Annotated in this window: 50 protein-coding genes (2 of these 50 only partly in view); 23 read left to right on the forward strand and 27 right to left on the reverse strand. The window is 71.3% G+C overall.

From position 1 onward, the window contains the following. A protein-coding gene (locus F4556_RS01375; protein ID WP_184910910.1) for a tetratricopeptide repeat protein crosses the window boundary here: on the forward strand, positions 1–910 show its 3' portion. 4,163 nt of this gene lie to the left of the window's left edge; 910 of the gene's 5,073 nt are visible here — the last part of the coding sequence; its start codon lies beyond the left edge, outside the window; its stop codon occupies positions 908–910. Here F4556_RS01375 and F4556_RS01380 read toward each other — a convergent pair. Together F4556_RS01380 and F4556_RS01385 are read right to left on the reverse strand one after the other, a co-directional pair. Next, positions 900–1,367, reverse strand: a complete 468-nt coding sequence (locus tag F4556_RS01380; protein WP_184910912.1) for a hypothetical protein — start codon at positions 1,365–1,367, stop codon at positions 900–902. The two genes, F4556_RS01375 and F4556_RS01380, sit on opposite strands and share 11 nt — an antisense overlap. A 46-nt stretch (positions 1,368–1,413) precedes the next feature. Next, positions 1,414–2,259 carry a spermidine synthase gene (locus F4556_RS01385; protein ID WP_184910914.1) on the reverse strand — a complete coding sequence of 282 codons (846 nt, stop codon included), beginning with the start codon at positions 2,257–2,259 and terminating at the stop codon, positions 1,414–1,416. Positions 2,260–2,428: 169 nt separating this feature from the next. Here F4556_RS01385 and F4556_RS01390 point away from each other — a divergent pair, with 169 nt between their 5' ends. Continuing rightward, positions 2,429–3,388 carry an alpha/beta hydrolase gene (locus F4556_RS01390; protein ID WP_184910916.1) on the forward strand — a complete coding sequence of 320 codons (960 nt, stop codon included), beginning with the start codon at positions 2,429–2,431 and terminating at the stop codon, positions 3,386–3,388. On the opposite strand, the gene F4556_RS01395 is transcribed toward F4556_RS01390, so the two are convergent. The 6 genes from F4556_RS01395 to F4556_RS01420 form a co-directional block, all read right to left on the reverse strand. Continuing rightward, positions 3,364–4,002: a TetR/AcrR family transcriptional regulator gene (locus F4556_RS01395; RefSeq protein ID WP_184910918.1), complete on the reverse strand. Its 639-nt coding sequence runs from the start codon at positions 4,000–4,002 to the stop codon at positions 3,364–3,366. The genes F4556_RS01390 and F4556_RS01395 overlap by 25 nt on opposite strands. A 74-nt stretch (positions 4,003–4,076) precedes the next feature. Then, positions 4,077–6,134, reverse strand: a complete 2,058-nt coding sequence (locus F4556_RS01400) for a galactose-binding domain-containing protein (RefSeq protein ID WP_184910920.1) — start codon at positions 6,132–6,134, stop codon at positions 4,077–4,079. Positions 6,135–6,231: 97 nt separating this feature from the next. Then, complete coding sequence (locus tag F4556_RS01405) at positions 6,232–6,927, reverse strand: DUF4328 domain-containing protein (RefSeq protein WP_184910922.1); 696 nt, start codon at positions 6,925–6,927, stop codon at positions 6,232–6,234. 50 nt (positions 6,928–6,977) lie between these two features. Beyond that, a complete protein-coding gene (locus F4556_RS01410; protein WP_246510944.1) occupies positions 6,978–8,102 on the reverse strand; it encodes an AI-2E family transporter in 1,125 nt (374 codons plus the stop codon). Between the two features lie 87 nt (positions 8,103–8,189). Further along, positions 8,190–8,882, reverse strand: a complete 693-nt coding sequence (locus F4556_RS01415; protein WP_313068103.1) for a glycerophosphodiester phosphodiesterase — start codon at positions 8,880–8,882, stop codon at positions 8,190–8,192. A gap of 2 nt (positions 8,883–8,884) precedes the next feature. Continuing rightward, a complete protein-coding gene (locus tag F4556_RS01420; protein ID WP_184910924.1) occupies positions 8,885–9,301 on the reverse strand; it encodes a TOBE domain-containing protein in 417 nt (138 codons plus the stop codon). Positions 9,302–9,479: 178 nt separating this feature from the next. Here F4556_RS01420 and F4556_RS01425 point away from each other — a divergent pair, with 178 nt between their 5' ends. Further along, the gene (locus F4556_RS01425) at positions 9,480–9,674 is read left to right on the forward strand and encodes a hypothetical protein (RefSeq protein WP_184910926.1); all 195 of its coding nucleotides are present in this window, start codon (positions 9,480–9,482) and stop codon (positions 9,672–9,674) included. Positions 9,675–9,695: 21 nt separating this feature from the next. Here F4556_RS01425 and F4556_RS01430 read toward each other — a convergent pair whose 3' ends face one another. Continuing rightward, a complete protein-coding gene (locus F4556_RS01430) occupies positions 9,696–10,874 on the reverse strand; it encodes an ROK family transcriptional regulator (RefSeq protein ID WP_184910928.1) in 1,179 nt (392 codons plus the stop codon). An 84-nt stretch (positions 10,875–10,958) separates the two neighbouring features. On the opposite strand from F4556_RS01430, the gene F4556_RS01435 reads away from it, so the two are divergent. Then, positions 10,959–12,158, forward strand: a complete 1,200-nt coding sequence (locus F4556_RS01435) for an MFS transporter (protein WP_184910930.1) — start codon at positions 10,959–10,961, stop codon at positions 12,156–12,158. A gap of 55 nt (positions 12,159–12,213) precedes the next feature. Here the strand turns inward: F4556_RS01435 and F4556_RS01440 are convergent, their stop codons facing one another. Beyond that, complete coding sequence (locus F4556_RS01440; protein ID WP_184910932.1) at positions 12,214–12,408, reverse strand: hypothetical protein; 195 nt, start codon at positions 12,406–12,408, stop codon at positions 12,214–12,216. 182 nt (positions 12,409–12,590) lie between these two features. Here F4556_RS01440 and F4556_RS01445 point away from each other — a divergent pair, with 182 nt between their 5' ends. The 3 genes from F4556_RS01445 to F4556_RS01455 are packed head-to-tail and all read left to right on the forward strand — an operon-like array spanning position 12,591 to position 14,628. After that, positions 12,591–13,451: a helix-turn-helix domain-containing protein gene (locus F4556_RS01445; protein WP_184910935.1), complete on the forward strand. Its 861-nt coding sequence runs from the start codon at positions 12,591–12,593 to the stop codon at positions 13,449–13,451. Continuing rightward, positions 13,420–13,635 carry a DUF397 domain-containing protein gene (locus F4556_RS01450; protein ID WP_184910937.1) on the forward strand — a complete coding sequence of 72 codons (216 nt, stop codon included), beginning with the start codon at positions 13,420–13,422 and terminating at the stop codon, positions 13,633–13,635. The genes F4556_RS01445 and F4556_RS01450 overlap by 32 nt, the downstream gene beginning before the upstream one ends. A gap of 60 nt (positions 13,636–13,695) precedes the next feature. Continuing rightward, a complete protein-coding gene (locus tag F4556_RS01455; RefSeq protein WP_184910939.1) occupies positions 13,696–14,628 on the forward strand; it encodes a deoxyribonuclease IV in 933 nt (310 codons plus the stop codon). 95 nt (positions 14,629–14,723) lie between these two features. On the opposite strand, the gene F4556_RS01460 is transcribed toward F4556_RS01455, so the two are convergent. Continuing rightward, positions 14,724–15,650, reverse strand: coding sequence for a quinone oxidoreductase family protein (locus tag F4556_RS01460; protein WP_184910941.1), 927 nt, complete (start codon positions 15,648–15,650; stop codon positions 14,724–14,726). Positions 15,651–15,732: 82 nt separating this feature from the next. Here F4556_RS01460 and F4556_RS01465 point away from each other — a divergent pair, with 82 nt between their 5' ends. From F4556_RS01465 to F4556_RS01485, 5 genes are all read left to right on the forward strand, one after another. Beyond that, positions 15,733–16,176 (forward strand): MarR family winged helix-turn-helix transcriptional regulator, encoded by a 444-nt coding sequence (locus F4556_RS01465; protein ID WP_184910943.1) that lies wholly within the window; start codon positions 15,733–15,735, stop codon positions 16,174–16,176. Positions 16,177–16,252: 76 nt separating this feature from the next. Then, complete coding sequence (locus tag F4556_RS01470; protein ID WP_184910945.1) at positions 16,253–16,762, forward strand: DinB family protein; 510 nt, start codon at positions 16,253–16,255, stop codon at positions 16,760–16,762. A 51-nt stretch (positions 16,763–16,813) separates the two neighbouring features. Continuing rightward, entirely contained in the window at positions 16,814–17,602 is a 789-nt protein-coding gene (locus tag F4556_RS01475) for an alpha/beta fold hydrolase (protein ID WP_184910947.1), read from the forward strand. 32 nt (positions 17,603–17,634) lie between these two features. Then, the gene (locus F4556_RS01480) at positions 17,635–18,342 is read left to right on the forward strand and encodes a TVP38/TMEM64 family protein (protein WP_184910949.1); all 708 of its coding nucleotides are present in this window, start codon (positions 17,635–17,637) and stop codon (positions 18,340–18,342) included. Positions 18,343–18,710: 368 nt separating this feature from the next. Next, complete coding sequence (locus F4556_RS01485) at positions 18,711–19,103, forward strand: cell division protein SepF (RefSeq protein ID WP_184910950.1); 393 nt, start codon at positions 18,711–18,713, stop codon at positions 19,101–19,103. 60 nt (positions 19,104–19,163) lie between these two features. On the opposite strand, the gene F4556_RS01490 is transcribed toward F4556_RS01485, so the two are convergent. Together F4556_RS01490 and F4556_RS01495 are read right to left on the reverse strand one after the other, a co-directional pair. Further along, positions 19,164–19,811: a class I SAM-dependent DNA methyltransferase gene (locus F4556_RS01490; protein ID WP_184910951.1), complete on the reverse strand. Its 648-nt coding sequence runs from the start codon at positions 19,809–19,811 to the stop codon at positions 19,164–19,166. 11 nt (positions 19,812–19,822) lie between these two features. Beyond that, on the reverse strand, positions 19,823–20,308 hold the full coding sequence (locus F4556_RS01495) for a MarR family winged helix-turn-helix transcriptional regulator (RefSeq protein WP_184910952.1): 486 nt from the start codon (positions 20,306–20,308) through the stop codon (positions 19,823–19,825). Positions 20,309–20,424: 116 nt separating this feature from the next. Here F4556_RS01495 and F4556_RS01500 point away from each other — a divergent pair, with 116 nt between their 5' ends. The 6 genes from F4556_RS01500 (at position 20,425) to F4556_RS01525 (ending at position 25,950) form a co-directional block, all read left to right on the forward strand. Beyond that, positions 20,425–21,894, forward strand: a complete 1,470-nt coding sequence (locus F4556_RS01500; protein WP_184910953.1) for an MFS transporter — start codon at positions 20,425–20,427, stop codon at positions 21,892–21,894. 105 nt (positions 21,895–21,999) lie between these two features. Then, complete coding sequence (locus F4556_RS01505) at positions 22,000–22,554, forward strand: TetR/AcrR family transcriptional regulator (protein WP_184910954.1); 555 nt, start codon at positions 22,000–22,002, stop codon at positions 22,552–22,554. Next, a complete protein-coding gene (locus tag F4556_RS01510; RefSeq protein WP_184910955.1) occupies positions 22,551–24,101 on the forward strand; it encodes an MFS transporter in 1,551 nt (516 codons plus the stop codon). The genes F4556_RS01505 and F4556_RS01510 overlap by 4 nt, the downstream gene beginning before the upstream one ends. Before the next feature lie 111 nt (positions 24,102–24,212). Then, on the forward strand, positions 24,213–25,052 hold the full coding sequence (locus tag F4556_RS01515) for an alpha/beta fold hydrolase (protein ID WP_184910957.1): 840 nt from the start codon (positions 24,213–24,215) through the stop codon (positions 25,050–25,052). After that, positions 25,049–25,330, forward strand: coding sequence for a hypothetical protein (locus tag F4556_RS01520; protein WP_184910959.1), 282 nt, complete (start codon positions 25,049–25,051; stop codon positions 25,328–25,330). The genes F4556_RS01515 and F4556_RS01520 overlap by 4 nt, the downstream gene beginning before the upstream one ends. A 116-nt stretch (positions 25,331–25,446) precedes the next feature. Continuing rightward, positions 25,447–25,950 (forward strand): GNAT family N-acetyltransferase, encoded by a 504-nt coding sequence (locus F4556_RS01525; RefSeq protein ID WP_184910961.1) that lies wholly within the window; start codon positions 25,447–25,449, stop codon positions 25,948–25,950. Between the two features lie 65 nt (positions 25,951–26,015). On the opposite strand, the gene F4556_RS01530 is transcribed toward F4556_RS01525, so the two are convergent. From F4556_RS01530 to F4556_RS01550, 5 genes are all read right to left on the reverse strand, one after another. Further along, positions 26,016–27,311 carry a GNAT family N-acetyltransferase gene (locus F4556_RS01530; RefSeq protein WP_184910963.1) on the reverse strand — a complete coding sequence of 432 codons (1,296 nt, stop codon included), beginning with the start codon at positions 27,309–27,311 and terminating at the stop codon, positions 26,016–26,018. Between the two features lie 360 nt (positions 27,312–27,671). Then, on the reverse strand, positions 27,672–30,167 hold the full coding sequence (locus tag F4556_RS01535; RefSeq protein WP_184910965.1) for a SpoIIE family protein phosphatase: 2,496 nt from the start codon (positions 30,165–30,167) through the stop codon (positions 27,672–27,674). 136 nt (positions 30,168–30,303) lie between these two features. Beyond that, positions 30,304–30,912, reverse strand: coding sequence for a TetR/AcrR family transcriptional regulator (locus F4556_RS01540; RefSeq protein WP_184910967.1), 609 nt, complete (start codon positions 30,910–30,912; stop codon positions 30,304–30,306). Between the two features lie 97 nt (positions 30,913–31,009). Beyond that, complete coding sequence (locus F4556_RS01545; protein ID WP_184910969.1) at positions 31,010–32,587, reverse strand: 4-coumarate--CoA ligase family protein; 1,578 nt, start codon at positions 32,585–32,587, stop codon at positions 31,010–31,012. Positions 32,588–32,679: 92 nt separating this feature from the next. Beyond that, positions 32,680–33,195: a GNAT family N-acetyltransferase gene (locus F4556_RS01550; RefSeq protein ID WP_184910971.1), complete on the reverse strand. Its 516-nt coding sequence runs from the start codon at positions 33,193–33,195 to the stop codon at positions 32,680–32,682. A 175-nt stretch (positions 33,196–33,370) separates the two neighbouring features. Between F4556_RS01550 and F4556_RS01555 the strand changes: the two genes are divergently transcribed. Further along, positions 33,371–33,832 carry a hypothetical protein gene (locus F4556_RS01555; RefSeq protein ID WP_184910973.1) on the forward strand — a complete coding sequence of 154 codons (462 nt, stop codon included), beginning with the start codon at positions 33,371–33,373 and terminating at the stop codon, positions 33,830–33,832. 156 nt (positions 33,833–33,988) lie between these two features. Here F4556_RS01555 and F4556_RS01560 read toward each other — a convergent pair whose 3' ends face one another. From F4556_RS01560 to F4556_RS01575, 4 genes are all read right to left on the reverse strand, one after another. Then, positions 33,989–35,161 carry an acyl-CoA dehydrogenase family protein gene (locus F4556_RS01560; RefSeq protein WP_184910975.1) on the reverse strand — a complete coding sequence of 391 codons (1,173 nt, stop codon included), beginning with the start codon at positions 35,159–35,161 and terminating at the stop codon, positions 33,989–33,991. 42 nt (positions 35,162–35,203) lie between these two features. Beyond that, entirely contained in the window at positions 35,204–37,114 is a 1,911-nt protein-coding gene (locus F4556_RS01565; protein WP_184910978.1) for an ATP-binding protein, read from the reverse strand. Between the two features lie 176 nt (positions 37,115–37,290). Then, a complete protein-coding gene (locus tag F4556_RS01570; RefSeq protein ID WP_184910980.1) occupies positions 37,291–38,889 on the reverse strand; it encodes an acyl-CoA carboxylase subunit beta in 1,599 nt (532 codons plus the stop codon). Next, complete coding sequence (locus tag F4556_RS01575) at positions 38,886–40,589, reverse strand: acyclic terpene utilization AtuA family protein (protein WP_376775644.1); 1,704 nt, start codon at positions 40,587–40,589, stop codon at positions 38,886–38,888. Before F4556_RS01575 ends, F4556_RS01570 begins: the two co-directional genes overlap by 4 nt. A gap of 86 nt (positions 40,590–40,675) precedes the next feature. On the opposite strand from F4556_RS01575, the gene F4556_RS01580 reads away from it, so the two are divergent. Further along, positions 40,676–41,200: an AAA family ATPase gene (locus tag F4556_RS01580; RefSeq protein ID WP_184910982.1), complete on the forward strand. Its 525-nt coding sequence runs from the start codon at positions 40,676–40,678 to the stop codon at positions 41,198–41,200. 74 nt (positions 41,201–41,274) lie between these two features. Next, positions 41,275–41,688: a nuclear transport factor 2 family protein gene (locus F4556_RS01585; protein ID WP_184910984.1), complete on the forward strand. Its 414-nt coding sequence runs from the start codon at positions 41,275–41,277 to the stop codon at positions 41,686–41,688. 47 nt (positions 41,689–41,735) lie between these two features. On the opposite strand, the gene F4556_RS01590 is transcribed toward F4556_RS01585, so the two are convergent. The 3 genes from F4556_RS01590 to F4556_RS01600 form a co-directional block, all read right to left on the reverse strand. After that, the gene (locus F4556_RS01590; protein WP_184910987.1) at positions 41,736–41,924 is read right to left on the reverse strand and encodes a hypothetical protein; all 189 of its coding nucleotides are present in this window, start codon (positions 41,922–41,924) and stop codon (positions 41,736–41,738) included. Positions 41,925–42,604: 680 nt separating this feature from the next. Next, positions 42,605–43,006, reverse strand: a complete 402-nt coding sequence (locus F4556_RS01595; RefSeq protein WP_184910989.1) for a hypothetical protein — start codon at positions 43,004–43,006, stop codon at positions 42,605–42,607. Positions 43,007–43,020: 14 nt separating this feature from the next. Beyond that, entirely contained in the window at positions 43,021–50,229 is a 7,209-nt protein-coding gene (locus F4556_RS01600; protein ID WP_184910990.1) for a polymorphic toxin-type HINT domain-containing protein, read from the reverse strand. A 453-nt stretch (positions 50,230–50,682) separates the two neighbouring features. Between F4556_RS01600 and F4556_RS01605 the strand changes: the two genes are divergently transcribed. Both F4556_RS01605 and F4556_RS01610 read left to right on the forward strand, forming a co-directional pair. Further along, positions 50,683–54,816 (forward strand): ricin-type beta-trefoil lectin domain protein, encoded by a 4,134-nt coding sequence (locus tag F4556_RS01605; RefSeq protein WP_184910991.1) that lies wholly within the window; start codon positions 50,683–50,685, stop codon positions 54,814–54,816. 78 nt (positions 54,817–54,894) lie between these two features. After that, positions 54,895–55,218, forward strand: coding sequence for a nuclear transport factor 2 family protein (locus F4556_RS01610; protein WP_313068104.1), 324 nt, complete (start codon positions 54,895–54,897; stop codon positions 55,216–55,218). Between the two features lie 68 nt (positions 55,219–55,286). Here the strand turns inward: F4556_RS01610 and F4556_RS01615 are convergent, their stop codons facing one another. Together F4556_RS01615 and F4556_RS01620 are read right to left on the reverse strand one after the other, a co-directional pair. Then, on the reverse strand, positions 55,287–55,778 hold the full coding sequence (locus F4556_RS01615; protein ID WP_184924164.1) for a YfbM family protein: 492 nt from the start codon (positions 55,776–55,778) through the stop codon (positions 55,287–55,289). Positions 55,779–55,835: 57 nt separating this feature from the next. Further along, positions 55,836–56,755: the 3' portion of an Lrp/AsnC family transcriptional regulator gene (locus F4556_RS01620; protein ID WP_184910992.1), read on the reverse strand. Its footprint extends 40 nt past the window's final position; the window shows 920 of its 960 coding nt (coding positions 41–960); its start codon lies beyond the right edge, outside the window — the gene reads right to left on this strand; the stop codon is at positions 55,836–55,838.

A 56,755-nucleotide genomic window follows, 5' to 3' on the forward strand; every position in this document is an offset into this window, starting at 1 on the left:
GCTCGGCCCGGAGGCCCGGGACACCCTGCTCGCCCGCACCAATGTCGCGACCGTGCTCAGCCGGACCGGCCGGGCCGGTGAGGCGCTGACGCTCCTGCGGGAACTGCTCGACATCCGCGAGCGGCGCTGGGGACCGGACCACCCTGACAGCCAGTCAGCCCGCGCGGACCTGGCCGCCGCCACCTACCGGGCGGGCCGGTTCGCGGCGGCCGTAGCCCTGCTCGAACCGGTCCAGGCCGCCCGGGAAGCCGCGCTCGGGCCCGACGATCCCCGCGTCCTCATGCTGACCGGCAACCTGGCCGGCATGCGCTCGCGCGCCGGCTCGCCCGAGCCGGCCATCCCGGTCGAGGAGGACGTACTGGCCCGACGCGAACGCGTCCTCGGCCCCCAGCACCCGGACACCGTCTGGGCCCGGGGCAATCTCGCCAACAGCTGCCGCCGGGCCGGTCGTACGGCGGACGCGGTCCGCCACGCGCGGCAGGCGTACGAGGACGCGCTCGCCGTGCTCGGCGCCGAGCACTCCGGCAGTCACCGGTCCGCCGTCGACCTCGCCGCCGCCCTGCTCACCGACGGCCGGCCCGATGAGGCAGCCGAGCTCGCCGGGCCCGTGTGGTCCGCCGCGCTGGCCGCCGGCACCCCGGGGCACCCGACCGCCCTGGCGGCGTGCACCGTGCTGACCCGGATCGCGCTCGCCGCCGGCGACCCGGCCCGGGTGGCCGCCCTGACGGCCACCGCGCTCCCCGCCGCAGCGGACACCATCGGCGCGGACCACCCGGACACCCTGATCCTCCGTCACCTCGGCGCCGTCGCGTCGGCTGACGAGCAGACAGATCTGGTGCTCGCCGCGCTCGCGGCGGCCCTCGGCGGGCAGCACCCGGAGTACCTGGAGGCGGTCCGGCTCAGAAGGTGACGTTCACTTCGCCGTCGCCGTGGCTCACCACGGTGCCCGCGTTGAAGTTGTTGGTGGTGTGCGCGAACGTGTTGCCGCTCACCGAACCACCCATCACCACGGGCCCGGTGAACCTGCCCCCCGACACCTTGTTGTTGGTGACGGTCAGCGGAGCACCGCCCCGCGCCTGCTGCACCACGGCCGCCAGTTGCTCCAGGGCGTCCTGGAACGTGGGGTCGGCCCGCAGCGCCTCCGCGATCGCGCGCTCCAGCGCCGTACGGACCTCCGGGAGCAGCACCGGCAGCGCCTGCTCCGCCTCGGCCTGCGCCGACTCGACACCCGGCACCCCGCGCAGCCGCGCCGTCACGGCGTCGTACGCCCGGTCGCCGAGCTGCTCGCTGCTGTCGTCCGCCGCCCGCCCCGCCCTGCGGACCGCCCACGCGAACACCATCGCCGCCGCGACTTCCACCCCGGTCATGCACTGCCTCCGCACGATGAACGATGAGAGCTCAGGACCACCGAAACTACCCGATGCTGAACGCGCCCTCCGGCGGCGGCGGCGAGTCGGTCGCGGTCGCGTCGGTGACCGGGGCGGTACGGCCGATCAGCCGGGCCAACTCGCCCTCGTCGCAGAGCCGGGCCGGGAACACGTCGGCCGCCAGAGCACGCGTCAGTTCCGCCACCGGGAGCGGCCGGTCCGAGCCGATCAGCAGGACGTTGCCGTAGCGGCGGCCGCGCAGCACCGAGGGTTCGGCGGCCAGGCAGACGTACGGGAAGACCGCGCGGACGGTGGCGGCCTGGGCCTTGGCGAAGGCGAGCGGCGGGCCGTCCGCCAGGTTGGCGGCGTAGCAGCCGCCGGGCCGCAGGGCGGCGGCCGCCAGCCGGAGGAACTCCACCGAGGTCAGCCGCCCGGGGGTGCGGGAGCCGTGGAAGACGTCGGCGACCACCGCGTCCACCGATCCCGCCGGGGTGGCGGCCAGCGCGTCGCGGGCGTCGCCCACCTGGACCGTGATGCCGTCCGGCCACGGCAGCTGATCGGCGATCAGCTCGACCAGCGGCCCGTCCAGTTCGACCACCCGCTGCCCCGAGCCGGGCCGGGTGGCGGCCAGGTAGCGCGGCACGGTGAGCGCCCCGCCGCCCAGGTGCAGCACGTCCAGCGGCTGCCCGGCGGGGGCGACGGCGTCCAGCAGGTGGGCGATCCGCTGGGTGTACTCGAACTCGAGGTGGGTCGGGTCGGCCAGGTCGACGTACGACTGCGGAGTGCCGTCCAGGGTCAGCAGCCAGCCGCCGTCACAGTCCAGATCGGGCATCAGCTTCGCCGTGCCGAGCCCGACCGCCCGCTCGACCGGCAGGCGGTCCTCGGGGCTCATGCGGTTCCTCCGGTCAGGGCGTCTGTCGGCATGTCGGCAGCATAGGCCCGCCGGGGAGCCGGTCCGCACACCCGGGGCTACCGGCCGGTAGAGTCGGTGCTCGCGGATCGGCGGTCCTGTCACGGCAGGTCCTGTCACGGCAGGTCGGAGCAGCGGAAGGGTTGCGGCAGTGGAGTTCCGAGAAGACATCCTGGGTGCGCCGTACGAGGCGGCCGAGCTGCCGTTGACGCCCGACGAGGAGGGCCCGGTCAGCGCGACCCTGGTCCGGCGGCTGGTCCCGGGGGCGCGGCAGGCGGTGCTCTACCTGCACGGCTACACCGACTACTTCTTCCAGACCAACCTGGCGGACCACTTCGTCGCGGCCGGCTTCTCCTTCTACGCGCTGGACCTGCGCAAGTACGGCCGCTCGCTGAAGCCCCATCAGTCCCCGAACTTCGTCCGCGACCTGACCGAGTACGACGAGGAGCTGGACGCGGCGGTCCGGATCATCCGCGAGCAGGACGGCCACACCCGGCTGCTGGTCAACGGCCACTCCACCGGCGGCCTGGTCGCCGCCCTGTGGGCCTCCCGGCGGGCCGGGCGGCAGCTGGTCGACGGGCTGTTCCTGAACAGCCCGTTCCTGGCCATGCCGACCGCCCCCGCGCTGCGCACCCTCGGCGCGCCGGCCGTGGAGGCGCTCGGCCGGTTCGCCGCGCTGCGCAAGCTGCCCGCCCCGCTCAACCCGCACTACGTGCACAGCCTGCACCGCGACCACCGGGGCAGCTGGGACTTCGACCTCGCGCTCAAGCCCGCCGAGGGCTTCCCGCTGTACGCGGGCTGGCTGGCGGCGATCCAGCGCGGCCACCGCCAGGTCCGGCAGAGCCTGCACGTGGACTGCCCCGTCCTGCTGATGGCCTCCACCGCCTCGACCGTCACCGGCAAGTGGGACCCGGCGCTGCTGCGCACCGACGCGGTGCTGCGCGCGGACGACATCGCCGCGCTCGCCCCCCGGCTCGGCCGCCACGTCACCACCGTCCGGATCGACGGCGGCATGCACGACCTGGTGCTGTCCGGGGAGACCGCCCGGGCCCAGGTCTTCACCGAGCTGGACCGCTGGATCGGCGCCTACTTCCCGCCGCCCGCCGACTGAGCCGCCTGATCCGGCTGGTCCGGCGACCGGACCAGACCGGCCACGTGGTCGGTGACCAGGTCGAGCACCTGCGCCGCCGCCCCCGCGTCGCCGAGCACCAGGTAGCTGACGGTCAGTCCGTCCGTCATGGCGGCCAGATAGCTCGCCAACACCTCGACCGGGGCCAGCAGTTCGGCTCCGGTCCGCTTGCAGAGCTCCTCGATCAGCTCGCGGTAGGTCTCGGTGTACAGCTCGTACTGCCGCCGCGCCAGGTGCTCGAACCCGGGCTGGCGCAGCGCGTACTGGGTGAGCTCGTAGGTCAGCATGTGCTCGGCCGGGTTGGCCGTCACGTGCTCCCAGTAGGCCCGGAAGCCGGCCCGGACGGTCTCCCGCAGGGTGGCCTGCGGCTGGATGGCGTCCCGCACCATGGTGACCGAGTGCTCGGTGATGGTCGTGATGACGGACTCCAGCAGCGCCTGCTTGGAGTCGAAGCAGTAGTGGAAGACGCTCAGCGACAGACCCGCCTCGGCGGCGATCGAGCGGGTCGTGGTCCGGGCCACGCCGTCCCGGGTCATCGCCCGGATCGCGGCCTCGGTGAGCTGCCGACGCCGGTCGGCGGACGGCATCCGTGCCATGGGTGGTGCTCCCCTCCGTGCTCGAGGAGGTGCGGCCGGACCGGCGGGTGCCGGTCCGGCCGCACCGGCGGCGGTCAGGTGCTGTAGACGCCGACCTCGTACAGGGAGTAGCCCCACTGGGTGCCGCGCTGCACCCCGTGCACCCGGATCTGACGGGCCGGCACCCCGGCGAACTGCGCGGTGTCCAGGCCGCCGTCACCGGTCGTGGTGGACCAGACGGTCTGCCAGTTCGTGCCGTCCGGGGAGACCTCGATCCGGTACGCCTTGCCGTACGCCCGCTCCCAGGCCAGCGTGACCCGCTTGACCAGGTGCTCGGAGCCGAGGTCGATCTGCAGCCACTGGTCGTCGCTCCAGTCGCTGGCCCAGCGGCTGCCCCCGTCACCGTCCACGGCCCGCCCGGACGCGTAGCTGGTGAACGGGTTCGACTCCGCCGAGGCGGCCGAAGTGGGCACGCCCGCGGCCAGGTTGACCCCGGCCCGGTGCTGCTCGGTGGCGCCCCAGGTGCGCAGGTAGGACTCGGCGCCCCGGAACAGGTCGTCCACCACGCCCTGGCCGCCGACCAGCCGGATGTCCTCGATCCAGTCCGGCACCAGACCGTAGTGCGCGGCGCCGTCGGTGTTGATGTCCCAGGTGCGCTGACCCGCCGTCTGCCGGTCGAGCACCGCACCGCCGTCGGTGCTCCGGAACGGGTACTTCACCGGGTTGGCGGTGTTCGCCCCGCGCGGGCCCGGCCAGCCGCCGACGCCGTTCATGTCGGTGCCGTAGCCGTAGCCGACGTTGTACTTGTCCCGCAGCGCGTCGGTGCGCTTGGCCTCCGCGCTGAACGCCTCGGCGCCGTTCATGTACTGGGCGACGAACCCGCCGAGCTGGTAGACCCGCTCGGTCCAGTCCAGGTCCATCCAGCTGTGCGAGGACAGCGCGCCCGGGTACGACTCCGACTCCATGATGTCGAAGGCCCGGCCGGCCGCCTTGACGCTCATGTGGTCGAGCTCCAGCATCATCTTGCGTTTCATCATGCCGCGCACCGCGTACTCGCCGAGCTCGGTCAGCCCGCGGGTGTTGCACTGCGCGTCGGCGGCGTACGAGGGCACCGCCACCCCGGCCGGCAGTTGCTGCTGGGCCTGCGGCGCCGGGGCCAGCCCGATCGGGTGGTCGTGCTGCGGGCCCGCGCACTTCTCGGTCTGCCAGAAGGTGCCGGTGGACAGGAACTGGCCGACGTTGATCGCCGTGCCGAGCGCGCCCTCGTCGAACCGGACCCCGCACAGCGCGTTGTCGAGCTTGTGGCAGAGGAACATGCTGCGCACCCCGAGCCCGTACAGCTCGTCCAGGCCCCGGTCGATGTCCGCCTTGCTGCACTGCCCGACGTCCAGGATCTGCTTGCAGCCGAACGGCTCGGAGGTCTCGACCCCCAGCACCACCGCCAACTTGCCCTGCTGGACCACCTGTCGGGCCTGCGCGGTGTCGGTGACGATCCGGAACCAGCCCTTGCCCGGGCCGCCGTACATGGTGTCGATGTACGCCTGCATCTCGTACGTCTTCTGCGCCTGCAGCCGGATCGAGGTCATCTCGTCGCAGCTGCGGTCCTTGAAGAAGTAAACCGAGCAGATCACGCCGTTGGTGACCAGGTCGTTGACCAGCACCCGCTCGCCGCCGCGCCAGGCCCGCTCGACCCAGGCGTAGTAGTTCTGCTGATGGGTCATCGAGTCGTGCGCGGGCCAGTCCTTGAAGGTGGGCCAGCCGTCCGGGTCGTGCCTGCCGTCGCCGCCCTTGGTGATCATGTCGAAGATCGCCAGGCTGCCGTCGGGGTAGTGCTCCGGACAGTCCTTCAGCGCGTCCGCGACGCCGAGCGGGGAGAACGGCTTGCCGCAGATCAGCCGGCCACCGAACGCCTCGTTGGACATCAGATGGTTGTGCGCGTCGACGAATCCCCGGACCTGCCCCTTGGCGTCCGTCCCCTGGAACGGCGCGCCCGTGACGTTGATCCCGGAGTCCGGCGCCGGACGGGCGGTCGGATTCCACCAGTCGCCCTGGGCCGCCGCCCCGGGCACCGGGACCAGCGCCATCGCCACCAGGGCGAGGAGCAGCGAGAGAACCGCGAGGAGTCTGTGCCTGCTGTACGCGTGTCGAGTCATGATCACCACTCAGTCGTGTTCCGCGTGCACGGTGTGACGAGAATCCCGACTGTTGGACTCCGAGTCAACAGTCCGGGACAAGTGACCTGATAACTCGTCAGACTCCGAGCAACCGCCGCTGCACCCGAGTTACCGAGCCGACCGTGCCGAGCAGGCACGCGATCGCCACCACCGCGGCGGCCAGCCCGCCGAGGGCGAGCGGGAGGAATCCGTCCGCGTCGTTGAACTCGGCCACGCTGCCGAACCCGACCGCCGCGAGGCCAGGCCCCCAGAGCAGCAGCCAGACGAACGTGAGCAGGCCCGCCGGGGCCCGGCCGGGACGGCCGGCGTAGGTGGCCCGGGAGACGTCCCCGACCACCATCGGCCCGAGGACAAAGCTCCCCAGCGGGATGAACCAGGCGCCGACCGTCCACCCGGGCGCCCACTGCGGGTCCGCGCCGGGGATCAGGGCCAGGTTGTGGCGGGCCCGGTTGAGCCAGACCAGGAAGGTGATCCCGATCGCGGAACCGCAGAGCAGCGCCGCCCCGACCAGGCCGAGGCCGATGGCCGCCAGGGTCTCGCCGTGCTCCCGGGCCGACGGTCCCGCGAGCAGCGACTCGCCGTCCCAGGAGTTCTGCCCGCCGTTCCACCAGCGGTTCACGACGGCGGCGGCCAACAGCAGCAGCGCCAGCACGGCCAGCACGGTGATCCCGGTCGCGGGCCCGCCGACCCGTCGGCGGGAGATGGCGGGCGCGGTGCAGTAAGCGCAGTACGCGCCGACCGGACCTGGACGACCACAGTTGTTGCAGGACACAGCCCGTTTCCTCCCCCGTTGAACGCCGCTCCCCGCAGCGCTGCGCGAGCCTACTGCACAGGCTCCCGCGAGTCCTCCGCCCGGCCCCGGTGCGGCCGGCCCGCGGTGCCGCGGAGCACCGAGACGATGCCGAGGCCCGCCGCGCAGAGCGGGACGGCCAGCAGGGCGCCGAGGATGCCCGCCACCCCGGCTCCGGCGACCACGGCGAACATGATGGTGGCCGGGTGCAGTTCGACCGTCCGGCTCTGGATCACCGGCTGCAGGATGTTGCCCTCGATCATCTGCACGGTCAGCACGATGCCGAGCGCCCAGAGCGCGGTGCCGAGACCGCCGTCGGCCAGCGCCACCAGCACCGCGACGGTGCCGGACAGGAAGGCCCCGACGAACGGGATGTAGGCGCCCATGAAGACCAGCGCGCCCAGACCGGGCGCGCCCGGCACCCCGAGGATCAGCAGGCCGACGGTGATGAAGGTGGCGTCGATCAGGGCGATCAGCGTGGTCCCGCGCATGAACCCGGCCGTCGCCTTGAACGCCTGCTGTCCGCAGGCGACCACCGTCTCGGCCTGCGGGCCGGGCAGCATCGAGCGGACCAGGTCACCGCTGCGGTGGCCGTCCCGGAGGAAGAAGAACACCAGGGCCAGCGACAGCACCGCGCCGGTGATCGCCTGGGTGGCCAGGCCGAGGCCCGAGAGCACGCCGCTGGCCAGCGAGCCGACCAGCGAACTGCCGGTCCCCGCCGACTGGGACAGCGCGAACTGCAGCTTCTCGCCGACCGGTCCGAGCCAGTCGGCCAGCTGGTCGCCCGCGTCGCGCAGCGCCGCCGCGATCTGCGGGGCACTGTGCACCAGCGAGTTGGTCAGGATCGCCAGCACCCCGCAGACCACCAGCACCAGCACCGCGCAGGTCAGCCCGGCCGCCGGGCCCCGCTTGACGCCGTGCCGGACCAGCCAGGGCATCACGGGGTAGAGCAGCGCGGTGGCGAGCAGCGAGAGGATCATCGGGATGGTGGCGGCCCGCAGCGCCACGAAGGCGTACACCACCAGGGTGGCCACCCCGAGGAACAGGATGACCGCGAGCGACCAGGCGGCGGTGGCCCGGACCACCGAGGGGAGCATCTGCTGCGCCGAGCGGCGGTCCTCCGACTGCCGCTCCGTCCACCCGGGCTCCGCTGACATGCCGTCTCCGTCCTGGCGCACCGCTGGTGATCAGCTCATCTCAGCACAGGATCTGATGAAATGTCCGTTTCGGCGCGGACCCGGGAGCTATGCGTCCAGGACCCGGCGCAGCAGCCCGATCCGGTTGCTGGTGACCGAGGCCACCCCGGCCCGCAGCAGCCGGGTCATGGTCCGCCGCCGGTCCGCCGTCCAGGCGCTGACGGCCAGTCCGGCCCCGGCCGCCTCGGCCACGTACTCGGCGTCCACCAGGCCGAACGGCGGGTTGAGGTAGCGCGGCCTGAGGTCGGCCAGCAGGGCCGGGACGGGCAGCCGGGGCAGCTTCCAGGTGAGCGACAGCTCGGCCGCCGGGTCCAGCTCCCGGACGGCGAGCATCGCCCCGACCGGGCCGCACCAGCCGACCAGCCCCTCCGCGCCGAGCCCGGCCACCACGGCGTGCGCGGCGGCGGCGGGGCCCGGGTCGTCCAGGTCCACCAGCAGCCGGGCGCCCGGCCGTTCGGCCACCGCCTTGACCGCCTCGGCCAGCGTCGGCACCCGCAGGCCGGGCCCGCCGATCTGCTCCAGCTCGGCCAGCGTGACCCGGCCGACCGGGCGCGGGTCGCCCCAGAGCCGTTCCAGGGTGAGGTCGTGCAGCAGCACCGGGACGCCGTCCCTGGTGAGCTGGACGTCCACCTCGACGGCGTCGGCCCCGGCGGCGAGCGCCGACTCGACCGAGGGCAGGGTGTTCTCGCGGTGGCGGTACGGGTCGCCCCGGTGGGCGACCGCGAGCACGTGGTGAGGCACGGTCAGCTCCGCTCGACCACGACGTTGGTGGACTTGATCACGGCGGTGGCCGGGGCACCCGGCACCAGGTTCAGCTCCTCGGCGGACTCCCGGCTGATCAGCGAGACCACCCGGAACGGACCGGCCTGGATCTCCACCTGGGCTGCGACGTCACCGAGCACCACGTGCGTGACGATCCCGGGGAACCGGTTCCTGGCCGACGAAGGACGGCCCTCCGCCTCGGCGTTCTCCGGCTTGGCCAGCTCCCGGGCGAAGGCGGCCAGTTCGGCCCCGGCGACGATCCGGTGCCCGTGCTCGTCCCGCTCGGCGACCAGCCGCCCGGCGTCCACCCAGCGGCGCACGGTGTCGGCGCTGACGCCCAGCATCGCGGCGGCCTCGCCGATTCGGTACGGATTGACCGGCCGGTCCGCCTGGCCCATGGGCTGCTCCTGTGCGCTGCTGCTCGTCGTTGTCGCCGCCATCCTGCCGTATCAGGCCGCTGATCAGCTAACGGCCAGTCAGCATATTTTTCGGCATTAAACTGAACGAATCGGGCACGATCGAATCTGCCGGCCCGTTACCCCGAACAGGCCCGACGCGGATCAGGAGGAGCAGTTCATGGCACCCGAGCCCGTACCGTTCGCGTTCATCGCCGAGGCGGACCGGTACCAGAGCAACGTCACCCCGCCCCGGCCCGAGCGCCGCTCGGCGAAGGCGGTCTGCGGCGGGGTGCTGATCACCGTGGTCCTGATCGCCGGCCTGCTGGCCGCCGTCGCGCTCGGCATGCCCGCCCTCCGGCCGCCCACCGCCTGACCGGGCGTCACCTCTACGGCTCTACGGCTCGCCGAACAGGTCCCGCCGCACCGCGTCACCCGCCGTCAGCACCGCGCCCGCGAGCACCGCGCCGCCCCCGGCCGACCCGGCCCGCACCTCGGTCCGGAACGGTGAGAGATCGGCCAGCCGCCGCTCCACCCGCGCGGCCAGCGCGGCCCCGCCGGCCCGGCCGATCTCGCCGCCGAGCACCACACAGCCGGGGTCGATCACCACGCAGACGGCGGCCACCCCGATCGCGATCCGGTCGGCCAGCTCGTCCAGGAAGGCGGTCGCGTCCGCCGCCAGGGCGGACCGCAGCACCTCCTCGGCCTGCTCGACCGGGCCGCCCTCGGGGACGGTCAGCCCGTGCGCCCTGGCCAGTTCGCAGATCGCCGCGCTGGCCACCATCGAGTGGAAGCCGCCGTCGCACCCGGTCGCGTTGGGCAGCATGCCGGTGCCGGGCACCGGTAGGAAGCCGATCTCCCCGGTGCCACCGGAGGCGCCCCGGCGCAACCGGCCGTTCAGCACCACCGAGGCGCCGACGCCGTGGCCGAGCCAGAGCAGCACGAAGTCCTCCCGGCCCTGCGCGGCGCCGATCCGGTGCTCCGCTATCCCGGCCAGGTTCACCTCGTTCTCCAGGATCACCTCGGTCTCCGGCTGGGCCCGCAGGGCGTCCAGCAACTCGGCGTGCCAGCGCGGCAGTTGGCCGGAGTTGTTCAGCACGCCGGTGGTCGGGTCGACCACCCCGGGGGCGCCGACCGCGACGGTGTGCAGGTGCTTGACCCCGACCTGCTCGGCGGCGTCCAGCAGCGCCCGTACGGTGCGCTCGGCCAGGTCGTCGCCGTGCTCGGGGCCGGCCGGGATCTCGGCCGTGGCCAGCGTCCGGCCGGTCAGGTCGGCGATCACCAGGGAGACCCCGGTGGAGCGGACGTCGATGCCGCCCAGGTGCGCGCGGTCGGCCACCAGGGCGTACAGCCGGGCGTTCGGACCGCGCCGCTGCTCGCCGCTCTCGCCGACCACGGCCACCAGGCCGCCGCGCTGGAGCCGCTCCAGCAGGTCGGCCACGGTGGGGCGGGACAGGCCGGTCAGGGTCCGCAGTTCGGGTGCGGTGAGCGGGCCGCGGGTGAGCAGCAGATCGAGTGCCAGTCGATCGTTGATGGCACGGGCGGTGCTCGGCGTGGCCGTGCGCGCGATGGTCATGGGCAAGCATCCTTCCAGAGCTATCTATCAGGGTACCTGCCTGATAGTTTGTCGGGCAGTCATCCAGAAGGGGGAGTCGACGTCATGGACAGCGATCAGCAGGCCCGCCGGGCCAGGGTGCGCATCGCCCTGGTCTTCGCCGTGCACGGGTCGGTCACCGGCAGCTTCGTCACCCGGATCCCGTGGATCCAGGACCACCTGGACCTGAGTGCGGGTCAGCTCGGCCTGGCCCTGGTCGCCCCCGCGCTAGGCGCCTCGCTGTCGATGCCGCTGGCCGGGCGGGTGGTCCACCGGTACGGCGCGCGGGCGGCCGTCCGGGGCCTGCTGGCGCTCTGGTGCCTCTCGCTCGCGCTGCCCGCGCTCTCCCCCAACCTCCCCGCCCTCTGCCTCGCCCTGCTCGCCTATGGCGGCGCCGCGGGGATGGCCGACGTGGCGATGAACGCCCAGGGCGTGGAGGTGGAGCAGCGGCTCGGCCGCTCGATCATGTCCGGCCTGCACGGCATGTGGAGCGCGGGCGGGCTGGTCGCCTCCGGTTTCGGCGTCCTGGCGGCGCATCAACAGCTGGACGCCCGGGTGCAGTTGGCCGTCACGGCGGTGGTGCTCGCCGCGCTCGGCTGGTCGGTCTGCGGCGCGCTGATCGACGTCCGGCCCGCCGAGGACGAGGACGCGCCGCCGCGCTTCGCCCTGCCGCCGCGTTCGGCGCTGGCGATCGGTCTGGTCGGCTTCTGCGCGGTCTTCGCCGAGGGCGCCAGCATGGACTGGGGCGGCGTCTACCTGCGGGACGTCACCGGTGCCTCGCCGACGGTCGCGGCCGCCAGCTTCACCGCCTTCGCCGCCACCATGACGGCGGCCCGGCTGGCGGGCGACCTGGCGGTCCGCCGGCTCGGCCCGGTCCGCGCGGTCCGGGTCAGCGGCTGCGTCGCCACCCTGGGCGGCCTGCTGGTGATCGGCTCCGACTCGCCCTACCTGGCCATCCCCGGCTTCGCGCTGATCGGCATCGGCATCGCCGTGGTCGTCCCGCTCGCCTTCGCGGCGGCCGGGCGCACCGGCGGCAACCCCAGCCGGGCGATCGCGGGCGTCGCCACCGTCACGTACACCTCCGGCCTGGTCGCGCCCGCCGTGATCGGCCTGATCGCCCAGACCACCTCGCTGACCGTCTCCTTCGCGGTGGTCACCGCGCTGACCGCCGCCATGGTGCTCGGCGCGGGCGCCATCCGGCAGCGCCCGTCCGCCGACCCGGCGCCGAGCGGGGAGCCCGACCGCAGGAGCGTGAACGCGGCGTAGTCGCAGGGCGCGGGGCGGACGCCCTGCGCCCGCCTCGTGCGTCAGCACCGAACGACTACCGCAACCCCCAGTCCAGCCGCAGCCGTTCACCCTCGCCGGCCCGGATCGGGCAGTCCGGCATCGGGCAGCCGCACTCGCCGAAGGAGAGCGCCGAGCCCGAGACGTACTCGGCCCGGTCGAACTCCCGCCGCTCGCCCGCCGCCCGCCCGGGCCGCACCCGGTCCTCGGTCCGTTCCGCCAACTCACTCATGGCCGACCTCCGCTGTCGCGCTTTGCCTCGTTGCCCCGCCGACCGTGATCTCGATCGACTAGCTTGGTAACAGGATCGACACGGAGAGCGACCGTTGACAGGGTTGACGGTCCAACAGTCCAGCCGACAGACCCGGCCGCCCTCACCGGCCGGGCCCGCCGACCCGGGGGAACCACGGACAGATGCCCAACCCACGCGAACTCGACCCGTCCGAATCGATGCTCGCGCTGTTCGGCTCCGAACTGCGCGAGCACCGCTCCCGGGCCCGGCTCAGCCAGGAGAACCTGGGTGAGGTACTCGGCTACACCGGATCACTGGTCGGCCAGATAGAGACCGGCCGCCGCACCCCGACCCGGGAGTTCGCCGAACGGCTCGACGGCGCGCTGGAGACCGGCGGGATCTTCTCCAAACTCTGGCCGCACATCACCCGCGGCCAGTTCCCCGGCTTCTTCAAGTCGTACGCCGAACTCGAGCCCCGGGCCTGCCAGATGCTGGAGTACGGCGGCGAACTGATCCCCGGCCTCGGACAGACCGAGGGGTACATGCGGGCGGTCTTCGAGGCCGGGCTGCCACTGGCTCCGCCGGAGACCATCGAGGAGAAGGTGGCCGCCCGGCTGGGCCGCCAGGAGCTGCTTCGTGGTCCAACACGTCCGTTGTTGTGGTGGCTTCTGGCGGAAAATGCCATTCGTCGCCCGGTGGGCGGATTCGGCACGATGGCTGATCAGTTGGGGCACCTGGTTGATCTCGTCCGGTCGCGGATGGTTGTGATCCAGGTGCTGGAGACGTCCAGAGGTGCACACGCGTTGCTGGAGGGGTCCATGACGCTAATGTCCTTTGCGGACGGGATCCCCGACACGGGGTACGTCGAGGCGCCGCACGCCGGTGTGCTGATCGAACACCCGGACACGGTAAGAGAGTTGAGGCTCTCCTACGACCTGGCACGGGCTGACGCCCTGTCACCGGAAGCGTCGCTGAACCTCGTTGAAAAGGTAGCGAAGGAGCACCAACACCATGCTGACGAGCACCGAGCTGAACCGGGCTGACTGGCAGTCGTCCAGCTACAGCGGGGCCTCCGGTGGCAACTGCGTCCAGCCGGCCCTGAATCTCGCGGCCTCGCACGGCGTCGTCCCGGTCCGCGACTCCAAGAACCCGACCGGCCCGCACCTGGAGTTCCCGGTCGGCGCCTGGGCCGCGTTCGCGAGCTGGGCCGCCACCCGGCGGGTCTGACCCGTCCCGGTCCGACCTCCCCCGCATGGCCACGACGGTGCCCCCGCTACCCTCGTGGCCATGAACACCGCAGCTCAGCCGCCCGTTCCCGCCACCCGCAACCCCGTCGGCGCCCATGTGCCGGTGGCCGGTCGCGGGCTGGTCGGCACCGGGCTGGCGTACGCGGAGCGGGTCGGCGCGGAGGCCGTCCAGGTCTTCGTCGCCAACCCGCGCGGCTGGGCCACCCCTTCCGGGACACCCGCGCACGACGCGGCGTTCCGGGCGGCCTGCGCGGACGCCGCCATCCCGGCGTACGTGCACGCCCCCTATCTGATCAACTTCGGTTCCGACTCCACCGCCACCCGGGAGCGCTCCGCCGAATCGCTCTGGCACTCGCTGGCGCGCGGGCACGAGATCGGCGCGCTCGGCGTCGTGGTGCACACCGGCTCCGCCGTCGGCCGGGCCGCCGACGGCGGCTCCCGCTACGCCGAGGCGATGGCCCAGGTCCGCGCGGACGTCCGGCCGCTGCTCGACCAGCTGGACGCACTCGGCGAGGACGCCCCCTGGCTGCTGCTGGAACCCACCGCCGGGCAGGGCAGCTCGCTCTGCTCCCGGATGGAGGACCTGGCCGCGTACGTCGAGGCGCTCGACCACCACCCCCGGGTCGGCGTCTGCCTGGACACCTGCCACGCCTTCGCCGCCGGGCACGACCTGGCCGCCCCCGAGGGCGTCACCGAACTCCTCGACACCCTGCTCGCCGCCGTCGGCCCCGGCCGCCTCCGGCTGATCCACGCCAACGACTCCATGGACGTGGCCGGCGCCCGCAAGGACCGCCACGCCAACATCGGCGCCGGCCACATCGGCGCCGCCGCCTTCGAGCACCTGCTAGCCCACCCGGCCACCGAGGGCGTCCCGCTGATCATCGAGACCCCCGACGGCCGCCACGACCCGGCCCGCATCGAGGGCGCCCGCCACGCCGCGGACATCGCGCTGCTCAAGCAGCTCCGCGGCTGACGCGAGCGCTCCGCCGCGCTCGACACGTCGCCGAGCACCGTCCCGACCTCCGGCAGTTCCTCCCGGACCGGGCCGACGCCCCGTCACGCCGCGCTCTACGGACGGAGCACCACCTTGCCGAGATTGGCCCGGGCCTCGATGATCCGGTGCGCCTCCGCCGCTTCCGCGAGCGGGATCTCGGCGTGCACGGCGGGCCGCAGCCGCCCGGCGAGGGCCAGTTCCCAGAGCTCCTCGCCGTGCCGGTCGTAGCGCTCCCGCTGCGTGCTCGCGAACCGGGCCATGGTGAGGCCGGTGACGGTCTTCGCCCCCGCCAGCAGGTCGAAGGCGGGCACGGTGCCACCCCCGGAGCCGAAGAAGACCATCCGCCCACCGGGCGCGAGCGCGGCCAGCGCGCGCGGCAGCACCTCCCCGCCGACGCCCTCCAGCACCACGTCGACCGGCTCGCCCCAGCTCTCGCTGTCGTACGTGACGACCTCGTGCGCGCCGAGCGAGCGGACGAAGTCGGCCTTCTCCGGTGAGCCCACCGCGGCGACCACCCGTCCGATCCCCCGCAACCGGGCCAGTTGCACGGCGAGATGCCCGACGCCACTCGCGGCACCCGTGATCAGGACCGACTCCCCCGCCGTGGGCCGGGCGGTGGCGAGCGCGGCCAGCGCGACGTGCCCGCTGCGCACCAGGGCGAGCGCCTGCACGTCCGACACCCCGTCCGGTATCCGCTCGGCCAACACGGCTGGTGCGGTGGCCAGTTCGGCGTACGAACCGGTGAAGCTGATGGCCGTGACGCGGTCCCCGACCCGGAATCCGGTCACCTCAGGGCCGAACCCGACCACCTCACCGGCGAGTTCGCCGCCGAGCAGCCCCGGCAGGTCGCTGCCGCCGCGCACCTTGCGGACGTTCGGCAGTGTGACGCCGATCGCCCGGGTGCGGATCAGCAGGTCGCCCGGGCCGGGCTCGGGAGCCTCGGCCTCCTCGATGCAGAGCACCTCGGGGCCGCCGTGCCGGTGATAGCGGACTCGTCGCATGAACACCTCCAGATCGTTGGTGACCCCAACGATATCAGCAGATCGTTGGCTCTCCCAACGATTTCCCGGCTATCCTGCCCGCATGGACGAAGCCCCCTACGCACCCGCCCGGATCCGGCAGTTGCCCAGTTGGCTGCTCGGCCGCGCCGCCGCCCGCGGCCATCAGCTGGTCGCCCGGGCACTGGCCGAGGAAGGGCTGCGGATGACCCACCACGCCGTCCTGTCGGCCATCGCCGAGCTCGGACCGGTCTCGCAGGCGCAGCTGGGGCGGTCCCTGCGCATCGACCCCAAGGACATCGTCGCCATCGTCAACGACCTGCAGGGCGAGGACCTGGTGACCCGCGCACCCGACCCCGCGGACCGCCGCAAGAACGCCGTCACCGTCTCGGCGGCCGGCCGACGGCGGCTGCAGCGCACCGAACGCCTGAGCGACCGGGCGAACGAGGAGCTGACGGCCGCTCTGACCCTTGCCGAGCGCGAGCAGTTGACCGCTCTGCTCACCCGGCTGATCCAGCCGGAAGGCTGACGGCCATACTGGGCCCCGCGCATCAGCACGGAGCGCATCACACGGAGCCCATCAGCACGGACGAGGAGCACGAACAGTGACCGACGACACCCGGATCGGCCCCCCGAACTTCGGCAGCGAGCGCGAGATGCTGCGCGCCTTCCTCGACTTCCACCGGGCCACCCTCGCGATGAAGTGCGCGGGGCTGACCGACGAGGAGTTGCGGCAGCAGTCCAGCCCGCCCTCCACCCTCTCGCTGCTCGGCCTGGTCCGGCACCTGGCCGAGGTGGAACGCGCCTGGTTCCGCCGGGTGTTCGAGGACAATGAGGCCCCGATGGTCTGGTCCGAGAAGATCGACTTCCAGGCCGCCTACGACGCCAGCAACTCCACCCGGGCGGAGGCGTTCGGCGCCTGGGAGGCCGAGGTGGCGAACTCCCGCCGGATCGAGCAGGCCGCCGAGTCGCTGGACCTGGCCGGATACCAGCCGCGGTGGGAGGAGGAGGTCTCACTGCGGATGGTCATGGTGCACGTGCTGCTCGAGTACGGCCGCCACAACGGGCACGCGGACTTCCTCCGCGAGGGCATCGACGGCACGGTGGGCGCCTGAGCTGTACAAATGTGCTGGCGCCGCACCGAGAGGCAGTGCGATCATCCGCTGATGATCACACTCGCCGACGACCTCGGCCATCTCTCCTACACCGTCACCGGAGAGGGCTCACCCGTCCTCCTGGTGCACGCCGGCGTCACCGACCACCAGCTCTGGGACCCGGTCGTGCCCGCCCTCGCCGAGCGGCACACCGTCATCCGGTACGACCTGCGCGGCTTCGGGGAGTCCGCTCCCCCGTCCGGGCCGTACCGCGACACCGACGACCTGCGCCGCCTGCTGGACCACCTCGGCCACCGGCGGGTGGACCTGGTCGGCACCTCCTGGGGCGGCCGGATCGCCCTGGGCTTCGCCGACGCCCACCCGGACCGGGTGCGGTCGCTGACCATGCTGGCCGCGATGTGGCCCGGGTACGACTGGTCGGCGGAGATGCACGCGTACGACGAGGCCGAGACGGCGGCGCTGGCGGCGGGCGACCTGGAGGCCGCCGTCTCGGTCAACCTCGACATGTGGCTGCGCGGCCCGTCCCGCACCTGGGCGGAGGTCGGCCCGGACCTGGCCGAGCGACTCCGCGGCCCGGTCCGGGCGTCCCTCGTGCACCAGGACACCCGGGGCGAGCACTCCGAGGGCGTCGAGCCCGTCGACCTCGCCGGCGTCACCGTGCCCACTCTGGTCGGGATCGGCCTGCTGGACGTCGCCGACTTCCAGGACATCTCCCGCCGGTACGCCGCCGGGATCCCCGGCGCCCGCCTGGTCGAGTTCCCCACCGCCGCTCACCTGATCCCGCTCGACGCGCCCGCCGAACTGCTCGCGGCGCTGCGTCCGTTCCTCGACGGGGTGTGAGTCCGCGTCCGGGCGGAACGTAGACTCGCCGGGTGCCTGTCGTTTCGCGCGTGGTCCGGTCGCCTTGGTTCCGGTTGGGGGCGCTGCTCGCGGTGCTCGCGGCGGCGGCCGGTTCCCTGCTGCTCTGGAGCCCGACCGAGCTGCTGCGGGACGGCGTCCCGATCCCGGTCTTCCTGCTGGTCTACGCGGTGGCCACGCTCGCCTTCGTACCCAAGCCCGCCCTGAACGGCGCGGCCGGCGCGGTGCTCGGCACCGCCCAGGGCGTACCGGTGGCCGTCGCGGCGACCACGCTCGGCGCCCTGCTCGGGTTCTGGCTGGGACGGGCCCTCGGCCGGGACGCGGTGCGACCGCTGCTGCGTGGCAAGCTGGCCGCCGCCCTGGACCGGCGGCTCAGCGAGCACGGCTTCCGCAGCATGCTGCTGGTCCGGGTGGTCCCGGGGGTGCCGTTCCAGGCCGCGAACTACGCCGCCGCCTTCTCCGAGGTCCGGGTCCTGCCGTACACCGTCGCCACCGCGCTGGGCGTCGCACCGGGCACGGCCGCGTACGTGATCGCCGGGGCCAGCGCCGGACAGCCGAGCTCCCCGGCCTTCCTGATCTCGGCCGCCGTGATCGTGCTGATGTGCCTGTTCACCCTGGTGTCCGCCTGGCGGGCGTACCGCCGCTCCCGCCGCCGGCCGGCCACCGCCGCGCTCCCTGACGAAGCGCCAGTGCTCACCGCCGTTCCCTCGACCGGCCCCTGACGGACCGTTCAATTCACTGTCCACTGTCGGTGTGATCCGCCAGGATGGGACACGCCGGTCCGCTCCCCGGGCCGATCGGCGACACGACCGGTGGGCCAATCCGTTACAGGACTGTTGACGAACAGTCAACTGTGGCCTGACGCACACCGATATGGTCTACGCGCGGAACCGTACGGCGAGCTGCGGCGTCGCAGGAGATGCCCGGAAAATCCGGGTTTTCCCGTGAGCCACGCCCCGCACGGCGGTCGCGAACGGGCACCGAAGCGGTGATCAGTGCGATACTCGGACAGTTCCGACGGATGGATGACGCGTCAGCTGACGTGGTCACCCGGGGGGACGAGTACGGGACGAGACAGGGAGGCGCGGCAATGGGAGCACTTCGCGACGAGCACCACAACGGGTGGCTGATGCCCTCCGGCAACTACCCCGCCGCGGTCTACGAGGATTCGTGGGCCACCCAGGAGTCGGCCGTGGCCGTCCCCGCCCCGGCAAAGATCGTCTCCCTGAAGCCGACCGGCTTCGAGGCGGCCCGCACCGTCGGCGAGCACATCCGCGCGGCCGTCCCGGTGGTGATGGACCTGACCGAGATGACCGACGCCGAGGCCAAGCGGATGGTGGACTTCGCCTCCGGCCTGGTCTTCGGCACCCAGGGCGGGATCGAGCGGATCGCCCGCCGGGTCTTCCTGCTCACCCCGGCCGACGTCGAGGTGATGGTGATCGACCGCCCGCTCGACGAGACCGGCTTCTACAACCAGAGCTGACCCCGCCCGGCCGAGCCCGGGACGACCTTCGCGGGTCGTCCCGGCCTCGCTGCCGTCCTGCTACGGCCGCTGACTGCGCATCAGCAGATGACCACGCCGGAACTGCCGCTCCCCCTCGCGGGGCTCCCGCAGCATCCGGCCGACCTCGGCGAACCCGTTCGCGCGCGCCAGCCCCGCGAGCTCGTCCACCGGCCACCGCCAGGCCGGTGCCACCTTGTGGTCGAACGCCTCCACCGGCCCGCCCTCGGCATCGAAGAAGGCCAGCAGCAGGTACCCGCCGGGGGCCAGCACCCGCCGGAACTCGGCGAAGTACGGCGGCAGTTCCGCCGGCGCGGTGTGGATGACGGAGTACCAGGACACGATGCCGGCCAGCTCGGCGTCGGCCGACTCCAGCGCGGCCATCGTCCCGACCTCGAAGCGCAGCCCGGGATGCTCCCGGCGGGCCAGCTCGATCATCACCGGCGACAGGTCGACCCCGAAGACGTCCAGCCCCAGATCTCGCAGATGCACCGTCACCCGCCCGGGCCCGCAGCCGAGCTCGGCGACCGGCCCGCCGCCGTCGGCCCGGACGTGGTCGGCGAAGGCCGCGAGCACCGAGCGGTCGAGCGGCAGCCCGTCGAGCTCGTTCCGCACGAGGTCGGCGTACTGGACGGCGACGGCGTCGTAGGCGGTCGCGGTCGGGTCTGGGGCGTTGGTCGGTTCGGTCACAGCGGACGACCCTAGGCCCTCTCTTGCGGGTCACGCCGGGCGAGGTAGCTCTCCAAGGCCCCGTTCAGGTCAGCCACGAAGGACTCGAACCGGGCCAGCAGCTCTGGCGGGTACTGCGCCATCGCGGTGTCCAGCTCACGGGCGGGCGGGCCGAAGAACTCCTCCGCCCGCTCCTGGATGTGGGCGCCACTGCGCAGGGTGATGACGCGCCGGTCCGTGTGCTCCCGGCTGCGGACGATGTGCCCGGCGGCTTCGAGCCGGTTCAGCAGTGCGGTGGTGGCGCCCGAGGAGAGCGAGATGCGTTCGCTGAGGCGGGCCGGTGACAGCGGGGTGCCCCGCTCCTCGGCGGCCGCGATCTCCAGTACGGCGACCGCGTCGGTGGAGTGCAGACCGAGCCAGGCGGCGAAGCGCCGGCCGAGTTCGGCGTAGTGACCGCCGTAGCTCCGCATCCCCTCGATCAGCCGCTCGCGCTGCGCCGCGACACCTTCGTCCCCCATGGAGACACGCCCCTTTCTTGCCTGCCGGGCGATCCGCGTCCGCGACTCGCCTTTGACAACCTACCGACCCTGATTTTATCTTCACCATGAAACTACTTCACCATGGAGGTATCTGGATGGACAGCCCGTCCCCCACCGTCGAGCCCTACCGCTGGCGGTGGCTGATCCTGGTCGTGATGCTCGTCGCGGAGCTCATGGACCTGCTGGACGCCTCGATCGTGAACGTGGCGGGCCCCGCCCTGGAGGAGTCCCTCTCGGTCGGCTCCGTCGGTCTGCAGTGGGTGATCGGCGGCTACGCCCTCACCCTGGGCGCCGGGCTGGTGCTCGGTGGCCGGCTCGGCGACCGGTACGGCCGCCGCCGGATGTTCCTGCTCGGCCTGGGCGCCTTCACCGCCACCTCCCTGCTGTGCGCGCTGGCACCGGACATCGGCCTGCTGATCACCTTCCGACTGCTCCAGGGCACCGCCGGGGCGATGCTGCTCCCGCAGGGCCTCGGCCTGCTGCGGGAGAACTTCTCCGGCCCCGAACTCACCAAGGTCTTCGGGATCTTCGGCCCCGTCCTGGGCCTCGGCGGGATCGTCGGCCCCGTTCTCGGCGGCGGCCTCATCGAGGCCGACCTCTTCGGTCTGGGCTGGCGCTCGGTCTTCCTGGTCAACCTGCCCATCGGCCTCGCCGCCCTGGCCGTCGCCGCGAAGGTCGTGCCCCGCAAGCCCGGTGACCGTACCGTCCGCGTCGATCTGGTCGGCGCAGCGCTGGTCGCCGCGTCCTGCGCCCTGCTGGTGCTGCCGCTGAACCAGGGTCAGGAGGACGGTTGGCCGCTGTGGACCTGGTTGTCGATGGCCGGATCCCTGCTCGGCTTCGCCCTGTTCGCCGCGCAGCAGCGGCGCACGGCCGCGGCCGGACGCGCGCCGCTGGTGACACCCGGCCTGCTGCGCAAGCCCGCCTTCACCGTCGGGCTCGGGGGCATCGCGCTGTTCTTCAGCGGGCTGGTCGGCAGCCAACTCGTGCTGACCCTCTACCTGCAGATCGACCGTCAGTTCACGGCGGGTCAGGCCGGTCTCGGCAACCTGCCGCTGGCCGTCGGGACCGCGATCGGCGGTGCCGTCAGCGGCGCGTTCCTCGCCGACCGGATCGGGCGCAAGGTGCTGCAGGTCGGCCCGCTGGTCCAGCTGGCCGGCGCGGCGCTGCTCTGGCTCGAACTCGACGGGCTCGACCCGGCCTCGTTCTCGGTCTGGGACGTCACCCCCGGCGTGGCCCTGTGCGGCATCGGGGCGGGCCTGGTGATCGCCGCCCTGTTCAGCTTCATGCTGGCCGCCGTGGACGACCACGAGATCGGCTCGGCCTCCGGCGTCCTGTCGGCCGTGCAGTCGATCGGCGGCTCGGTCGGCGTCGCCGTCTTCGGCTCCGTCTTCTTCGCCTCGGCGAAGACCGGCGACTTCACCGGGGGATTCCAGCACGCCCTGCTCGTCCAGGTCGGCCTGCTGGCGGCCTTCTTCGCCAGCACCTTCCTGCTGCCCCGGCGGGGCCGCCCCGAGCAGGAGCAGCACGCCGCCACCGCCGACCCCCGGCCCGCCGTCACCGCCTGACCCTCGGGCCCGGGGCCCGCCCGCACCGGCGGGCTCCGGGCTCTCTTCTGAGCCCTTCGAAAATCAGATGAGACATGAACGTCTCATCTGATCTACACTCGACTCATGGCCACCGACCGTGACTCCGTCCTCGAAGCCGCCGTCGGCGTGCTCTCCCGCCGCCCCACCGCCCACCTGGACGAGATCGCCCGGGCGGCCGGCATCAGCCGAGCCACCCTGCACCGGATATTTCCCGGCCGGGAGGCGCTGATCCGTGAGGTGGGCGCGCTCGGCCTGCGCAAGTTCGCCACCGCGCTGGACACCGCCGCGATCGACGACGGCGACGCCCAGGCCGCGCTGCGCCGCCTGGTCGACGCGGTCGTCCCGGACGCGGCGCTCTGCGCCTTCCTGGCCGGCGAGAACCAGCTCTTCGACGACCCGGAGATCAACGAGCTCTGGGAGATCCAGGACGAACGGGTCCGCGCCCTCTTCCTCCGCGGCCAGCAGCAGGGCGTGTTCCGGATCGAACTCTCGGCCGGCTGGCTCAGCGAAGCCTTCTTCGACCTGGTGGCCGGCGTCGGCTGGGCCGTCCAGGACGGCCGCCTCGCCCCCCGTGACAGTGCCTACTCGCTCGCCGAACTCTTCCTCGGCGGCGCCCTCAGGAGCCCTGACCAGTCATGACCACCACCCTCGGCCGCCCCGTCTCCAGGCAGCGCTGGGTCGGCCTCGCCGTCCTGGTGCTGGCGGTGACCCTGGTCGCGCTCGACGCCACCGTCCTCTCCCTCGCCCTGCCCTCGATCAGCGAGACCCTCCACCCCAGCGGCACCCAGCTGCTCTGGATCGGCGACAGCTACTCCTTCGTGCTGGCCGGCCTGCTGGTCAGCATGGGCGCGCTCAGCGACCGGATCGGCCGCAAGAAGCTGCTGCTGCTCGGCTCCAGCGCCTTCGGGGCAGCCTCCCTGCTGGCCGCGTACGCGCCGAGCGCCGGCTGGCTGATCCTGGCCCGGGCCCTGCTTGGCGTCGCGGGCGCCACCATCATGCCGTCCACCCTCTCGCTGATCCGCAGCCTCTTCCCGGACGCCCGGGAGCGGGCCACCGCGATCGGCATCTGGGGCGCGGGCGCCACCGCCGGTGCCGCGCTCGGCCCGGTGGTCGGCGGCGTCCTTCTGGAGCACTTCTGGTGGGGCTCGGTCTTCCTGCTCAACCTGCCGATCCTGGCCCTGCTGCTGGTGCTCGGCGCCTGGCTGCTGCCGGAGTCCAAGGACCCGAACCCGGGCCGCTGGGACGTGCTCAGCGTGCTGCTCTCGATGACCGGTGTGATCGGCGTGGTGTACGCGATCAAGGAAGCCGCCGCGGGCGGGCTCGGCCACTGGCCGGTGCCGGTCGCCTTCGCGCTCGGCGCCACCGCGCTGACCGTCTTCGTCCGCCGCCAACTCCGGCTGCCCACCCCGCTGCTGGACGTCCGGCTGTTCACCGACCCCCGGTTCACCGCGGCGGTTCTCGGCTCGCTCGCCTCGCTGATCGGGCTGTCCGGCGTGATCTTCTTCATGTCGCAGTACCTCCAACTGGTGCGCGGGTACTCCCCGTTGACCGCCGGCTTGGCCGAACTCCCGGCCTTCGTCGGCGCGGTGGCCGGCGGTCTGCTGACCGCCCGGCTGGCCCGCCGCACCGGCGCCCGGGTCACCCTGGTCGGCGGCCTGCTGGTGATGGGCCTGGGCATCGCGGTGCTCGGCTGGGTCCAGCAGGACAGCAGCTACCTGGTGCTCGGCAGCTCCTTCCTGGCCGTCGGCACCGCCGAGGGCATCGTCTACACCCTCTCCGCCGACCTGGTCCTCACCGCCGCCCCCGCCGACAAGGCCGGTGCCGCCTCGGCCGTCTCCGAGACCGCCTACGAACTCGGCACCGCCCTCGGCATCGCCCTGGTCGGCTCGGTGGTCACCGCCATCTACGCCGCCACCCTGGTCGCCCCGGCCGGCACCGACCCGGCCGTGGCCGCCCAGGCCGAGGAGTCCATCGGCAACGCGGTCGAGGCCGCCGGCACCCTGCCCGGCGAGCTCGGCGCCCAGCTCCTCACCGCCAGCCGCGACGCCTTCGTCCACGGCATGAACATCGCCGCCTTCATCGCGGCGGCCCTGCTGCTCTCCGCCGCCGCCTTCTCCTGGTACCTGCTGCGCCGCCGGGCCGGTGACGACGCGTCAGCGGAACAGCCGTCCGAGCTGGTCCACTGACCTCTCCCCGCCGACCTGGCCACCCGTCAGGTGGGTTACGGTGCCGGGGTGTCGAGCACCGCACGACACCCCGGCACCACCCGATCGGTACGAACGCAGGAGGGGCCTCCCATGCCCGAACTGGAACTCTCGGCGGGCACCGTCGACTACCAGGACACCGGCGGCGACGGCCCGGTCGTCGTCCTGCTGCACGGCGTCGCCATGGACGGTTCGCTCTGGCGCCACGTCGTCGCCGGGCTCCGGGACGACTACCGCTGCGTCGTCCCCACCCTCCCGCTCGGCGGCCACCGCCGGCCGATGCACCCGGACGCCGACCTGTCGATCCTCGGCGTCGCCCGGCTGGTGGCCGAGTTCCTCGACCGGCTCGACCTGCACGACGTCACGCTGGTGCTCAACGACTGGGGCGGCGCCCAGAGCCTGGTCGCCGACGGCCGCACCACCCGCATCGGCCGGCTCGTCCTCACCTCCTGCGAAGCCTTCGACAACTACCCACCCGGCCTCCCCGGCCGCAACCTGGTCACCTCCGCCAGACTCCCCGGCGGCCTGGCCCTCGCCTTCCACCTGCTCCGCCTGAAGCCCGCCCGCCGACTCCCGGTGACCTGGGGCTGGATGACCAAACGCCCGGTCCCGCCCGAGATCATGGACGCCTGGTTCCGCCCCCTGATCAGCTCCCCCGAGATCCGCCGCGACCTCCGCAAGTACGTCCTCAGCACCCCACCCAAGCCCGAACTCCTCGCCTGGACCGAAGCCCTCCGCACCTTCGACCGCCCCACCCTGATCGCCTGGGCCACCGAGGACCGCGTCATGCCCGTGTCCCACGCCCACCGCCTGGCCGAACTCCTGCCACAGGCCACACTCGTCGAGATCCCCGACAGCTACACCCTCATCCCGGAGGACCAGCCCGCCGTCCTCACAACCCACCTGCGGGCCTTCCTCGAGGCGCAGCGATGAACGACGGCCTGCCCGACGGCTGGACGATCGAGCGAGTGCGCACCGCATCACGCGACGCCGAGGCCGAACTGCTGCCCCTCGAACGCCTCGTCGTGCTCGAGGAGCACGGCCACCCGGACTACACCCCGCTCCGGCCCGACCTCATCCTCTCCTTCCACGGCCTCTGCCTCGTCCGGTCCGACGACGACTGGTACATGGGCGACCTCGACACCGACGGCTCCATCGTCTGCTGGTCCTCCTACGGCACCGACCTGGGCGAAGCCATCCGGGGCCTGTGACGCTCACCCGCCCGCACCTGCCCGACCGTCAGGTCCGGCCTCTCGCCGGGCCTGCCGGTCCAGACAGGGGAAAATCCAGGGGCCCGGGCGGCCGCGCGCTGCTACGGTCGGGCGCTATGAGCTGGCTCCCCGATAACTTCGTCCATCCCGTCCTGGTACCGCTGCCGGGCGGTGGTCATCACCTGCGGCCGATCCGGGAGGCGGACACCCCGCTCGACTATCCGGCTGTGATGGGTTCGCGCGAGCGGCTGTGGACCATCTTCGGCCCGGCCTGGGGCTGGCCCGCGGCCACCATGACCTACGAGGCCGACCAGGCCGACCTGTTGCGGCACGAGAAGGAGATCGCCGCACACCAGTCCTTCAACTACGCGCTGCTCGACGCGGCGGAGACCGCTCTGCTCGGCTGCGTCTACATCGACCCACCGGAGAAGGCCGGCGCGGACGGCGAGATCTCCTGGTGGGTGGTGGACGAGCTGGTGGACAGCAAGGTCGAGCAGGCCCTCGACGAGCTGGTGCCGCGGTGGATCGCCGCCGACTGGCCGTTCGAGCAGCCGCGCTTCCTCGGCCGCGAGATCTCCTGGTCGGACTGGCTCGCCCTGCCGGAGCACCCCGACGCGTGAGCGGCGCCACCCCACCGACATGACGGACGCGCAGCGGGTCTACGCCGTCGTCGGCGCGGCCATCGTCAGAAACCGAAGGAGTTGTGCGGTTCGGGGTCGGTGCGGAACATCCGCGCCAGCTGCCCGATCGCACCGTCGGTGTGCGGCGTGAGGTGGCCCGCGTACGCCAGGTCGTGTGCCGACCCGCCGCCGAAGTAGAGCGAACTGAGCGCCGGGACCGTGACGGTGAGGTCCGCCGCCTGGTCGGTGGCAACGCACGTGACCTCGGCACCGTCCGCGCGGAGCAGCCAAGTCCCGTTGTTCGCCGGGCACATCAGGTCGCCGTCGACGGTGAACACCAAGCTGCCCGCCGTGTCGTACGCACGCTGCGCCAGGGCCAGCGGTACGTCGAGCAGGCGCGCCCACAGGTTGTCCGACTGGCGGGTGATCCGCATCGCGCGTGGGTTCGCGAGCATCCACCGCAGCGGTTCGTCGCGCGGGCGACCGGGTGCCACGATCGTCCTGGTGAGGTCGAAGTCGACCAGCAGGGTCCACAGGGCGCGGTAGGCCGCCGGGCAGGTCGCCTCCAGCGCATCGACGACGAGCGTCCCCGCGGTGTCCGCGGTCGGGGACCACGGCAGGCGGAAGTTCGCCAGGCCGTCCACGTCGCCGTGCTCGTCACGGTGCATCAGGTACCGCAGCGGTCCCCGCGTACCGTCCGCGTCGTCGGACAGCTCGTCCCAGTGCCCGGGCAGAGGGGAGAGCTCGCCGACGCGGCGGGCCCGCACCTTCGCGTGCACCTCGGGCCAGAACCGCTTCGCCTGCGCGGCGTCGACGAGTTCCAGTGCTCCCGGGTCGGGCGCCGCCGGGAGGAGGGCGGCCTTGTGGCGGTCCAGTTCCCAGCGTGCCCGGTACGTCGCGGGCGAGAACCCGTACCGGCCGTAGATGCTGCCCTCGCTCGCGCTGAGCATCGCCAACGGCTCGCCCCGTTTTAGGGCCGCGTCGAACATGGCTTGCATCATCCCGCGCAGGTGGCCGCGTCGGCGGTGGGTGGCGGTGACGGCGGTGGAGGTGACACCGGCGGTCCTGACCGTCTCCCCGCCGGGGACCGTCACCTCGAACGAGAGGGTGGCCGACGCACCGACACACGCGCCGTCGACGAAGGCCGCGATCGGGTGGAACCGGTCGTTCCGGCCGTCCGTCTCCGCCCACTCCTCGATCTGCTCGGTGGTCGCCGGGGTGGGCTGCGGGGGCCACGGCTCCGGCCCGCCGTGCCAGGCGGCGTCGGCCGGCTCCCACTGCGGCAGCCCGTTCACGTAGGGCAGCACCCGGTAGTAGGCGTCCATCTCTTCTCGCCGTGGCGGGCGGATCTGAGTAACCATCAGATCATTGCACCCGCCACGGCCGCCCACGGGCAACCGATATATCCACGGCGCCCGCCCCGGCCGGATTTCCCTCCTTTCGGGCCGTCCGGTCCACCGGCGAATCGGGGACGGCACGCCTTCCGGTCGCCACATCGCCCAGGGATCAGCCGCATTACTTCATCGTGCTCGGGATTCCCGTCGGGGCGAGGAACCGGGGAAACCCTCTCCCGGAATCTGGGGCGCCCTGCTCGTCTGGCTGCTGGCCGTCGGCCACGGTCTCGGCTACCTGTGACCGGCTGACGCCCGAAAGCCGTCGGTGACGAACCGTGCGGCCGGCCGCACGGTCCACTCACAGCTGATCGCCCGTCAGCCGCCGCCTCACCGGTAGCGGTAGTCGAGCTCCATCTCCGCCCAGACCACCTTGCCGTCCTTGGTCTGCCGGGTGCCCCAGCGGTGGGCCAGTTCGCTCACCAGGTGCATGCCGCGGCCGCCCTCGTCCTCCTCGGCGGAGGCCCGCAGGCGGGGGGCCTGGTTGCCGGAGTCGGCCACCTCGACGGTGAGCGTGCGGTCGCGGAACAGGCGCAGCCGGCGCGGTGCGTCGGCGTGCAGCAGGGCGTTCGTGACGAGTTCGCTGACCAGGAGTTCGGCGAAGTCGGAGAGAGCGGTGAGCCCCCACTCCTCCAGGGTCTTGCGGGTGAAGCGGCGGGCGCGGCTGGGGGCCGGGCCTTCGCCGTCGAGTTCCAGGGTGGCGATCCGGTCGGCGGGGATGGGGAGTGCGCGGGCCATGATCATCGCGATGTCGTCCTCGGTACCGTCCCGGACCAGGGCGGCGAGCACCGCGTCGCAGCTCTCCTCCAGCGTCCGGCCGTGCCCGGCCAGGGTCTGGGCCAGCACGCCGATGCCGTGGTCGATGTCCTCGCCCCGGCGTTCCACCAGGCCGTCGGTGTAGAGGGCCAGCAGGCTGCCCTCGCGCAGGGTGAACTCGGTGCTCTCGAAGGTCACGCCGCCCACTCCGAGCGGGACGCCCGGCGGCAGTACCAGCGCCCGGGAGGTGCCGTCCGGGGCGACCCGGACCGGCGGCAGGTGGCCGGCCGAGGCGATCGTGCAGGTGCCGTCCACCGGGTCGTAGACCGCGCAGATACAGGTGGCGAACTGGCCCTCGCCGATGCCCATCGCGGTCTCGTCCAGCCGGGTCAGCACCTGGTCCGGCGGCATGTCCAGGGTGGCCAGGGTCCGTGCCACGGTGCGCAGTTGACCCATCGTCGCGGCGGCCCGGATGCCGTGACCCATCACGTCGCCGACCACCAGCGCGACCCGTCCGCAGGACAGCGGCACCACGTCGAACCAGTCCCCGCCGACCTCGCTCACCACGCTGCTCGGCAGGTACCGGTAGGCGATCTCCAGGCCGATGGTGCGGTGGATCTCCTGCGGCAGCAGGCTGCGCTGCAGGGTGAGCGCGGTCTCCCGCTCGCGCCGGTAGAGCCGGGCGTTGTCGAGGGCGATCGCGGTCCTGGCGACCAGTTCCTCGGCCAGCGCCACGTCGGCCGCGGTGAACGGCTCGGGGTTGCGCATCCGGACGAACTCCGAGCCGCCGAGCACCATGCCGCGGGCCAGGATCGGCACCATCAGGTAGGAGTGGATGCCCGCCTTGACGCCGGGCCCGACCCGGGACTGCTCGTTCACCAGCGCGGCCAGCACCTGCTCGTCCACGTGCGGCCGCAGCAGCGGGCGCCCGCTGCGCAGGCACTCGGTGTAGACCCGCTTCGAGTCGTACTCCGAGGTGGCCCCGACCGCGTCGGCCGCGATGGTCATGCCCGACTCGTACGCCTCGCCGACCGCCACCGCGCGCAGCATGACGCCCCGGTCCGGCTGGAGGTATGACGGTTCCTCACCTCGGAGCACCGGCTCCAGCAGGTCCACCGTGGCGAAGTCGGCGAATCTCGGGATCACCGCCTCGACCAGTTCCTCGGCGGTGCGCTGCAGGTCGAGCGTGGTGCCGATCCTGGCGGTGGCCTCGGCCAGCAGGGCCAGCCGCTCCTGGGCCCGGGAGGCCCGGGCCTCGGCCTGGAACCGTTCGGTCACGTCGATGATCGAGGAGCTCACCCCGAGCACCCGGCCGGTGGAGTCCTCCAGCCGGAAGTACGAGGCGGACCAGGCGCGCTCCCGGCGCGGGTCGCCGGGGGTGCGGCCGTGCGAGCGGGCGTCCACCACGGGCTGGCCGGTGGCCAGCACCTGGCGCATCACCGCCTCGATCTCCGCGCTGTTGATGCCGGGCAGGATGGCGCTGATCCGCCGTCCGAGGTGCTCGGCCACGGTCAGGCCGTTGATCCGGGCCAGCGCGTCGTTCAGCCGGACGTAGCGCAGCTCGGTGTCGTACACCGCCATGCCGATCGGCGACTGGGTGAAGATCCCGTCCAGCACCGCGAGGTCGCCCTCGACCTGGCGCAGCGAGCCGACGTCGGTGGCGGTGGCCAGCAGCAGCCGTTCGCCGCCCGGGCCGACGATGGGGTAGGTGTGGAACTCCAGTTCCACCACCTGGCCGTCCCGGTGCCGGATCGGGAAGACCCCGGACCAGCCCTTGCCCGTCATGATCTGCTCGAAGAGCTCGAAGGCCCGCCGGCGGTCCGCCTCGGGGACCAGCAGCCGGGCGGCGTAGCGGCCGACCGCCTCCCCCGCCGGGTAGCCGGTGAGGGCCTCGGCGTCCTCGCTCCAGTGCAGGATCCGGCCGTCGCCCTCGACCAGGGCGGTCGCCAGCGGGACCAGTCGGTGCCCTTCCAGCCGGTGACCCGCCAACCCGTGCCCCTCCGGACGCGGCGGAGCGGCACCCGCCAGTGGGCCGGTGCCGTCCGCTGCGTTGCGCTCGCTGCCTTGCATGATCAGGGGATCACCTGTCAGATACCTTCCCCGGTGTGGCCGGGGCGAATCGGCTTCCACCAGACTGCACGGCGGTGGAGAGTGCGGCTACTGCTGGTCCGTCAGGTGGGGTACACCGTCGGGACGGCTGAGCTTTTCAGGTGATCAGCACGGCGTCCAGAGTTCTGGCCCACTGACGCACCACTCGGGCCCGGCGCGGGCCGTCGTCGGTGAGCAGATTGGCCAGTCCGAGCCCCCGGGCGAGGTCCAGGGTCGCCTGCACGGTCTCCCGGGCGCCGGGGTGCGACTCGTCGGCGCCGAGGAACTCGACCGCCGCCCGGTGCGCCTCCCGGCCGAGGTGGTTCTCCAGCGCGACGATCCGCTCGCGCAGCGCCTGCTCGGTGGCCGCGGCGACCCACAGGTGCAGCGCGGCCCGGAACAGCGGCCCGGTGTAGAGCCGGACGATCAGCTCCACCACCGCCTCGGTGCGCGCCTCGCCCGGCGGCGGCAGGGTCTCGGTGTCGGCCCGGACGGCGGCCAGCCGCTCGTCGGTGACGTACTCGACGGCGGCGGTGAAGAGGTCCTCCCGGGTCGGGAAGTGGTGCTGGGCCGCGCCCCGGGTGACCCCGGCCCGCTCGGCCACCACCGCGACCGTGCTGCCGTTCCAGCCCAGCTCGGCCAGGCACTCCACGGCGGCCTCCAGCAGCCGGCGCCGGGTGGCCCGGCTGCGGTCCTGCTGCGGGGTACGAGCGGCTTGGGTCGTCATCCCGGCCCTCCTCCGTTGCCTGCGGCCGGTACTGCCCCCGTACCGCTGCCGTCCGTGGTCCCGCCGATCCTGCCAGACCGGCGGGACCCCGCGCCGCTCAGGTACGGTCGCGCAGCTGACGGCGGAGGATCTTCCCGGCCGCCGACTTGGGCACCTGGTCGATGAACTCGACCGCCCTGACCTTCTTGTACGGCGCCACCTGGCCGGCCACGAAGTCGCCGACCTGTTGCTCCGTCAGCCCGCTGCCGGGGGTGCGGACCACGAACGCCTTCGGCCGTTCCTCGCCGTCCGCCCCGGTCACCCCGATCACGGCGGCGTCGGCCACCTCGGGGTGAGTGAGCAGCAGGGCCTCCAGTTCGGCGGGCGCGACCTGGTAGCCCTTGTACTTGATGAGCTCCTTCACCCGGTCCACCACGAACAGGTAGCCCCGCTCGTCCACCACGCCGACGTCCCCGGTGTGCAGCCAGCCGTCCGGGTCGATCATCGCGTCGGTCTCGCTCTTCCGGCCGAAGTAACCCCGCATCACCTGCGGTCCCCGGAACAGGAGTTCACCGCGCTCGCCGACGCCGAGGTCGGCGCCCGAGCCGTCCAGCGCGGTGACCCGCAGCTCGGTGGAGGCGACCAGCCGGCCGACTGTCCCGGCCGGCGGGTTCGGGTCGTCCAGCGGCACCACGTGGGTGACCGGCGACAGTTCGGTCATCCCGTACCCCTGGTGGATCCGCTCCAGCCCGAGCCTGCGGGCGGCGGTCGCGGCCAGCTCGGCGTCCAGCGGGGCGGCGGCGCTCAGCACGTAGCGGATCGAGGAGAGGTCGTACTGGTCCACCAGCGGATGCTTGGCCAGCGCCAGCACGATCGGCGGGGCGGCGAACACCCCCTCGATCCGCTGGTCCTGGATGGTTCGCAGGAACTGCTCCAGGTCGAAGCGCGGCAGCACCACCACCGTGGAGCCGGACCGGAGCGGGTGGTTGAGCAGTGAGGTCAGCCCGTAGATGTGAAAGAACGGGAGCACCGCCAGGATGCGTTCGCCCTCGCCGGTGGCGTGCACCGCGTCGGTCTGCAGCAGGTTGCTGCTGATGTTGCGGTGACTGAGCATCACGCCCTTGGGCAGGCCGGTGGTGCCGCTGGAGTACGGCAGGACGGCGATGTCGGTGGCCGGGTCGATCTCCGGGGTGGGCTCGGGGCCGGTACACGCCAGCAGGTCGGCCAGCGAGCGGTGGCCCTCGGCCTGGTCGCAGACGAAGATCTCCTCGACCGGGCTGCCCTCGGCCGCCAGCGCCTTGGCGGCCTCGGTGGCGACCGGCAGGAAGAGCGAGATGGTGATGATCCAACGGGCCCCGCTGTCGCGGAGCTGCCCGGCCAGTTCGGCGGCCGTGCTGAGCGAACTGACCGTGGTGACGGTGGCGCCCGCCCTGGTGGCTCCGTAGAAGGCGATCGGGTAGGCGACGGTGTTCGGGCTGAACAGCGCGATCCGATCGCCCTTACGCACCCCGGCCTCGGCCAGGCCCGCCGCACAGCGACGGCTGGCGCCGTCCAACTGCGCGTAACTGACGGACTGTCCGGTGAGACCGTCGATCAGGGCCGGTACGTCCGCGTGCGCGGCGAAGTCGCCGAGCACCGCGTCGTGGATCGGCAGGTCGAGCGGCTCGATGTCGGGGTAGTCGCTACGGAACGCCATAGGTGCCTCCTGGCGGGCGCTGGGTGGAGCGGGCCCTCCTAGAGTGGCGGCTGACGGGCGGCGCGGACAGAGTGCCGACAGGGCTCAGGCACTCAGGCGAGGTCGAACGCCTGCGGGTAGACGAAGGCGCCGCGCAGCGAGGGCTGGTACGCCGCGAGCGGGCGGGCCTGGAAGAACCGGCCCCAGGTCGGGTCCGGCGCGGTGATGCCGTACTCGGTACTGGGCCGGAAGCCGTACCGGCCGTAGTAGTCGGGGCTGCCCAGCAGCGCCACCAGCGGCTCGCCGAGCGCATCCGCCCCACCAAGTACCGCGTGCACCAACGCCAGCCCCACGCCCTGCCGTTGGTGCCCCGGCAGCACACTGATCGGGCCGAGCCCGACCACCGGCGCACCGTCCACGTGGGCCCGGCTGCACACCACGTGCCCGACCACCGCCCCGTCGGTGCCGGTGGCGACCATGGACAGCGGGGGCAGCCAGGCGGGGCCGGAGCGGAGCTGGTCGAGCAACGCGACCTCGATCGGCTCCACGGTCTCGGCCCGGGCGAAGGCGACGGCGGTCACGGCCCGGACGGCGGCCACGTCGGCGGGGGTCTCTCGTCTGATCAGCACCGGCACAGTGTGGGTTCAGCGACCTTGCGGAGCAACGGAATTACCGCTGTCCTCCGGCAGCCCCCGGCCGGCCCGTCCGGGGTACCCGAACCACCGAAGCCCGTGCGGACGTCACAGGGAACTGACAGTGTGTCAGTTCCCTGTCGGTCCGACTTCGAGGCGAAGGAAGTACTTCATGCCCGTCCACACCCACCCCCGTCCCACCGTGCGCGGAGTGCTCGTGCTGGCCACCACAGCCTTGCTGTCCCTCGGGCTGGCCGGATGCTCCGATGGGGAGGACAACACCTTCAAGACCTGGGCCGCCGACGGAGGAAAGGAGCACACCTTGGTGATCGGCAAGGACATCATCACGCTGCTATCGCTCTCCGGGCAGAGCCGCAGCAGCACCGCAGACCACTGTCGGGAGGTGCTCGACCACGTGAAGGCGGCGAAGGCGTACCGGAAGCTGCCCGACGAGACCGCCCGGGGCTACTGGGAGACGGCGCTCGACAGGGTGGAGACCACCGCCACGCACTGCGTGCAGAACAAGGACACGGGCATGACCGGTGGCACGAGCCTCTCCGAGGCGGGCGAGGCGCAGAGTGCGTTCAGCTCGCTGACCATCAGCATCAACCGGCTCACCAAGTCCAACTCCTGAGGCCCGGAACCGCCGTCCGACCGGCGGTCCGGACCGGACGGCGGTACGGGCCGGACGGCGGTACGGGCCGGACGGCGGTACGGGCCGGCCCGCGCTTGCAGGTGTGGCAGGCCGGGGAGCCGCCGCGCCGTTGGTGGCAACGGTCCTGACGGACCGTCAGTACGACCGGGGCAGCCCCAGGGTGTGCTGGGCGACGTAGTTCAGGATCATCTCCCGGCTGACCGGGGCGATCCGGCTGACCCGGGTGGCGGTGAGCAGGGCGGCCAGTCCGTACTCCTGGGTGAGGCCGTTGCCGCCCAGGGTGTGCACCGCCTGGTCCACGGTGTGGCAGGCGGCCTCAGCGGCCGCGTACTTGGCCATGTTGGCGGCCTCGCCGGCGGCCACGTCGTGGCCCTGGTCGTAGAGTTGGGCCGCATTGAGCATCATCAGCCGGGCGAGTTCGATCTCGATGGCGCACTGGGCCAGCGGGTGCGCGATCGCCTGGTGGGCGCCGATCGGGGCATCCCAGACGGTCCGGGTCCTGGCGTAGTCGGTGGCGGTGGCGAGCGCCTGGCGGGCCAGGCCCAGGGCGAAGGCGGCGGTCATCACCCGTTCCGGGTTGAGTCCGGCGAACAGCTGCTCCAAGCCGGCGTCCTCCGCCCCGACCAGGGCCTCGGCGGGCAGCCGTACGTCGTCCAGGAAGACCTGGAACTGCTTCTCGGCGGTGACCAGTTCCATCGGGATGGCCCGGTACTCGAAGCCCGGCGTCTCGCGCGGGACGACGAACAGGACGGGCTTCAGCCGCCCGGTCCTGGCGTCCTCGGTGCGGGCCACGAAGAGCACCGCGTCGGCGTGGTCGATGCCCGAGATGAAGACCTTGCGGCCGGTGAGCAGCCAGTCCTGGCCGTCCCGGCGGGCGGTGGTGGTCAGCCGGTGCGAGTTGGAGCCCGCGTCCGGCTCGGTGATGCCGAAGGCCATCCGGCGGCTGCCGTCGGCGAGTCCGGGCAGCCAGGTCTGCTTCTGCTGCTCGGTGCCGTAGCGGGCGATCACCGTGCCGCAGATCGCGGGCGAGACGATCATCATCAGCAGTGGGCAGCCGGCCGCTCCGAACTCCTCCAGCACGATGGACAGTTCGGTGATGCCTGCACCCCCGCCGCCGTACTCGACGGGGAGGCTGACCCCGAGGTAGCCCGCCTTCCCGGCCTCGGCCCAGAGCTCGTCGACGGGCTCGCCCGCGCGGGCCTTGCGGCGGAAGTACTCCGGGCCGTAACGGCGGGCCAGGTCGCCGACGGCGCGGCGCAGGGCCTGGTGTTCCTCGGATTCGGCCGGGTTGAGCAGCGGTGCGGACATGGCGAAGGTCCCTTCCGTGCGTTCGGGGTTCCTGGGTGGGATTCAGTCGTGCGGCCGGACGACGGCCAGCAGGGTGCCGGGCTCGACCTGTTGGCCGACGGCCACCCGCAGTTCGGTGAGCACTCCGTCGGTCGGCGCGCTGACCCGGTGCTCCATCTTCATCGCCTCCAGCCAGAGCAGCGGCTGCCCGGCGGTGACGTGGTCGCCGGGTGCGGCGGCCGTCCGGGTGACGGTGCCCGGCATGGGTGCGAGCAGCGCGCCGGGGGTGGGTTCGGCCTGCGGTTCGGGCAGGAGCGGCAGTGCGGTCAGGGTGGCGGCGCCGGTGGGTCCGTCCAGGTGCAGGGTGCTGCCGTACCGGGCGATCCGGTAGGTGTGCGTCCGGCCGTCGACCCGCAGGGTGACCAACTCCGCCCTGGCCTCGACCAGTTCGACACCTGGATGACCCTGGAGCCCGTCCCGGGTGAGGCGGTGGCGCACCTCGTGCTCGGTGCCGTCGGCCGCCAGGTAGCGCCTGATCTCCGGCTGCGAGGGCAGGTTCCGCCAGCCCGGTGGGAACGGCGAGCCGCCCGTCTCGGAGAGCGCGGCCGCGAGCGCGGGCAGCGCGAGGCTCTCGCCCTTGCCACCGAGGTCGTGCTCCGCCAGGAATCCGGTGTGCAACTCCCCTGCCAGGAACGCGGGGTGGCGCAGTGCGGCGACCAGCAGGGCCCGGTTGCTGCCCGGGCCGTGAATGCGCGCGCGGCTCAGCGCGGTGGCCAGCAGCCGGGCAGCGGCGGCCCGGGTGGGTGCCCAGGCGATCAGCTTGGCGAGCATCGGGTCGTAGTGCGGACCGATCTCGGTGCCGTCGGTCACCCCGGAGTCCAGCCGCAGACCGGTGTCCCGTTGCCCGGTGTCGAACTCGACCGAGACACCCGCCACTTCGAGCAGGTGCAGGGTGCCGGTCCGGGGCTGCCAGTCCTGTTCCGGGTCCTCGGCGTACAGCCTGGCCTCGATCGCGTGGCCCCGGGTCGGCGGCGGCTCGGCGGGCAGGGCCTCGCCCTCGGCGATCCGGAGCTGGAGGGCGACCAGGTCGAGGCCGGTGACGCACTCGGTGACCGGGTGCTCGACCTGGAGCCGGGTGTTCATCTCCAGGAACCAGCACCGGCCTTCGGGCGTGACCAGGAACTCGGCCGTCCCGGCGCCCCGGTAGCCGATCGCCCGGGCGGCGGCGGTCGCGGCCCGGTGCAGTTCGGCCCGCAGCGCCTCGGGCAGGCCGGGCGCCGGGGCCTCTTCGATCACCTTCTGGTGCCGGCGCTGGAGCGAGCAGTCCCGGTCACCGACCACCCAGACCGTGCCGTGGGCGTCGGCCAGCAGCTGCACCTCGACGTGCCGTCCGTCCGGCAGATAGGGCTCGCAGAACACCTCGTCGGCACCGAAGGCACTCGCCGCCTCCGCCCTGGCAGCCGCCAACGCGGCGGGCAGCTCGGCGAGTTCGCGGACGATCCGCATCCCCCGGCCGCCGCCACCCGCTGCCGCCTTGACCAGCAGCGGCAGGTCGGCGGCGGTCGGTTCGGCCGGCACCGAGAGCACCGGCACCCCGGCCGCCGCCATCAGCCGTTTCGCCTCGGTCTTCGATCCCATCGCGGCGATCGCCTCGGCGGGCGGTCCGATCCAGGTCAGCCCGGCGGCCTGCACCGCCGCCGCGAACTCGGCGTTCTCGGACAGGAATCCGTAGCCCGGGTGGACCGCGTCCGCCCCGGCTGCGAGCGCCGCGGCGACCAGCAGGTCGGCCCGCAGGTAGGTCTCGGCGGGTGCGGCTCCCGGCAGCCGGACGGCGGTGTCGGCTTCCCGGACGTGCGGGGCGTCGGCATCCGGATCGGAGTGCACGGCCACCGTGGCGATGCCCAGGTCCCGGCAGGTCCGGAAGACCCGGCGGGCGATCTCGCCCCGGTTGGCGACCAGTACGGAGGTGATCATCGGCTAGGGCCTCTCTTTCGGGTCACGTCGGATAGTGGGCGGTGTTGGGGTGCGTGGCTCGGCGGTGCCGAGGAGGGAGCCTGATGCAGCGCATCGGCGACCGAGGAGAAGCCGTCGAGGTGCGTGCCCCGGCGGCGCCCGCCCGGCGTGACCCGAAAGAGAGGGCCTAGGTTCCCTTACATCCGGAAGACGCCGTAGCCGCGCGCGCCCTCGACCGGGGCGCTGTGGATCGCGGAGAGGCAGATACCGAGCACCGTGCGGGTGTCGCGGGGGTCGATGACCCCGTCGTCGTAGAGCCGGCCGGAGAGGAAGACCGGCAGCGACTCGGCCTCGATCTGCTGCTCGACCATGGCCCGGATGGTGGCGTCGGCCTCCTCGTCGTACGGCTGCCCCTTCGCCGCCGCCGACTGCCGGGCCACGATCGACAGCACCCCGGCCAGCTGCTGAGGCCCCATCACCGCGGACTTGGCGCTCGGCCAGGCGAACAGGAAGCGCGGCTCGTACGCCCGCCCGCACATCCCGTAGTGCCCGGCCCCGTACGAGGCACCGATCAGCACCGAGAGGTGCGGGACCTTGCTGTTGGAGACCGCGTTGATCATCATCGCGCCGTGCTTGATGATGCCGCCCTGCTCGTACGCCTGGCCGACCATGTAGCCGGTGGTGTTGTGCAGGAAGAGCAGCGGCCGGTCGCGCTGGTTGGCGAGCTGGATGAACTGGGCCGCCTTCTGCGACTCCTCGCTGAACAGCACGCCCTGGGCGTTGGCCAGGATGCCGACCGGGTAGCCGTGCAGCTCGGCCCAGCCGGTCACCAGGCTCGGGCCGTAGCGCGGCTTGAACTCGTCGAAGTCCGAGCCGTCGACGATCCGGGCGATCACCTCGCGCGGGTCGAACGGCACCTTGAGGTCGCCCGGCACCAGGCCGAGCAGCTCCTCCTCGGCGTACTTGGGCGGCGCGGCCGTCGCGTCGGGTCCTGGCCCGGCCTTGCGCCAGTGCAGGCGGTGCACGATCCGGCGGGTGATCCGCAGCGCGTCGTGCTCGTCCTCGGCCAGGTGGTCGGCCAGGCCGGAGACCCGGGCATGCATCTCGGCGCCGCCCAGCGACTCGTCGTCGGCGTCCTCACCGGTGGCCATCTTCACCAGCGGCGGGCCGCCCAGGAAGACCTTGGCCCGCTCGCGCACCAGCACCGTGTGGTCGGACATCCCCGGCACGTACGCGCCGCCCGCGGTCGAGTTGCCGAACACCACCGCCACGGTCGGCACGCCCGCCGCCGAGAGCCGGGTCAGGTCGCGGAACAGCGCCCCGCCGGGGATGAAGATCTCCTTCTGGCTGGGCAGGTCGGCCCCGCCCGACTCCACCAGGCTGATCAGCGGGAGCCGGTTGTGCAGCGCGATCTCGTTGGCCCGCAGGGCCTTGCGCAGCGTCCAGGGGTTGCTGGCTCCGCCGCGCACCGTCGGGTCGTTGGCGGTGATCACGCACTCGGTGCCCTCGATCACGCCGATCCCGGTGACCAGCGCCGCACCGACCGGGTAGTCGCTCCCCCAGGCCGCCAGCGGGGAGAGCTCCAGGAACGGCGAGCCCGGATCGACCAGCAGCTCGATCCGCTCCCGGGCCGGTAGCTTGCCCCGACTCCGGTGCCGCTCCAGGTACTTGGGGCCGCCACCGGCCAGCGCCTTGGCGTGCTCGGCGTCCAGCGCGGCGAGCTTGGCCAGCATCGCGTCCCGGTTGGCGTGGAACTCCGGCCCGGCCGGGTCGAGTTGGGTCGGCAGTGTGGTCACAGGATCTCCTCCGGGAGGTCGGCGTGCCGGGAGCGGAGCCACTCGCCGAGCGCCTTCGCCTGCGGGTCGAAGCGGTGCTGGGCGGCGACGCCCTCGCCGAGCAGTCCGGCGATCACGAAGTTGACCGCGCGCAGCTCCGGGAGCAGCTGCCGGTCGATCGGCAACTCGGCGGTCTCCGGCAGGAGTTCGCGCAGCCTGTCGACCGTCAGGTGGTGCGCCAGCCAGCGCCAGCCGTGGTCGGTACGGGCCCAGACACCGAGGTTGGCGTCGCCGCCCTTGTCGCCGCTGCGGGCGCCGAAGGCGTGGCCGAGCGGCACCCGCCGGGTGGGGCCCTCGGGCAGTGGGGGCGGCAGCGGCGGGTCCTCGACCCGCTCCAGCGGGCGGGTGACCGGGGCCGCCGGGATCGTCCGGTGGGTGCCGTCGGGGAGCAGCGCCCGGTGCGGGACGCTCGCCGCGTCGACGTACGCGGTCTCGAAGACGCCGTACGGAGCGGCCGGTCCGGGCGGCGCGGTGAGGTGGAAGCCGGGGTAGCCCGCCAGGCCGAGTTCGACCACGGCCGTGGTGAACGCCCGGCCCACCGCCTTCTCGTCGCGGCCCTTGACGGCGAGCCGGAGCAGCGCGGAGGCGGTCTCCTCGGTGTCGGCGTCCGGGTGATCGGTACGAGCGAGCGTCCAGCGGACCTCCTCTGCCCGTACTGAGCTTTTTAGTTGACGTTGGATCAGTTCCGCCTTGCGCTCGATGTCCAGCCCGGTGAGCACGAACACCACCTCGTTGCGCCAGCCGCCCAGCCGGTTCAGCCCGACCTTGAGGGTCGGCGGCGGCGCCTCCCCGCGCACCCCGCTGATCCGCACCCGGTCCGGCCCGTCCTCGGCCAGCCGGACACTGTCCAGCCGGGCCGTCACGTCGGGGCCCGGGTAGCGGGCGCCCGAAGTCTCGTACAGCAGCTGGGCGGTGACCGTGCCGACCGTCACGGCGCCGCCGGTACCCGGATGCTTGGTGATCACACTGGAACCGTCGGCGTGCAGCTCGGCGATCGGGAAGCCGGGGTGCGTCACGTCGTGCTCATGGAAGAACGCGTAGTTGCCGCCGGTCGCCTGCGCCCCGCACTCCAGCACGTGGCCCGCCACTACCGCCCCCGCCAGCGCGTCGAAGTCGGTCGCGCCCCAGCCGAAGTGCGCGGCCGCCGCCCCGGAGACCAGCGCCGCATCCGTGACCCGCCCGGTCACCACCAGGTCCGCCCCGGCCCGCAGACACTCGGCGATGCCCTGCCCCCCGAGGTAGGCGTTGGCCGCCAGCAGCCCACCGGGCAGCTCCGGCCGCCCGAGCAGGTCGTCCCCGTCGACCACGCCCAGCCGCACCGGCACCCCCTGCTTGGCCGCCAACTCCCCGATCGCCTCGGCCAGTCGGCCCGGGTTCAGCCCACCGGCGTTGACCACGATCCGCACCCCGCGGTCCCTCGCCAGCCCGAGGCACTCCTCCAGCTGCCGCAGAAAGGTCCGGGCATACCCGAGCCCGGGATCCTTCAGCCGGTCCCTGGCCAGGATCAGCATGGTCAGCTCAGCCAGATAGTCCCCGGTGAGCACGTCCAGCGGCCCACCCGTCAGCATCTCCCGCATCGCCCCGAAGCGGTCCCCGTAGAACCCCGACGCATTCCCGATCCGCAGCACCCTGGCCTCCCCAGCCGGCTCCGCTCCGCCCACGGGCAGCAGCGTGACAGGACGTCAGGAACAAATCAAGCACGCGTGCTTGTTCTGTAGGAGCAGGACAGCACCTAGCATCGGGGCTCATGATCGTATGGCTCAACGGCACCCACGGCGCTGGCAAGACCACGACCAGTGCACTCGTGCAGCAACTGCTCCCGGATTCCCGGGTGTTCGACGCCGATAAGGTCGGCGAGACACTCATGGACATCACGCCGGGCCTGCCCGGGACGGACAACTTCCAGCACTGGCCGCCGTGGCGACCGCTCGTGGTCGATACCGCCCGCCGCGTACTCGACTACACCGGCGGCACCCTGGTGATGCCCATGACCGTCCTGGTCGAGCAGTACTGGCGTGAGATCAGCACGGGTCTTGCCCAGCACGCCATTCCGGTACGGCACTTCGTCCTGCACGCCGACCAGGAAACCCTCCGCGGGCGCATCGCGGGGGACACTGTTCTCGGTCCCAACTCTCCGTTCCGCCTCAAGTACCTCGAGCCCTACGCCGAGGCGGCCCGCACCTGGCTGCACGCCGAGGCCGAGGTCGTCGACACCACACACCTCACACCCGCCCAGGCCGCCTTGCGGATCGCCGAGGCCGTCAAGAGTTGAGCGCGGAAAATCGCCTTCCCGGAAGGGTCGTTGTGATTGTCTGGCCTCCTGTTGTCCGCATCCAGGAGGCCACCATGTCCGGAACGCCGCAGGAGATCTTCCAGAGGTACGTCTACGCCGGTTCCCTCACCCGGAATGCCGATGCCCTGGCCGAGAACTTCACCGTGGACGGCGTCCTGGAGGCACCGCTCGTACCGGCCGGCGCCGCCTTCCCCCGGCGGCTGGTCGGCCGCGAGGAGATCCGCACCGCGATGGCCGCGTACTACGAGCGGCAGCCGAAGGACGGCCCCGCACCGAACCTCGAGAAGACCGGATTCGTGCTCCACACCACCGCCGACCCCGACGTGTTCATCGCCGAGATCGACACGGTCTTCGACGGAGACGATGGCGGGGCGGACGTGACCGTCTCACTCGTACAGATCTTCCGCATCCATAACGGCAAGATCGCCCGGCTGCGCGACTACTTCGCACCCGATTTGGTGAGCTGAGGCCACCCAACCTGTCCCCGCCGCTGCCGCCTGGCTGCGTCGAGCGGTCACGCTGCTCCATCGGTACGGATGCTGCCGGCCATAGCCCTCGCTCGTGCTCGGATCTCGGCATTCAAAGGCATGGTGCGCTCACCGGCGGTGGACGACCGCTGGATCACCTTGGCATCGACCCGCTGCAGCGAGAGCACCATCGCACTCGTCACCCGCACCACAGGAATGTCCACCACCGAAGACACGCGGTGGACCTCGACGACAGGAGCCCCGATCAGCCACGGCCGATCGGGGCTCTCATCCAGTCAGCTACGCGACCATTACCATGCCCGCCGTCTCGTACGGGCTCAGGGGCCGTGAGGTGATATTCCTCCCAGGCACCCGACCAGGTTGCGGGGAGCCCGGCCAGCAATTACTCCTACCCAGTTATGGCAAAAAATATCCCGGGAAGATCAACTTGTGCGCGAACTTTCGACAGGAACTTCTCGCCTGGCCATCGAATCTCCGACCATCAAGTCCTCCTGCCCCCAAATTCCCCGCCCGCCGATGCCCAGCGGTTGGAACTAGGGCAGTTTGCCACGAACGTTTCGAGCGGAAATCTCACCCAGATCCAGCAATACAGACAGATAAGGGGGTCAATTCGCTTGACTGGTACTCAGTCAGCACCTTCGGGGAAATACGCCTCTCCTTCGAGGCAGCCAGAACTTCCGAACTTTAGCCAGCAATCACCAGCTGCCAGAAGATCTGCAGCAACAGGCCCCGTATTCACTTGAGATCACTGGCCACCTCAATCGCATCGGCCAATTGAATCTCTGCCAGCGGATTACCCATCAGTGCCTCGCGAGTACTTGAACCTCAAGATCGCCTTCTGGCATCGGGTCCACATCCCCTGGCCGGCCATGTACGACCGACCAGGGGCTCTCGTCTAATCAACTGCGCGAACACTCACGCCAAACAAGTTCATGAAATCATCAGCCAGCTCAGCCCCAGCAAACTTCGGAACCCCCCTCTGCCACCAGAAATCCTTCTGGTCTCGAGTCTCAATGCCATCCTGAAGGAGCCCCTTGAAATATTCATCAGTCCGCTGCACCCTGAGCTCGAATTCCTCGAACCCTTCAAGTCGTCTCATCCGCCCATCCACAAGAAGAATCTGAATGGCCGTTCGGACCGCCAGGTCATTCTCGTACTCATAAATACTCATGTCATATCCGCTTGCACATTGATCAACGAACGAGATCCATGCGTTTACGAAATCATCACACGACTGGAACCTCTGCCAGCCTGCACTCTTCGCAATCTCGGCAGCCATGGCGTCGATCTCAGTCACAATTACGTCCATTCTCAGAAGTTAATTGGGATCAGTCCATCAGTTCCCCGGAAATACGCTTCACCATCGCCGCCGGGCCGAAAGAAGGTTCGCATGATGCCGTCCTCGGTCTTCACGCCGAAAGCGCCAGTGGAGGTATCGAATCGGAGCGTATCGGTGCCCCGCCTCCCTTCCAGGACACCCCTTTTGGCGGGCCCATCGAGCAATCCTCGCGCACCGGCCAGGTAGTCGGCCTTGTCGAGATATTCAGGCATATCCGGACCGCCTTCCTTGGACTTCCCGTTCTTCATTACGCCAAGAACGTGCTTGTTGTAGTGGATGTCATCTTCGCCGGGCTTGAAGTTTGATCCGCAGTTGTGAACCAGGACCGGTGTCGTTCCGGCGAGAACATAGTAGGTGTGCAGGTCCGCGACGGTGAGGTTGTAGGCGGTCTGCGCCCGGGTGTCGTAGTTGGTAACGGTGCGGACGGTGAGTTCGGTGCCGTCTGCTGCGCGGAGGTGGTCGCCGGGGTTGAGGTCGGCGGCGTCGGTCCAGCGCTGGGTGGTGATGTCCCAGTAGGGGTGGTGCTGGGTGGAGGTGATGGCGACCGGCGGGGCGCGGGGGCCTGCCGTGGAGGTCAGGGTGAGGTCCGTGAACTCCTTGTCGTCCGGGGTGGTGATGGTTGCGGTGACCTGCTTGGCGGCGGTGTCGCCGGTCTGCGGATCGGTCGCAACCACCTGGTCGGCGGTGGTGAGCTGCTCGATCGACTTGCTGGTGCCGTCCGCGAGGAGGACCAGGACGCCGGCCTGGAAGCTGTTGCAGCCCGGCTTGCTTCCGCCGCTGCTGCTGCTCGCCGGCCGGGCACCCTTGCTCGACTCGGTGGCCTCCTTGGCGAGCGGCTGGGTGGTGCGCGCCGCGACGGTGGACTCGGCGGTCGTCAGCTCCTTGGCTGCTACGGCTGCGCCGGCACCAAGCGACGCGAGGCCGGCCGCGCCGAGCGCCATGCCACCTTCGACGGTGGCACCGACGGCCGCGCCGGTGATCGCACCGGCCACACCGCCCATCTCGGCTCCGGCAAGCGCGGCTTCACCTGCGGCCACCAGTACGGCGGCGCAGCCACCGGCGGTGGCGATGATGCAGGCTGCCGCACCGACGACGATCGCCGTGACGATCATCGCTGTGATGATCGGGTGTTCCTCCACGGCCTTGACGACAGTGTGCACGACGCTCTTCGCGGCGTTCTTGAACCAGCCGCTGACTCCTCCGCTCTTCTTCTTGCTCCCGCCGCCGGTGGCGTGACCACCGCCGTTACCGCCGCCACCGTTGCCGTTGCCGCCGCTGGTCGCGGTGGACTTCGGCGCGCAGGGCGCCAGTGTGGGGTTGACGCTGCACGAGTCGACGAATCCGCCGCCGCCTGTTGCCGAGAACGGGCTGCTGGTCGGGGACGGGCCGTAGCAGGCTGCACCGCCCTCGCCGCAGGTCTGCATCAGACCGCTGGGGTCACTGCTGTTGACCGGGTCGTTGCCGCTGTAGGAGTAGCCGTTCCACTGCTGGGGGTTGTCCGCCGCCAGCAGAGGGTCGGGGTTGAGGAATCGCCCGTGGACCGGGTCGTATTCGCGTGCTCCGAGGTTGGTCAGTCCGGTCGCGGTGTCCAGGGTTCCGCCGATGAAGCCCTTGTCGCCGGCCCAGCTGGCCGGATCGACCGCAGCGCCACGGGCGTTGCCGAACGGGTCGGTCGGCCGACGGGTGACGGCCTGCGTGGCGTCGGTACTGATCTGTACGCCGTTGGTGCCGTGCGGGTCTGCTGCGTGGTAAACCAGCTGCCCGCCGCCGGTGGCCGCGGTCACCCGGGTGATGGTCAGACCGCCAGGGGCGGCGTAGTACCGGACGTCCGTCGTGCTCCCGGTCGGGGACGTGGTGTCAAGGACGAGCTCGTCCGAGCCGAGGTTGAGGGTGGTCTTGCCCGGGTCACGCCGGATCAGCTGGTTGCCGTCGGCGTCGTAGAGGTACGAAGTCCCGGGCGTCTGACCGGACTTGGCAACCGAGGCGAGCTTGTCCTCGCCGTCCCAGCTGAGCGTGGCGGTGCCGCTGGTGTCGGTGACGGAGGTGGTGTTGCCGATCGCGTCGTACTGGAAAGTGGCGACCGCGGTGCCGCTCGCGGACTTCACCGAGGAGGTCAGCAGCGAGTGCGGGCCGCCGGTGCCGCCACCGGTGTTCTGGGCGTTGGTCGGAGTGTTGACCGACTTCGGCGCGCCGAACGTCTGCGTGGTGGTGATGTCGTTGGCGGTCACGCCGTTGACATCGTGCTGCACGAGCTGGGTGCGGTTGCCCGTCGCGTCGTAGGAGTAGCTCTGCCAGTAGGGGGCGGGGCCGCCCACGCTGGGCTTGCCTGCCGTGACGGCGGGGCCGGTGGAGTTCTTGCAGCTTCCGATTCCGGGCACGGACTGGGCGGAGCCACTGCCGTGAACGGTGCCGGAGGAGTCCGTCCAGGTGCCGGTGGCCCGGGTGTTGGTGCCGCCGGTGTCCGTCCAGGCGTTGGTCAGTCGGCCCAGGTAGTCGTAGGTGAAGCACTGGGCGTCGGTAGCGGTGGCGTTCTGCAGGTCGGTGATCGAGGTGATCTGGCCGGCCGGGTTGTAGGTGTAGGAGGTCTGGTCGAGCGAGGTGGTGCCGGTCTGGCGGTCCAGGAAGGAGTTGACGACCCGTCCGGTCGCCCAGTCGTACTGCTGGGTGGAGACGACCTGCTTGCCCCAGTCACCGACGGTGGTGCGGGTGGGCCGCCCCATGGCGTCGTACTGGACGTCGGTCACCAGGGTGCTGTTGCCGCCGGAGGCCACCAGTGCACCGGTGATGGAGTAGAGGTAGTCGACCTCCTCGGCCGGCAGGCCGCCCATCGCCGGAAGGTTGGTGTGGTCAAGCAGGCCGAGCACCGGGGTGTAGGCGTTGGTGCTGGTGTAGGTGCCGGCGAGGGAGCCCTCTATCGCCGGGATGCTCACGCTGGTGCCCAGCGGACGGTAGGCGGTGTCGTAGCCGGTGACGGACCGGGTGTAAGCCGATCCGCTCGCACCGTTGACGTAGCGGGTCGCGGACGTCAGCCGGCCCTTCGCCAGGGTGTCGTAGTTCCAACTGGCCAGCTGGTTCGCGGGTGCCACAGTGTTCGCGTAGAGGCCGGTCTTTCGGCCCAGCAGGTCGTAGCTGTAGGCGAGGACGTTGCCCTTGGCGTCCTTGGTGGAGGCCACCCGCGAGTTGGAGTCGTAGCTGGTCTCGGTCTTCCCGGAGTCCGGGTCGGCCACCGAGGTCTGACGGCCTCGCAGGTCGTAGGTGTAGGACCAGGTGTTGCCCGAGGAGTCGGTGCGGTTCTGCGGCTGGCCCGCCGCGGTGTAGCTGTAGGTGGTGATGTTGGCGTCGGCTGCCACGCCGGTCGCGGTGGGCGTCTTGTACTGCCACACGGCCGTTGTCTGGCCGCGCCCGTCCGTGAAGACACTGCTCGGCGCGGCGCCCTGCGGCGGGACGGAATCGGTGCGGTCCGCACCGGGGTAGGAGACGGAGGACGTCCACTGCTGCTGGCCGTAGGACATGAAAGCGCTGGTGACCGGACGGCCGAGACCGTCGTACGTCATCCACGTCTGGGCCGGCACCTGAGCGTCCTGCGGCGCGAAGATGGTCCCGTTCGGGGAGTTGGCACTGTCGTAGTAGGGCTCGGAGGACTTGATCGCCCAGCCGTGCGAGTCGTACGCCTGGTCGCTGATCAGGCGGCCCACGGAGCCGGTCGGTGTGGTGGTCTGCGACTGGCGCAGGCGGCCGAGACCGTCGTAGAGCTCGGTCTTGCTGGAGTACGAGTTGTCCTCGCGCAGCCACTGACTGGTGACCACGGACGGTGCGCTCACGCCGTTGACGGAGTAGGAGAACTTGTAGTTCGCACCGAGATCGGTCGCCCGATCGGGCTGCCAGACCGCGACCAGCCGGCCGAGCGCGTCGTACTGCTCGGTGGTGGTGCGGCCGTTGGCGTCGGAGGCCACCAGGGGCTGGCTGCGACCGGGGTCGAAGGTCTGCGAGGTTGCCCAGGTGGCGCCCATCGGACCGGTGAGTGTGATCTTGGTGGGGATCGCGCCGGTGGCCGGCGCGAAGGCGGTGCTGGTGGCCTTGCCGTCCGGACCCGCCGAGGAGACGACGCGTCCGTAAGCGTCGAAGCCGGCGGTGGTCAGGGTGGCGTACTGGGCCTTGCCCGTGCCGTCGTAGGAGTCGATCACCTGGGAGTTGGTCGGGTCACCGAGAGCACCGGCCTGGCCGAAGGGCAAGCCGTCGTACAGGGTCCGGGTATCGGTCAGCGTGTTGCCGGCGTTCGGCGCGGTGCCGCAGGGGCCGGCGACGGTGCGCTGGCCGGACTGCAGGGTGAGGATCAGCGGGTTGGTGCTGGTCGCGTAGCTGGTGGTGTTGCAGGTCTCGGGGGTGGCGGCAGTGCCGTCGCCCTTGTCGTCCTGGGTCAGTACGCGGTTGCCCTTGGCCGGATCGGTGGTCGTGACCTGGGTGGTGGTCCGCCACGAGCCGTCGGCCAGCTTGCCGTAGGTCAGGCCGGTGGTGCTGGTGGTGCCGTAGCGGGCCACCAGATCGGGCATGCCGCCGGACTGCTTGTGGGTCGCGGTGACCACATCGCCGGTCGTGGTGGTGGCGGTCGCCGCGAGGACCGAGCCGCCCGCCTTGTCGAAGGACTGGCTGCCCAGCGCCGTTCCGGTACGCCACTTGTCGTCCGTAGCGGTGACCGGAGTTGCGCCCGGGTAGGGCGTGAAGGAGGTGGAGACATTCCGGGTGCCGCCGCCTGACAGCGCGTCACCGTTCATGCCGCGCAGGTAGGTGGTGACCTGCTGGGTCTTCGGGGCCTCGCCGGCATTGCCGCTGCCGGTGGTGGTGGTCACCGTCTGGTAGCCGCGGAACTGGTCCCAGGTACGGGTCTTGGGGTCGATCGCGTCGCTGTCGTTGCGGTGCCAGGCCGCACCGCCGCCGTAGCTGTAGTTGGTCGACTTGATCAGGGCACCGGTGACGGCGTCCTGCTCGGTCACGGCCGTCACCAGGACCTTGTTGAACCAGTCGTTCACCGGGTCCGTGCCCGAGCTGCCCGGCGGGTACCACTTGACGGGCATGCAGGCCATCGTGTTGCCGTCCTCGGAGGACGGCATGGTGTTGTTCACCCGCGAGCAGGCCGGGTCGGCGTAGACCACGTTGATCTGGCCGCCGGTCTCGGTGGTGATCTGCTGCATCCGCGGCCGGTTGAACTGCGGTGCCGCCGGAACGAGGCCGTCGACGCGGTTGGCCATCTCCCGTGGGGTGAAGGAGACCTGCGGCAGAGCGGTCGCGCTCTGGCCGTTGCTGCCGGTGCGCTGAACGGAGGAGAGCCACAGGGAGGGCTTGGTGCCGTCGCCCGGGTCCGGGAAGGAGTGCTTCAGGGTCCAGCTGTCGACGGTGGTGTAGGAGGCCCCGACCAGCACCTGGGTGTCGATCTTGGACAGTCGCAGCGGGGACCAGAAGGTCGGCGAGTAGTTGGTGCAGGTGCCGGTCGAGGCGCAGTTCTGGTCGAGCGGGGTGTCGGGCCAGGAGGACTGGTTGGCTATGGTCCGCTGAGCGGTGGTGCAGGTGATGCTGCCATTGGGGATGCAGCGTTCGGCCGTGCTGAAGAGCACCCTGGCGGCGGGCTTGACGGTGCCGTGCGCCGAGAGCTGCTCGGGCAGCCGCTGGCCGTACGAGATCTGGGTCAGCTCGATCGCGCGGACGTACGGCGTGAGGGTGCCGTTGCCGTTGTTCTGGGCGCCGCCGCGGTTGTAGTAGTTGAGGTCCTGCTGGTAGTTGAAGGTGATCAGGTTCTGGTGCGGGTCGACGACGTAGTCGAGGTTCCAGCGCCAGCCTTCCTGACACCAGGAGGCCTTTCCAGTGCTCGCGCTGTAGCAGTCGTCACCGCTGTTGGGCGAGTAGACCGGCTGGTAGGCGACCGAGCCGGTGGCCGGGTCGCTGTGGTCGCCGCCGGGCAGGTGGTTCTGCCCGAAGTAGTACTGCACGCCGTCGGTGGTGGTGACGCGCCAGAACTCGCCGTTGCGGGCCTCGTTGGCGGCGCCGGTGAGCTGCTCGATCTTCGAGCCGTCGTCGCCCTGGATGTGCCAGGTGCCGGTGGCGTCGTCACGGACCAGGGTGCCGGAGTGGCCGCCCAGGTTCATGGTCGCGTTCTGGCCCGCCCAGCAGTTGTCACCGGAGTTGGTGATGCCGGCGCGGTCGCAGTTCTTGTACGAGCGCTCGATGAAGCCCGGCTGGTAGTCCCAGCCCTCACCCGCCCAGGAGGACTGGGCGTTGGTCGAGGACGTCTTGCCGTCGATCGCCGAGGAGTCGTACGAGAGCGAGACCTGCGGGGCGCTCCCGCCCAGCGAGGCGGGGGTCTGGATCGGGTACGAGTAGGTGAAGTTGCCCATGCTCGACCCGGACTGCCAGGCGGCGGACGGTGCCAGCGGTGAGGCCGCGTAGCCGCCCATCGAACCGGCCGGGGCGGCGGCCGCGGCGAGCACCATCGGTGCGGCGGCAGCGGAGGGGGCTTCGACGAATGATGCCCGGACCACCGAAGTGCCCGAAGTCGTCGGTGCGGCCGCCTTGCTGGCGACAGCGGAGGGGAGCGTGACCTCCGCGCTGAGCACGCCGGTTGCGGGGTTGAGCGTGGAGGCGACGGGAGTCTGCTGCTTGCACTCGTCCGCGTCGGGCGTGGTCAGCGCGCAGGCGGGCAGCGCGACCAGGCGAGCGCGGTCGGACCAGCCGGATCCCTGAAGGGCCTTCAGGTCGATCGCGACCTTGACGCCCTGTCCGGCAGCGCCGGCCACCGGGTCGGCATCAGTCAGCGCGACCAGCGGCCTGTCGGCCGCGCCGAGGACATCGACCTTGACGCTGTGTGCCGAACCCTGCTGAGCCGGGGCCAGTGCGACCGGCAGTTCGCCGGCCTGCTTCCCGGCCTTGGCGGAGTCGGCGCCCAGGTCCAGAGTGGCCGAGCCGGTGTGTGGCGCTGGAGCCGACGGCTGCCAGTCCTTGGGCACAGGAAACTTCGGCGCTTGAACCTGTGCCGGTTTGAGGTCCTTGCCCTTCACGGACGCCGAACCGGCACCCAGCGGCGTGTTCTTGGGCGTCCAGACCTTGCCGTGCGGCCGCTTCGCGGCCCAGGCTTCTGCCGGTGGTGTCACGATCATGGTCGCGACCACGGCCAGCAGGCTGAACAACGTCACCCAGCCGTGAGGTCTTCTGAACCAGCGCCCCAAGGGCGTGCGAATATGCCAAGCCTGCACGGCAGAATACTCCCCGATGTCGTCAATGCCCCCTGGCACCGGAGATTTCACGGTGCACCGAGATGATCAGCCAGATCCTAAGATCGTCTTTCATGATCAATTTTCAGCCAAGGCTGATCGCCCAGGCTTTTTACCAAGACTTTATTCAAGCCAAGTGGGCAAATCAGGACAGCTGCTGACAAGCCGATCATCAGTTTGACCGACCGGCAGGTCACAGCGCACAGTTCCTCCTCGAACCATCCGCCAGTAGGCGGGCCTAACGGAGGACTCAGCACAGCAGTCATGATCAATAAAAGAAGCACACACAGTTCGCACCCGTCAGTTTTCTGGCAAGACAGGCGGGTTGTACGCGCACTGATGTTCACGGCTGTCGGTGCACTCGGTTTCGGCCTGATGAGCCCACCCGCCCTGGCCGCCGGAACCACCGTCCCGCCCCTCGGCCAGCGCCCCGCGCTCTCAGCCGAGGCGCAGGCGATCCAGGACGCCCAGGCGAAGGCGAAGTCCACCGGAGCAGCCGTCACCGTTGACGCGCTGACCACCCAGACCTCGCTCACCACGGCCAACCCCAACGGCACACTGAGCACCACCCAGCATGTCCAGCCTGTACGGACGAAGAAGGCAGAGCGATGGGTGGACCTCGACCCCACGCTGCGTCAGAACCCCGACGGCACGCTGAGCCCGTCGGTGAGCACGAGCCCGTTGAGCTTCTCCGGCGGCGGCAGCGGTCCGCTGGCCACGATCGCCACGGAAGACGGCAAGAAGCTCGCCATCGGATCGCCGTTCAAGCTGCCCAAGCCCACGCTCGACGGCGCCACCGCGACCTACACCTCGGTCCTGCCCGACGTGGACCTGCAGGTGTCGGCACTGCCCTCCGGCGGCTGGCGTGACGTGGTGATCGTCCACACGGCCGCCGCGGCTGCGGACCCCGCACTCAGGACCCTGCACTTCCCGGTTTCCGGGACGGACCTGACACCCAGTTCGGACAGCGCCGGCAACGTCCAGCTCACCGACGCGAGCGGTGCCGTGCGCCTGCACGCGCCGACCCCGCTGCAGTGGGACTCCACACAGCCGGCCCCGAGCGCACCCGATGCCCCGCTCAGCCGCTCCCTGTCCGCCGCACCCGCCGCAGTGGCGCCCGGCAACGCGGAAGCCGCGAAGGACCCCGAGGCATCCACCACGGCCGCTCCCGGCATCGCGGCTGCCATCGCCCCGATGTCGGTCTCCGCGTCCCGGAACGCCATCGACCTGACACCGGACCAGAAGACCTTCGGCAAGGGCACCGGTCCGTGGTACCTCGACCCGACCGTCAGCGCCGACAATCCGAGCCAGCTCTCGGTGCAGGTGCAGGAGTACCACCCGGACACCAAGTACGCGAACACCATCAGCAACCTCGGCACCGGCTACTGCGGCTACTCCGACTGCACCGGCTACGGACGGGAGCGCGCGTACTACCAACTCGGCATCAACTCGGTGCTGACCACCATTCCGAGTGGTGCTCACAGCGGCGCCGTGGTGCACGACGCGGCGCTGTACCTGCAGTCCACCGGCTCGGCCAGCCCCTCCACGTCCACCCCCATGGGCCTCTACTGGGCCGGTCCGATCAGCACCGACACCACGTGGCGCAACCAGCCCTGCAACGGCCCCGGCACGATGGGTGGCTGCACCAAGGTCGGCAGCACCTGGATGATGGGCACCGGCCAGGTCGGCTTCGACGTCACCTCGCAGATGCAGAAGGCGGTCGCTGAGAAGTGGACCAACTGGACCGTCGCTGTCGGCCCTGACGACGAGAACAACAAGTACTACCGCCAGCACTTCGCCAACAACCCGCACATCGTCGTCAACTACGACATCGCACCGACCCTCTGGTACCCGCGGACCAGCCCGTCGCCGGGCATCGCGTCCAAGAACACCTCCTACGACTGCACCAGCGGCGGAGCCAGCCCCTGGGACAACGCCGCCTGGATCGCCAGCAACCAGAACATCCGACTGGCCGTCAACAACTGGTCCCCCACCGGCCTGCCACTGCACACGGCCTTCCGCATGTGGGACGACAACGACGGCAACGGCGGCTGGACGGGTGACAGCGGCTGGGCCGGCAGCTACAACGACGGCAGCGGGGTGGGCGTCGACGTCGGCCCGCTCAAGGACGGGCACCAGTACGGGTGGACCGCTACCGCCACCGACGACAACCTGTCCTCCCCCGAGTCCCCTTGGTGCTACTTCAGGGTCGACCGGACCCAGCCGACGGTGAGCGTCAGCTCCACCGACTTCCCGCCCTCCGGCACCCCGAACCCGAGCCCCACCAAGTTCAACACCAGCACCGACGCGACCTTCACCATCACGGGCACCGACCCGGCTCCGGGCGCCGGACTGAACGCCTCCGGTCTCGCCTGCTTCCGCGTCAGCGCCAACCCGACCCCGGTCATCGGCTGGCACTGCGGTGACGCCGACACCTATGGCGCCGACGGCAACGGCCAGGCCACCTACCCGCGCCCCGCCACCCCCTGGGGCACCAACTTCGTCTACGCCCAGGCACAGGACAACGCCGGCAACTACAGTCAGCCCGCCGTCTACAGCTACTACGCCCCGTGGGACGCCTCGAAGTCCGCCCAGCCCCGCTTCGGCGACACCACCGGTGACGGCAAGCCCGACCTCGTCCTCCCCGACACCGCCGGTAACCTCCGCCTGATCGGTGGGATCAACGACCCGCTCAACGCCGTGAGCGCTCCCGCCGCCCTCGCTCCCGCCATTTCTCCCGCCGTAGGCGACTGGAACACCGTCCAGGTGACCCACCGCGGCTCACTGCGCGGCCAGGTCCCGGTCGACGACCTGATCGCCCATCCCGCGAACAGCGCCAACCTGTACCTGTACCTCAACGACGGCCGCGGCGTGTACACCAGCGGGAGCACCATCGTCGCCAAGCCCAGCACCTGTCAGGACGCCAAGGGCGTGGCCACCACCTGCCCTGCCAACTGGGGCCCGAACTTCTCCAACGTCACCCAAATCCTGGCCCTGGGCACGCCGGAAGGCGAGGCGCTCTCGACCGACGGCACCACCACACTCACCAAGACGTCGCTGCTTGCGGTCGTCAACAAGCAGCTCTGGCTGTTCCACTCCGGATCCAGCAACGTCAAACTGCTGGACGGCACCGCGCGCCTGCTCTCCAGTCAGGTGGACTGGGACAGCTACGACCTGATCGGCCCCGGTCTCGCAGGCGGCACCGCCCAGCCCACCGTGTGGGCCCGCAACCGCACCGACGGCACCGTCCACGCGTACCAGGTCAAGGGTGGCGTCACCCCTGACTACTCCGCCTTCGCCACCGCCGGTGACACCATCAAGACCGGCATTTCCACCGCCGCCTACCCCACCGTGGGCTCCTCGGGCGACCTGAACGGGGACGGCAGCGCCGATCTCTGGACGCTCGGCTCCGACGGCAAGCTGCTGGTCTGGCCCGGCAACGCTGCCGCAGTCAGCACCCTGGGCACCCAGGTCGCCCTCGGTGACCTGCGCTCGCCCGTCGGCCGGTGGACGCTCAACAGCACCAGCGGCGGAACCACTCCGGACACCCTCGGGAAGCACCCCGCGACCGTTCAGGGCGCCGTCACCTTCCCGACCGACACCGTCGCCGGGAAGTCCACCGCCGTGGCCGCCTTCGACAGCAAGGGCAGCGGAGCGCTGACTGCGGCCAACAGCACGCTCGACTCGTCGAAGTCCTTCTCGGTCAGCCTCTGGGCCAAGCCAAGCGCCTTGGGCGGAGTCGCGGTCAGTCAGGACGGCGCCAATGCCAGCGGCTTCCTGGTCTGGCCGGACGGCGACGGCACCTGGCACTTCGGGCTCGGCACCGTCGACGACGGCTGGTCCTACGACCAGACCACCGCTGCCACCAGCAACGCCAACCGTGTCCAGCTCAACACCTGGACCCAGCTGACGGCCAGTTACAACGCCACCACGCGCCAGATGAGCCTGTACGTCAACGGTGTACTCGCCGGAAGCGGCTACCACACGCAGAACTCCGGCATCACCGGGCAACTCGTCATCGGCCGGTACAAGTACCTTGGCCAGCCCATCTCGTACTTCGACGGACGTGTGAGTGACGTGGCGGTCTACGACTTCCCGTCCACTATCGCCACCGGCTCCTCCCGGCTTGTCTCCGCCGCCGGCGTCAACAAGTGCCTCGACGATGCCAACGCCGGCACCACGAACGGCAGCCCGATCGAGATCTACGACTGCAACGGAACCCCTGCTCAGCAATTCTCGGTCAACGCCAACGGGACGCTCGGCATCCTCAACGGCTGCGTGGACGCTATCGACGCAGGCACGAGCAACGGCACCCTGCTCCAGTACCTGAACTGCAACGGCAGCCCCGCCCAGCAGTGGCTGCCCCGCGCGGACGGCAGCGTCATCAACCCACAGTCGGGCAAGTGCCTGGACGCCCCCGGCGGCAACACCGCCAACGGCACCAGGCCCCAGCTCTACGACTGCAACGGCACCTACGCCCAGCGATGGATCGTAACGCCGGCAAACTAGCTCCCCGAGCTGGACCCGGGCGCCCCCTGCCATCGGCAGGGGGCGCCCTTCGGCATTGCAGGCGCCGAGAACTTCACGGTGGACGGCGTCCTGGAGGCACCGCTCGTACCGGCCGGCGCCGCCTTCTCCCGGCGACTGGTGGGCCGCGAGGAGATCCGCAGCGCGATGGCCGCGTACTACGAGCGGCTGCCGAAGGACGGCCCCGCACCGAACCTCGAGAAGACCGGATTCGTGCTGCACACCACCGCCGACCCGGACGTGTTCATCGCCGAGATCGACACGGTCTTCGACGGAGAGGACGAAGGGGACAACGTGACCGTCTCATTGGTCCAGATCTTCCGTATCCGCGACGGGAAGATCGCCCGGCTGCGCGACTACTTCGCACCCGAGCTGGTGAACTGACGACCTCGTGCCGGCCGCACCGAGGACGACGGAGCCCTTGCCGAGGTGGGCTGCCGGGCGGAGGGAACTCAGTCGAGCCAGAGCAGCATGGCCTCGCCTACCTGGGCTGCGGCCCCGAAGAACGGAGCCAGTGGGTCGAACCACCCGCGCACCCATTCGAGTGCATCGGCCTCATCCCAGTGGAGGGGGTAGACCTGCGCGGCTGTCAGTTGACCGGAGTCCACATCCCGGATCAGGCCGTCGAAGGGAAGCTGGGCCAGGGCCTCGGCAGCGAGCTTGACCTGGTCCGGGTCCAGGTACTTGGCCGGCCCGTAGCCCCAGTCCTCACTGGTGAACGTCTGCTCGCCATGAACGATGTCGACGGGAACGGCCGCCCGTTCGAGGAGGAAGGCGATGGCATGCCACGCCTTGTGGGTCGTCAGCTGTCGGGCATCCGAGGGAGCGACGTCATTGATGCCGTCCGTCTCCATGACCTCCTGGACGTATTCGAATGCCCAGTCCGGGTCCTCGACTGCCCTGGCCAGCTCGGCGGGCGACACACGCAGATACTCACCATTCATGCTCACCACCGCAGGCTACGAGGCGCCAAGGCACTGGGCACGGAGATGCCTGCGGGATCAGTGTGCCGGATCCACCAGTCGGTGCCCGTCCGTCAGCAGGCCGGCCCGCTTGACGGTGCGGGTGACTGGGGAGAGCTCGGCACGCTGGATGGCGGGCAGTGAGCCGAGCCGGTCGGTGAGGAACTCGTAGAGCTCCCCGGTGTCGCGGCAGAGCACCACGGCCACCAGGTTGGCCGAGCCGGTCACCGCGGCGGCGAACGCGATACCGGGGAGGTCGGCGGGGGCCACGGTGGCCCACAGGGTGGCCTGGGTGGGGCAGCCGAGCAGTGCCGGGTCGATCTCGACGTCGAAGACGAGCGCACCGACGTCCTGTAGGTGCTCCATGCGGCGGCGGGCGGTGGACTCGGAGAGTCCGGTCGCGCGGGCCAGCTCGGGGCAGCCCGTCCGGCCGTCGCGGGCCAGCTCCGCGAGGAGTACGAGATCCGTCTCGTCGAGGTGGACCGGTTCGGTGCCCGGGTGCGTCGGGCGCTCAAGCTCGGCCGCCTGCTCGTGGGTCAGCCGGTTCGCCCCCGGCCGGCGTGACGGGGCGCCGGTGAAGACCTTCAGTACGGTGTGCGCGGTCATCCCGGCGACCCGCTGAACGTGCGGCAGCGGGTCCGGCAGCAGCGGGTCGCGGGCATCCCGGCTGCCTGCCCGGGTCATGCAATTGACCTCGGTGCCACCGGAGTTGAGGGTAACCCAGGAGATGTCGGGACGGCGGGCCAGCGCGTCGGCGACCGCCACGGCGACGTCCGGCGTGCACTGCACCCGCAGCCAGGACTCCGGCAGCCCGACCCGTCGGCCGACCACCCGCAGCAGCCCGGCGGTGCGCAGCCTGCGGTAGCGGCGGATCACCGTCTGGTCCGAGACGCCCAGGACGGCGGCGATCTTGCTGAAGGCGGCCCGCCCATCGAGCATCAGGGCCTGGACCACCTGGT

The sequence above is a fragment of the Kitasatospora gansuensis genome, from assembly GCF_014203705.1.
GTDB lineage: Bacteria > Actinomycetota > Actinomycetes > Streptomycetales > Streptomycetaceae > Kitasatospora > Kitasatospora gansuensis.

Bases quoted from the DNA above. Each gene is read 5' to 3' on its own strand.
- F4556_RS01380 (WP_184910912.1), bottom strand. From the start codon at position 1,367: ATGACCGGGGTGGAAGTCGCGGCGGCGATGGTGTTCGCGTGGGCGGTC.
- F4556_RS01385 (WP_184910914.1), bottom strand. From the start codon at position 2,259: ATGAGCCCCGAGGACCGCCTGCCGGTCGAGCGGGCGGTCGGGCTCGGC.
- F4556_RS01395 (WP_184910918.1), bottom strand. From the start codon at position 4,002: ATGGCACGGATGCCGTCCGCCGACCGGCGTCGGCAGCTCACCGAGGCC.
- F4556_RS01400 (WP_184910920.1), bottom strand. From the start codon at position 6,134: ATGACTCGACACGCGTACAGCAGGCACAGACTCCTCGCGGTTCTCTCG.
- F4556_RS01410 (WP_246510944.1), bottom strand. From the start codon at position 8,102: ATGTCAGCGGAGCCCGGGTGGACGGAGCGGCAGTCGGAGGACCGCCGC.
- F4556_RS01420 (WP_184910924.1), bottom strand. From the start codon at position 9,301: ATGGGCCAGGCGGACCGGCCGGTCAATCCGTACCGAATCGGCGAGGCC.
- F4556_RS01425 (WP_184910926.1), top strand. From the start codon at position 9,480: ATGGCACCCGAGCCCGTACCGTTCGCGTTCATCGCCGAGGCGGACCGG.
- F4556_RS01430 (WP_184910928.1), bottom strand. From the start codon at position 10,874: ATGACCATCGCGCGCACGGCCACGCCGAGCACCGCCCGTGCCATCAAC.
- F4556_RS01435 (WP_184910930.1), top strand. From the start codon at position 10,959: ATGGACAGCGATCAGCAGGCCCGCCGGGCCAGGGTGCGCATCGCCCTG.
- F4556_RS01440 (WP_184910932.1), bottom strand. From the start codon at position 12,408: ATGAGTGAGTTGGCGGAACGGACCGAGGACCGGGTGCGGCCCGGGCGG.
- F4556_RS01445 (WP_184910935.1), top strand. From the start codon at position 12,591: ATGCCCAACCCACGCGAACTCGACCCGTCCGAATCGATGCTCGCGCTG.
- F4556_RS01450 (WP_184910937.1), top strand. From the start codon at position 13,420: ATGCTGACGAGCACCGAGCTGAACCGGGCTGACTGGCAGTCGTCCAGC.
- F4556_RS01455 (WP_184910939.1), top strand. From the start codon at position 13,696: ATGAACACCGCAGCTCAGCCGCCCGTTCCCGCCACCCGCAACCCCGTC.
- F4556_RS01460 (WP_184910941.1), bottom strand. From the start codon at position 15,650: ATGCGACGAGTCCGCTATCACCGGCACGGCGGCCCCGAGGTGCTCTGC.
- F4556_RS01465 (WP_184910943.1), top strand. From the start codon at position 15,733: ATGGACGAAGCCCCCTACGCACCCGCCCGGATCCGGCAGTTGCCCAGT.
- F4556_RS01475 (WP_184910947.1), top strand. From the start codon at position 16,814: ATGATCACACTCGCCGACGACCTCGGCCATCTCTCCTACACCGTCACC.
- F4556_RS01485 (WP_184910950.1), top strand. From the start codon at position 18,711: ATGGGAGCACTTCGCGACGAGCACCACAACGGGTGGCTGATGCCCTCC.
- F4556_RS01495 (WP_184910952.1), bottom strand. From the start codon at position 20,308: ATGGGGGACGAAGGTGTCGCGGCGCAGCGCGAGCGGCTGATCGAGGGG.
- F4556_RS01500 (WP_184910953.1), top strand. From the start codon at position 20,425: ATGGACAGCCCGTCCCCCACCGTCGAGCCCTACCGCTGGCGGTGGCTG.
- F4556_RS01505 (WP_184910954.1), top strand. From the start codon at position 22,000: ATGGCCACCGACCGTGACTCCGTCCTCGAAGCCGCCGTCGGCGTGCTC.
- F4556_RS01510 (WP_184910955.1), top strand. From the start codon at position 22,551: ATGACCACCACCCTCGGCCGCCCCGTCTCCAGGCAGCGCTGGGTCGGC.
- F4556_RS01515 (WP_184910957.1), top strand. From the start codon at position 24,213: ATGCCCGAACTGGAACTCTCGGCGGGCACCGTCGACTACCAGGACACC.
- F4556_RS01520 (WP_184910959.1), top strand. From the start codon at position 25,049: ATGAACGACGGCCTGCCCGACGGCTGGACGATCGAGCGAGTGCGCACC.
- F4556_RS01525 (WP_184910961.1), top strand. From the start codon at position 25,447: ATGAGCTGGCTCCCCGATAACTTCGTCCATCCCGTCCTGGTACCGCTG.
- F4556_RS01530 (WP_184910963.1), bottom strand. From the start codon at position 27,311: ATGGTTACTCAGATCCGCCCGCCACGGCGAGAAGAGATGGACGCCTAC.
- F4556_RS01535 (WP_184910965.1), bottom strand. From the start codon at position 30,167: ATGCAAGGCAGCGAGCGCAACGCAGCGGACGGCACCGGCCCACTGGCG.
- F4556_RS01540 (WP_184910967.1), bottom strand. From the start codon at position 30,912: ATGACGACCCAAGCCGCTCGTACCCCGCAGCAGGACCGCAGCCGGGCC.
- F4556_RS01545 (WP_184910969.1), bottom strand. From the start codon at position 32,587: ATGGCGTTCCGTAGCGACTACCCCGACATCGAGCCGCTCGACCTGCCG.
- F4556_RS01555 (WP_184910973.1), top strand. From the start codon at position 33,371: ATGCCCGTCCACACCCACCCCCGTCCCACCGTGCGCGGAGTGCTCGTG.
- F4556_RS01560 (WP_184910975.1), bottom strand. From the start codon at position 35,161: ATGTCCGCACCGCTGCTCAACCCGGCCGAATCCGAGGAACACCAGGCC.
- F4556_RS01565 (WP_184910978.1), bottom strand. From the start codon at position 37,114: ATGATCACCTCCGTACTGGTCGCCAACCGGGGCGAGATCGCCCGCCGG.
- F4556_RS01580 (WP_184910982.1), top strand. From the start codon at position 40,676: ATGATCGTATGGCTCAACGGCACCCACGGCGCTGGCAAGACCACGACC.
- F4556_RS01585 (WP_184910984.1), top strand. From the start codon at position 41,275: ATGTCCGGAACGCCGCAGGAGATCTTCCAGAGGTACGTCTACGCCGGT.
- F4556_RS01605 (WP_184910991.1), top strand. From the start codon at position 50,683: ATGAGCCCACCCGCCCTGGCCGCCGGAACCACCGTCCCGCCCCTCGGC.
- F4556_RS01615 (WP_184924164.1), bottom strand. From the start codon at position 55,778: ATGAATGGTGAGTATCTGCGTGTGTCGCCCGCCGAGCTGGCCAGGGCA.